The organism is Pseudomonas sp. NFIX28, assembly GCF_900107395.1.
Lineage (GTDB): Bacteria > Pseudomonadota > Gammaproteobacteria > Pseudomonadales > Pseudomonadaceae > Aquipseudomonas.
The window spans coordinates 50,632-106,110 of sequence record NZ_FNPW01000003.1 but is presented as its reverse complement, the minus strand read 5'-3'; the positions used below and the strand labels follow the sequence as shown (position 1 = coordinate 106,110).

Below are 55,479 nucleotides of genomic sequence, written 5' to 3'. Positions count from 1 at the left end.
GCAGCTGGCTGAAAGTGTCGCCCAGGCGCTCAAGAGCACGGGTTTGACCGTGGACGTGCTGCACGATGGAGTCGCTGCGGACCTGGCCCTGGGCAGTGAGGATTACGCCGTGGCGATCCTTGATGTGGGCCTGCCGCGCATGGATGGTTTCGAGGTGCTGGCGCGCCTGCGCGCACGCGGCAAGAACCTCCCGGTGCTGATGCTGACCGCGCGCAGCGATGTGAAGGACCGGGTCCATGGCCTCAACCTGGGCGCGGATGACTACCTGGCCAAACCCTTCGAGCTGACCGAGCTGGAAGCACGGGTCAAGGCCCTGCTGCGGCGCAGCGTGCTCGGCGGCGAACGGGTGCAGCGCTGCGGCGTGCTGGCCTACGACCTCGATACTCGGCGCTTTACCCTCGGCGAAGAGTTGCTGACCTTGACCTCCCGCGAGCAGGCCGTGCTCGAGGCGCTGATCGCCCGGCCGGGGCGGGTCATGAGCAAGGAACAACTGGCTTCCCAGGTTTTCGGCCTGGATGAAGAGGCCAGCCCGGACGCCATCGAAATCTATGTCCATCGCTTGCGCAAGAAACTCGACGGCCAGCCGGTGGCCATTGTCACCTTCCGCGGCCTGGGTTACCTGCTGGAAAGCCGTGATGCATAGGCCCAGCAGCCTGCGCTGGCGCCTGCTATGGAACCTGGCGCTGCTGCTGGTGGTGTTGATGCTGGCCAGCGGCCTGAGTGCCTACTGGAACGGCCGGGAGGCGGCGGACACGGCCTACGACCGTACCTTGCTGGCTTCGGCCCGGACCATCGCCGCCGGCCTGTCCCAGCGCGACGGCGGCCTGAGCGCGGATGTGCCTTATGTCGCCCTCGATACCTTTGCCTACGACAGCGCCGGGCGGATCTATTACCAGGTCAACGACATTCACCAGAAGCTGATTTCCGGTTACGAAAACCTTCCCGGCCCGCCGCCGGGCACGCCGCGCACCGACGATTACCCGGCCCTGGCGCGGTTTTACGATGCCACTTATCAAGGGCAGAACGTCCGGGTGGTGAGCCTGCTCAAGGCGGTCAGCGAGCCGAACATGAATGGCATGGCAGAAATTCGCGTGGCGGAGACCGACGAGGCGCGGGTCCGCATGGCCCGCAGCCTGATGGCCGACACCTTGCTGCGCCTGGGCATGCTGGCCATCGGTGCGTTGCTGCTGGTGTGGTTCGCGGTCAGCGCCGCGTTGCGCCCGCTGGAGCGTTTACGCAGCGCGGTGGAAGAACGTCAGTCCGACGACTTGCGGCCATTGCCACTGGTCGAAGTGCAGCGCGAATTGTGGCCGCTGGTGCGGGCGCTCAACCACTTCACCGAACGGCTGCGGGGGCAGTTCGAGCGCCAGGCACAGTTCATTGCCGACGCCGCCCATGAATTGCGGACTCCGCTGGCGGCGCTCAAGGCCCGCCTGGAGCTGGGGTTGCGGGCCTCGGAGCCCGAGACCTGGCGCTCGACCCTGGAAAGCGCCGCCCAGGGTACCGATCGCCTGACCCATCTGGCCAATCAGCTGCTGTCGTTGGCGCGCATCGAAAACGGCGCCCGGGCGATCGCCGAGGGTGGTGCGCAATTGCTCGATCTCAGCCAGCTGGCCCGCGAATTGGGCATGGCCATGGCGCCCCTGGCCCACGCCCGGGGCATCGCCCTGGCCCTGGAGGCCGATGAGCCGGTCTGGCTGCGCGGCGAGCCGACCCTGTTGAACGAGCTGCTGAGCAACCTGGTGGACAATGCCCTGGCCCATACCAAGCCAGGTGGAAATGTCATTTTGCGGGTCAGCGCACCGGCGGTGCTGGAAGTGGAGGATGACGGCCCGGGAATTCCCCTGGAAGACCGCGACCGGGTGTTCGAGCGTTTCTACCGGCGCAATCCCCATGTCGCCGGGTCCGGCCTGGGCTTGGCCATCGTCGGCGAGATCTGCCGTGCCCATCTGGCGCAGATCAGCCTGCACGACGGCGCCCAGGCCGGGCTGAAGGTTCGGGTGAGTTTTAACGCGGGCTAGGGCCTGGGCAAGAACCTTCAGTAGAACATTGATCGCGACTCGGCCAGGTCGCTGCACATCGCCTTGTTCTCGGGGTCGATGCCAAGCTTCTTGAAGGCCGGGACGCTAAGGGCATCGATCTTCGCCAGCGGATGGTCGCTGCCCTTGTGGCAATACAGGCTGGCGACTTGCACCAGATCGACATAATCCAGCTGCGTCGACTGGCGCTGGAAGTCCAGGTATTGCCCCGGCAACTTGGCCAACTGTTCCGGAAACTCCCAGACCTGCAGCAACTTGTCGCCCAGCAAGGGATGGATGTGCTCGATCACATGGTTGAGGCTGACCGGGTCGGACAGCAATTCATAGTGATCTTCCGCATAGGTCAGGATCGGCAGCACGCCGATCTGATGCACCAGCCCGCCCAATGCCGCCTGGTCCGGTTTCAGCTGGGTATGGCTGCGGCACAGGGCGTAGCTGACACCCGCCACTTCCAGGCTTTTGCGCCAGACGTCGCGCATCTTCTGCGCGACCACCTCCGAACGGGCATGGAAAATCTGCTCCATGACCAGGCCGATGGCCAGGTTGCTGCTGTAGTTGACGCCCAGCCGGGTAATCGCGGTGTGCAGGTCGGTGACTTCCTGGGTGGCGCGCAGCAGGGGGCTGTTGACCACTTTGATCAGGCGCGCCGACAGCGCCGTATCACGGCCAATCACTTTGCTCAGGGTGCTGACGCTGATTTCCGGATCTTCAGCGGCCCGGCGAATCTGCAGGGCCACTTCCGGTAACGTTGGCAGAACCAGGTCATCGTTATCGATGGCCTCAACCAAATCCTGTTGGACCTTTTCCGCCAGCTCACTCATTTCTGTTCTCTAGGGTATTGCAGGAAGTTGCTGCGATCAGCGCTGGATTTCTCGGTCGCGATCCAGCTGGTAAGGCAGCTCCAGCAGGTGCAGCCCGGGACCTTCGAGCGCGCCAAGGTGGAGATTGCCATCTTCTGCAGCTTCGGCTTGCAGTACGGCCAGGAGTTCAATGTTTTGTCCGGCGTGCGCGGCAATCACCACCTCGCCGATGGAACTGCCGTGGGTCGGAGAAAACAGCGGGGTGCCGGGCTGTGGCAAGGCTTCGGCGTTCAGGGCCAGGCGGTAGAGGCGACGCTTGAGTTTGCCCAGGTACTGCATGCGCGCGACGATTTCCTGGCCGGTGTAGCAGCCTTTCTTGAAGCTGACGCCGCCGATGGCCTGCAAATTGAGCATTTGCGGGATGAACAGCTCACGGGTGGCCGGCATGACCTGGCCGATGCCAGCACGGATCTGGCCCAGCAACCATTGATTCAGATCGCCCTCGGGCAGTTGCGCGGACAGTTTTTCGCGCAGGCTGGCAGCTTGATCCGCCTTGACCCAGAGCTCGGTCCGTCCCGCTGAAACGCGAATGGCGATCAGGCCATCGTGGCGAGCGACCGCGCCGTCTTCCTGTGCTGGCTCAAGGCCGAGGCCGGCCAGCACTGCATCGGCATCGCCCAAGCCGAAGCGCGCCCATAGCGCGCTTTCATCGCTGAGCTTGGCCTTGGAAAACACTGCGTATTTCTTCAGGTCCGCCAGTTGCGGTTCCAGCAACTCGGTAGCCATGGCCAGCAGGCAGCCATCGCCTTCGAGCACGATGCGAAAGCTCGATTGCATGCGGCCTTTCTGGGTGCAACGGGCGCCCAGGCTGGATTGGTTTTCGCTGAGATAGTTGAGATTGCAGGTCAGCTGGCCCTGAAGGAACTTGCTGGCATCAGGGCCGCGGACGGCGAGAACGCCTTCGTGGGACAGGGAGCAGAAAAAAGCGGAATCAGCCATGGGTCATCGCAGGGTAAAAAGTCTGGCGAACATCATAAGGTGACGCCCTTGAAATGGGTAGTTCACAAAGGATGGGTGGTGGCCGACCAAAGCCGACTGTTCCGATGTCCGTCGGGCTGTATACTTGCGCTCTATTTGAGGAGCGCTCCATGGTCGAAGATGTTGAACTGAACCGCCTCTACTGGCACAGCCGCCGCGGCATGCTGGAACTGGACGTGTTGCTGGTGCCATTCGTGAAAGAAGTCTATCCGCATCTGAACGATGTTGATCGTGCCTGCTACGTCAGGCTGCTCGAATGCGAAGATCAGGATATGTTCGGCTGGTTCATGGAACGCTCCGAGTCCGAAGACCCCGAACTGCAACGCATGGTCCGCATGATCCTGGATCGTGTTCAACCCAAGTAACACCTTCGAATGCCGCTGGCAGCCTTCCAGGCGATTGCTGGCGGCCTATCTCCTGGCCCAGCTGTTCGCGCTGGGCGCCTTGCTGGTGCTCGACATTCCGTTGTGGGCCTGTCTGCTCGGGGTTTTGTTGTGCGTGGGCCATGCGGTCTGGGCATTGCCGCGCCAGATCCTGCTGAATCATCCCTCGGCCTTTAGTGGCCTGCGTCGCGATGTCGATGGCTGGCAGCTGTGGTGTGCCGGGCACGGCTGGCGGCCGGTGCAACTGCGTCCTGACAGCCTGGCGCTGCCCATGCTGGTGGTGCTGCGTTTTCGCTTGCCGGGCGAGCGCTGGGTGAGGTCGGTCTGTGTGCCGCGGGATGCGCAGGCGGCCGATGTGCATCGGCGCCTGCGCGTGCGGCTCAAGTTCAGTCGCCGTAGGTGGGCGGCACCAGAATAGTGTCCAGCGCTTCGGGCAGCAGGTTCGGGTAGTCGAGGGTGTAATGCAGGCCCCGGCTTTCCTTGCGTGCCATGGCTGAGCGAATCATCAGTTCGGCGACCTGGGCCAGGTTGCGCAGTTCGATGAGGTCGCGGCTGACCTTGTAATTGCTGTAGAACTCGTCGATTTCGTCCAGCAGCAGGCGCACCCGATGCTGAGCCCGTTGCAGGCGCTTGTTGGTGCGCACGATGCCAACGTAGTCCCACATGAACCGCCGCAGTTCGTCCCAGTTGTGCGCAATGATCACGTCTTCGTCGGAGTCGGTGACCTGGCTGGCATCCCAGGCGGGCAGGGTGATCGGAATGGCGACCTGCGGCAGTTGCTCGAGAATGTCGGCCGCGGCGGAACGGGCATAGACGAAACATTCCAGCAAGGAATTGCTGGCCATGCGGTTGGCGCCGTGCAGGCCGGTGAAGCTGGTTTCGCCAATGGCATACAGGCCCGGGACGTCGGTGCGGCCTTGCTGGTCGACCATCACTCCGCCGCAGGTGTAGTGCGCGGCCGGTACCACCGGGATCGGCTGCTTGGTGATGTCGATGGAGAATTCCAGGCAGCGCTCGTAGACGGTCGGGAAATGACTCTTGATGAAGGCTTCCGGCTTGTGGCTGATGTCCAGGTATACGCAATCGATACCCAGGCGCTTCATTTCATGGTCGATGGCCCGGGCGACGATATCCCGCGGCGCCAGTTCGGCACGCGGGTCGAAACGTTGCATGAAGCGTTCACCGTTGGGCAGCTTCAGGTGCGCGCCCTCGCCGCGCAGGGCTTCGGTAATCAGGAAACTCTTGGCCTGCGGATGATAGAGGCAGGTCGGGTGGAACTGATTGAACTCCAGGTTGGCCACCCGGCAGCCCGAACGCCAGGCCATGGCGATGCCATCGCCACAGGCGCCATCCGGGTTGCTGGTATAGAGGTAGACCTTGGCGGCACCGCCGGAAGCGAGGATGACAAAACGTGCGCCGTAGGTATCGACTTGGCCGGTGGCACGATTGAGCACATAGGCGCCAAGGCAGCGATCCCCTGCCAGCCCCAGGCGTTTTTCGGTAATCAGATCGACGGCGACCCGCTGTTCCAGCAACTCGATATTCGGGCGCTGCCGGGCCTGGTTCAGCAAAGTCTTGAAGATGGCCGCGCCGGTGGCGTCGGCGGCATGGATGATACGGCGATGGCTGTGGCCGCCTTCGCGGGTCAGGTGGAATTCGAAACCACCGTCTTCGGTGTTCGATTGTTCGTCGCGGGTAAAGGGGACGCCTTGATCGATCAGCCATTGAATGGCCTCGCGGCTGTGCTCGACGGTAAACCGCACCGCGTCTTCATGGCATAGGCCGCCACCGGCGTTGAGGGTGTCATCGACGTGGGATTCGACGGTGTCGGTGTCGTCCAGCACCGCGGCGACGCCGCCCTGAGCCCAGTAGGTCGAGCCATTGGCAAGATCGCCTTTGCTCAATACGGCGATGCGCAGGTGACCGGGCAAGGTCAGCGCAAGGCTCAAACCGGCAGCGCCGCTGCCTATCACCAGAACATCGTGTTGAAACTGTTGGCTCATTGGAAGATTCCGCTCAAAAAGCGACCCGGGTCGGGGTTGGCGCAAGACGCCTGGATCGGCGAGTCAAAGCAGCCATGCAGCCCACTAGTATATAGAGGGGGGGATCGGCACAATAGCGGTGCCTTCGTGGCATTATGAAATTATGAATGCGGGAGAAGCGGTATCGCGAAGCGGTGGCGAGAGGCTCGATTTTTTTTGTCAAATCGAGGAGCTGGCAACTGTATCGAAGATGTAGCAACCTTTTTCTCTTCATGGTTACACAATGTTCGCTCTGCACGGCTATAAAGATTGGGAACTTTTAATACGGCCCCAAACTCAATAGAAGGTTGCCTGATAGAAGGGACAGCGTCGGTTTTTATGCAGGACTTGTGTTGTGGTCGTGCAACTCAATTCGACGACAGGATTATTCGCGCAGCCGGCCTTGCCCGCGCTGCGTTTTTCGTGCGTGCCAAATCAGAGCCCGCAGGAAACTTGCTTGGAGGGGGAGAACTTTTGCGAAAAGCCCGAGTCTATGTTTGCAAGCCTGATCGTTCAGTTATGCAAGCCTCCTCCGAGCTTATCGAGGAGTGTTCATGCTAACCCAGGAAGAGGATCAGCAGCTGGTCGAGCGCGTTCAGCGCGGCGACAAGCGAGCTTTCGATCTGCTAGTGCTGAAATACCAGCACAAAATTCTCGGGTTGATCGTGCGTTTTGTGCACGACACCCATGAAGCCCAGGATGTTGCACAAGAAGCCTTTATCAAGGCTTACCGTGCGCTTGGTAATTTCCGCGGTGACAGTGCGTTTTATACGTGGCTGTATCGTATCGCCATCAACACGGCGAAAAACTATCTGGTTTCACGCGGCCGCCGGCCGCCGGATAGCGATGTCAGTTCCGAGGATGCGGAGTTCTACGATGGCGATCATGGCCTCAAGGATCTCGAATCGCCGGAGCGCGCATTGCTGCGGGATGAGATCGAAGGCACCGTCCATCGAACCATTCAGCAACTGCCAGAAGATTTGCGTACGGCTTTAACTTTACGTGAATTCGATGGTCTGAGTTACGAGGACATTGCCAGTGTCATGCAATGTCCGGTGGGTACCGTGCGCTCCCGGATTTTCCGCGCTCGGGAGGCCATCGATAAAGCCCTGCAGCCGTTGTTGCAGGAAACCTGAGACAGCGGCGACAGCCAAGAGAGGAACCGCCATGAGTCGTGAAGCCCTGCAGGAATCGCTGTCCGCGGTGATGGATAACGAAGCGGACGAACTGGAATTACGTCGGGTATTGAATGCCGTCGACGAAGTGGAAACCCGTGAGACCTGGGCTCGTTACCAGATCGCCCGGGCAGCCATGCACAAGGAGTTGCTGCTTCCGCGTCTGGATATCGCCGCGGCCGTTTCTGCTGCGCTGGCTGACGAAGCCGTACCGGCCAAGGCCGCTCGTGGTCCATGGCGCAGCCTGGGTCGCCTGGCCGTTGCCGCATCGGTAACCGTTGCCGTATTGGCGGGTGTTCGCCTGTACAACCAGGACGAGATCGCCGGCGTCGAGCTGGCACAGCAATCCAATCAGGCAACCCTTGCTGCTCCTCAAGTAAAAGGTCCTGCGGTATTGGCCGGCTACAATGAGAGTTCCGAAGCCACTGGCCCTATGGCCAACGGTGTATTGCAAGGTCAGCCAGGCTGGCACGATCAGCGTCTGCCAGGCTACTTGCGTCAGCATGCTCAAGAAGCTGCACTGAAGGGCACTGAAAGCGCTCTGCCTTATGCTCGTGCGGCGAGCCTGGAAAACCGTTAAGGAGGATCATGCGCGCCATCCCTCTACTCTCGCTTCTGCTCAGTGGCTGGTTCATTGTTCCAGCCCACGCCGACGAAGCTCAGGATTGGTTGAAACGTCTTGGGCAAGCCGAGCAGCAGCAAAGCTTCCAGGGTACTTTCGTCTACGAGCGTAACGGTAGTTTTTCTACCCATAACATCTGGCATCGTGTCCAGGATGGTCAGGTCCGCGAGCGATTGATTCAGCTCGACGGTTCCGCTCAAGAGGTTGTGCGTGTTGATGGGCGTACCCAGTGTGTCAGCGGTACGCTGGTGGCTGGATTGGGGGATTCTCCCAACTCTTCGGCCCACTCACTTGATCCAGAAAAACTCAAGAATTGGTACGACCTTGCTGTCATCGGCAAGTCGCGTGTGGCTGGGCGCTCAGCGGTCATTGTTTCCCTGACCCCGCGGGACCAGCACCGTTATGGTTTTGAATTGCATCTGGACCGCGAGACGGGCCTGCCGCTGAAATCGTTGCTGTTGAACGATAAGGGGCAGTTGCTCGAACGCTTCCAGTTCACCCGCCTGGACACGGCGGATGTGCCAAAAGACAACGAGCTTCAGGCCAGTGCCGAATGCAAGGCTATCGCCGTGGACAGCGACAAGGCCGCTGCGGTGAAAGCTGCACAGACCTGGCATTCGGATTGGTTGCCGCCAGGCTTCGAGCTGACCAGCAGCAGTGTGCGCAAAGATCCCGACACCAAGATCATGGTCAACAGCCTGATGTATGGCGATGGCCTGGCCCGTTTTTCGGTGTTCCTTGAACCGCTCAATGGTGCGACGGTAACCGATACCCGTACTCAATTGGGCCCGACCGTGGCGGTTTCCCGTCGCCTGACCACGCCTAATGGCGAAATGATGGTTACGGTGGTGGGCGAGATACCTATCGGTACTGCCGAGCGGATTGCCTTGTCGATGCGTACCGACGCCGCTCCGGCCAAGGTGCAGTGAATGTCTCCCGGAGGTGTTCATCGAGCGTTAATGTTGGTTGTATAAGAAGTCTGCAATGCAGCTTTGCAATCGAGACATCTAAATATTCGGTGAACATTTTCATTTGCAAAACCTCCTGTTTTTTCTTATAGGTCAGAGCCACTAGGTTCTGGCCTTGTTTGTCGTTTCCGGGACAAAAGTACCGCGCGAATCGCCTGGTACGGCTTGTTCCCTTATCGCTTAACCACGCTCGTTGTAATGGGAGCCGTATGTCGATACCACGTTTGAAATCCTATCTTTCCATTTTCGCTACTGTGCTAGTGCTCGGTCAGGCCGTTGCCGCGCAGGCAGCGGACTTGCCTGACTTCACGCAGCTGGTCGAGCAGGCATCGCCTGCCGTGGTCAACATCAGTACTACGCAGAAACTCCCGGACCGCAAGGTTTCCGCCCAGATGCCGGACCTCGAAGGCCTGCCGCCGATGTTGCGCGAGTTTTTCGAGCGCGGCATGCCGCCGCCAAGCTCGCCGCGTGGCGATCGCCAGCGTGAGGCCCAATCCCTGGGCTCGGGCTTCATCATTTCGTCGGACGGTTACATCCTCACCAACAACCATGTGATTGCCGATGCGGATGAAATTCTTGTGCGTCTGGCCGACCGCAGCGAACTGAAGGCCAAGCTGATCGGCACCGATCCACGGTCCGACGTGGCGTTGCTGAAAATCGAAGGCAAGGACCTGCCGGTGCTTAAACTGGGCAAATCCCAGGACTTGAAAGCCGGTCAGTGGGTTGTGGCCATCGGTTCGCCGTTCGGTTTCGACCATACCGTGACCCAGGGCATCGTCAGTGCCGTCGGCCGCAGCCTGCCGAATGAAAACTACGTACCGTTCATCCAGACCGACGTGCCGATCAACCCGGGCAACTCCGGTGGTCCGCTGTTCAACCTGGCTGGTGAGGTCGTGGGTATCAACTCGCAGATTTACACCCGTTCCGGTGGTTTCATGGGCGTGTCCTTCGCTATCCCGATCGACGTTGCCATGGACGTTTCCAACCAGCTGAAAGCCGGTGGGAAAGTCAGCCGCGGCTGGCTGGGCGTGGTCATCCAGGAAGTGAACAAGGACCTGGCTGAATCGTTCGGCCTGGAAAAACCGGCCGGTGCACTGGTGGCACAAATCCAGGACGACGGCCCGGCGGCCAAGGGTGGCCTGCAGGTAGGCGATGTGATCCTGAGCATGAATGGCCAGCCGATCGTCATGTCGGCGGACCTGCCGCATCTGGTGGGTGCCCTCAAGGCGGGTGCAAAAGCCAATCTTGAAGTGATTCGTGACGGCAAGCGCAAGAACGTCGAATTGACCGTAGGTGCGATTCCGGATGAAGACAAAACCCTGGATGTCATTGGCAAGTCCGGCGCTGAGCGCAGCAGCAACCGTCTGGGTGTTGCGGTGGTCGAACTGACCGATGAGCAAAAGAAAGCCTACGACCTCAGGAGTGGCGTGGTGATCAAGGAAGTCCAGGACGGCCCAGCCGCCTTGATCGGCCTGCAGCCGGGCGACGTGATCACTCACCTGAACAATCAGGCGATCACTTCGACCAAGAACTTCACTGAAATCGCCCAGGCGCTGCCGAAGAACCGTTCGGTATCGATGCGGGTTCTGCGTCAGGGACGTGCCAGCTTCATTACCTTCAAACTGGCCGAGTAATCCGTGTAGCGGGTTGATTGCGCAATTAAAAAAAGCCCGCCTCGAAAGAGGCGGGCTTTTTTGTTGGCGCTGTTTGGGCTCAGCGCATCATGTCCTTGACCATCTGCTCCTGGTCCATGAGCTCACGCTGACGTGCATCGATCCGCGAAGACAAGGGGAAGTTGCTGCCGGCGCGACGTTTGGCGAAATCCAGTTGCTGGATCGCCTGGCGATAGTCGCCGACCAGGGCGAAATATTCGGCCCGTGCCTGATGCAAACCGATGATATTGCCAGACAGGCCGCGGGTTTCCGCCACCGAGTACCAGACGTCCGGGTCGTCGGAGCGGGTCTTGAGCAGGTTTTCCAGGGCCTTTTCGGCGTCCGCCGGGCGATTCTGCTTGAGCAGCAGGTCGACCCTGACCTGGTTCAATGGATAGTTGCCCGGATATTGCGCAAGCATTTTATCCACCCGGGCCTGGGCATCCGAAAAGCGGCTAGTGGCAGTATCCAGGTCGATCTGAGCCAGGTTGTAAGTGATGTCGTTGGGCTGCTTGGCCAGCAGCTGCTTCAGGTTTTCCCGGGCATCGTTGAATTGGCTGCCCTTGATCTGGGCGATGGCGAGGCCATAGCGGGCGATATCGTTTTTCGGGTTTTCGTCTAGCTGGGCGCGAAAGCGCTTGGCGCCGATGCCAGGAGACTCTTCGTAGATCAATTGCACCCGTGCGCGAATCAGTTGGTAACGCAGGCTGTCTTCCTTGCCGCCGGCCTTGGCCTGTTCGGCGCGGTTGCGGGTGTCGGCGATCCGCGATTCGGTGACCGGGTGAGTCAGCAGGAACTCCGGCGGCTTGGCGTCGAAACGGTACTGGCGCATCAGGCGCTCGAACATGGTCGGCATGGAGCGTGGGTCATAACCGGCCTTTTCCAGGTTGAGGATGCCGATGCGGTCGGCTTCCTGCTCGTTCTGCCGGGAGAAGCGCCGTTGTTCCTGGATGGCCGCGGCCTGGGTGCCGGCAATGGCGGCGATCCCGGCGTCGCCACCGCCCGCCGCGGCGATCACGATACCGGCCAGCAGGGCAGCCATCATTGGCACCTGCATGCGTTGCGAGGCTTCGACGCCGCGGGCGAAGTGGCGTTGCGACAAGTGGGCCAATTCGTGAGCCAGCACCGAGGCATATTCGCCTTCGGTCTGGGCATTGAGGAACAGGCCGCCGTTGACCCCGACAATTCCGCCTGGAGCGGCAAAGGCGTTGAGTTGCGGGCTGTTGATCAGAATGAATTCGAGACGCCGGTCGTTGACCTGGCTGGTCTCGACCAGTTTGTAGACGCTGGTCTCGACGTAATCCTTGAGCTGCGGGTCATTGAGCTGCGAAACCTGGCTGCGCAGCAACGCCAGCCAGGCGCGACCCAATTGGTGTTCCTGTTGGGGCGAGACAATGGCAGAACTGGCGTCACCGAGTGATGGCAGGTCGTCGGCGAAGCCTGGTGAGGCGAGCAGGCAAGCGAGCGTCAGCAGGGTAGGGCGCAAAAAAGTCATGCACAAAGCCTTAGTCGACAAAGAGTCTACTGTAGCCGGACACCGGGCCGTGGACCAGATATTCTAGGCACCTCGACGACCTGCCCGGAGTGACGCAATGACTGATGCTGTAGCCCACGACGCCGAGCTCGATGCCAGCGGGCTGAACTGCCCGCTGCCGCTGCTCAAGGCCAAGATGGAACTCAATCGCCTGGCCAGCGGCGCGGTGCTCAAGGTGATCGCCACCGATGCCGGTTCCCAGCGCGACTTTCGCACCTTTGCCCGTTTGGCCGGTCATACCCTGCTTCGCGAGGAAGACGAAGCGGGGGTTTATCGTTACTGGCTGAAAAAGGCCTGAGCAGTCCCGGAAATCACCGCGCTCTGTCTAAGGATCATTGATGTTCAAAGTGTTACGCGACTGGATTCAGCGCTACTTCTCTGACGAAGAGGCTGTGGTGCTGGCCGTTCTGTTATTCCTGGCCTTCACTGCCGTGCTGACCCTGGGGGGCATGCTCGCACCGGTGTTGGCGGGGATGGTGCTGGCCTACCTGATGCAGGGCCTGGTGCTCACGCTGGAGCGCTGGCGCTTGCCCGGCGGGGCCGCGGTGGGCCTGGTCTTTGCCTTGTTCATGGGGCTGCTGCTGGTATTCATTGTGGTCGTCGTGCCGCTGCTCTGGCACCAGCTGATCACCTTGTTCAACGAGTTGCCGGGCATGCTCGCCAAGTGGCAATCGCTGCTTTTGCTGTTGCCGGAGCGTTATCCGCACCTGGTGTCCGACGAGCAGGTATTGCAGGCGATCGAGGTGGCGCGTGGCGAAATCGGTAAATTCGGCCAATGGGCGCTGACTTTCTCGCTGTCCAGCCTGCCGCTGCTGGTCAACATCATGATCTACCTGGTGCTGGTGCCGATCCTGGTGTTTTTCTTCCTCAAGGACCGGGCGATGATCAGCCAGTGGGTGCGCGGCTATCTGCCGCGCGAGCGGGCCCTGATTACCCGGGTGGCCCAGGAAATGAACCGGCAGATCGCCAACTACATTCGTGGCAAGGTGATCGAGATCGTCATTTGCGGCGGGGTCACATACATCGCCTTCGTTGCCTTGGGGCTGAACTATGCGGCGCTGCTGGCGTTGCTGGTGGGGATTTCGGTGGTGGTGCCCTACGTCGGGGCGGTGGTGGTGACCGTGCCGGTAGCGCTGATTGCCTTGTTCCAGTGGGGCTGGAGCGACCAGTTCATTTATCTGATGGCGGTCTACGGGATCATTCAGACCCTGGACGGCAACGTACTGGTGCCGCTGCTGTTCTCCGAGGCGGTAAACCTGCATCCGGTGGCGATCATCTGTGCAGTACTGTTGTTTGGCGGGCTGTGGGGCTTCTGGGGGGTGTTTTTCGCGATTCCCCTGGCCACCTTGTTCAAGGCGGTACTGGATGCCTGGCCACGTAAAGAGCCGGTTGTGGCGCCACTGCTCTAAAGGTCACGCCGCTGCGGAAATGAAAAGGGGCGGCTGAATCAGCCGCCCCTTATCCATTCAGTTACAGGCTCAGGCCTTGTTCAGCGCCTGAGCGGCAGCCAGTACCGCATCCACGTGGCCTGGCACTTTTACGCCACGCCATTCCTGACGCAGCACACCATTCTTGTCGATCAGGAACGTGCTGCGGTCGACGCCCATGTATTCCTTGCCGTAGAGCTTCTTCAGCTTGATCACGTCGAACAGCTGGCAGACGGCTTCGTCCTTGTCGCTGATCAGCTCGAAGGGGAACTCCTGCTTGCACTTGAAGTTCTCGTGGGACTTCAGGCCATCGCGGGAAATGCCGAACACTTCGGTGTTGGCAGCCTTGAACGCCGCATATTGATCGCGAAAGCCCTGGCCTTCGGTGGTGCAGCCTGGCGTGCTGTCCTTCGGATAGAAGTAGATCACCACCTGCTTGCCTTTGAGCGCCGCAAGGCTGACGGTCTGGCCGCTGGTGGCGGGGGCTTCGAAGTGGGCAACGGGTTGGTCGATGGCAACGGCCATTAGGGCTTCCTTACATTGGGTTCTGTGGGCGCCATGGCTCGATCAATGCGTCGAGATTCATGGCGTCGGCGAAGTCCAGAAACTGATCGCGCAGCCAGCTGATCTGGGTGCCGGCCGGCAAGGTCACGGTGAAGGTGGCGTTGAGCATGCTGCCGCCGGTCTGTGGTGCCTGATAGGTATCGCAGGTCAGGTTCTCCAGCTCGACGTGGTGATCGATGAAGAACTGGCACAGTTCGTTGACGATGTCCGGACGATAGGCGGCGCTGACATAAGCCACATAAGGCAGGGCCTGTGGACGGTTTTCCAGGGCAGCGCTGCGTACCACGTTGACGGTGAAGGCGTATTTCTTCGCCAGCGACGGCAGGCCTGTCTCCAGGCGCGCCAGGGCATCCCAGCTGCCGGAAACCTCCAGGACCAGCGCACTGCACTCGCCATGGCGGGTCAGGCGAGAGGTCACCACGGCGCAGCGATTTTCATGGCTGGCGCGGCACAGGACGTTGGTCAGCTCCATGGGGTTGGCGCCGAGGGCACTGATGACAAGGAATTGTTCGCGAACTGTGGGGGTGGACATGCAGCATTCCTAAAGCGATGAGCGGTCGATACTTTTGCGGGCTCGAATACTGGGTAAGCGTCCAGATGCGGTTCCAGAAGCCCTGAATCGCCAGGTTGCGACGAGCTCCGGTAAGGCGAGAGCGAGGGGCGGCAACGCAGGATTGAGGCTTCGGATGCCGAAAAGGGAGGCTGGAACCCGACGTACAAGCTTATCAGTACCGATCAAAGCCTGAAGGGTAGCGAAATACATCGCTCAGGGGAATGCTCGCAGCGCGGTACTTCGCTTGTACAAGCATCTTGGCGCCAGTACCATTACCGCTCTCTTTTTCCGGCAGGAGCGGTTGCATGATTGCGGGCAGTATGGTGGCACTGGTCACACCCATGGATGCACAGGGTCGTCTCGACTGGGACAGCCTGAGCAAACTGGTGGACTTCCACCTGCAAGAGGGCACCAACGCCATTGTGGCGGTCGGCACTACAGGTGAGTCGGCGACCCTCGATGTGAACGAACACATCGAAGTGATTCGTCGCGTGGTCGCTCAGGTTGCAGGGCGCATCCCGGTGATCGCCGGTACCGGCGCGAACTCGACACGCGAAGCGATCGAGCTGACCACCAACGCCAAGATTGCCGGTGCCGACGCGTGCCTGCTGGTAACCCCTTATTACAACAAGCCGACGCAAGAAGGCCTGTATCAGCATTTCCGCGCTATTGCCGAAGCCGTCGACATCCCGCAGATCCTCTATAACGTGCCTGGCCGCACCGCTTGCGACATGCAGGCCGAGACTGTGATCCGCCTGTCGACCGTGCCGAACATCATCGGCATCAAGGAAGCCACTGGCGACCTGCAGCGCGCCAAGGACATCCTGGCCGGCGTCAGCAGCGATTTCCTGGTGTACTCCGGCGACGACGCAACCGCCGTCGAACTGATCCTGCTGGGTGGCAAGGGCAATATTTCGGTGACCGCCAACGTGGCGCCAAAAGCCATGAGCGAGATGTGCGCCGCCGCGATGCGTGGCGATGCCGCCACCGCTCGGGCGATCCACGAGAAGCTGATGCCGCTCAACAAGACTCTGTTTATCGAATCCAACCCTATTCCCGTGAAATGGGCCCTGTGCGAGATGGGCTTGATGGCAAACGGTATCCGTCTGCCGCTCACCTGGCTCAGTGCTGCCTGTCACGAACCGCTGCGGCAGGCCATGCGCCAGTCCGGCGTATTGGTTTAATTGAGGAAGTACTACGCATGAAGCGATTGGCCGGACTTTCCGCACTTGCCTTGATTATCTCCAGCACCAGTGGCTGCGGTTGGATTTGGGGGCCGGAAGGCTACTTCCGTGACCGCGGCAGCGATTACCTGCAAGCGCAACAGACCGCACCGATGCAACTGCCGTCGGATGTCAACACTTCCAAACGCCTTGATCCGCTGTTGCCGATCCCGCGCAACGTGGCCGACGACACCGTCAAGGGCGAATACGTCGTGCCGCGTCCGCAGCCGTTGGGCTCGGTGGCCGATGCCAGCGACTACACCCTGCAGAAGAGCGGTGATTCGCGTTGGGTCATGGCCCAGCACGCCCCTGCCGAAGTCTGGCCGGTGGCCATGCAGTTCTTCCAGGACAATGGTTTCCGTATTGACGAACAACGTCCGCAAACCGGTGAGTTCACCACCAGCTGGCAGCGTTCCGACGAGCTCTCCGCGTCCATGGCCAAGCGCCTGGGCAGCGTAGGTTCGGCCGATAACGAAACCCGCGTGCGGGTGCGTATCGAACCCGGCGTGCAGCGCAATACCAGTGAAGTCTACGTGGTCAGCGCCGAGCGTCCTGTCGGCAGCACTTCCAATGTCGATTTCACCAACCGCTCGGTCAACACCAGCCTGGATGCCGCGCTGGTCGACGAAATGCTTGCCAGCATGAGCCGCAGCGCCGAGAAGGGCGGTTCGGTTTCCCTGTTGGCTGCGCGTGATTTCGATACCCCTAGCCGTGTCAGCCTCACCGAAGACGGCAGCGGCAACGTGGTGCTCAACCTCGGCGAAGACCTCGATCGCGCCTGGTCGAGCGTCGGCCGCGCCCTGGAGCAGGGCGAATGGCGTGTTGAAGACATCAACCGCAGCCTGGGCCTGTACTACATCAACCTGGCGGAAAAGGCCGAGAAGAAAGACGACGAGCCGGGCTTCTTCGGCAAGTTGTTCGGCAGCGCACCGGCCAAGGAAGAAATCGAAGCCCGCGCCGAGCGTTATCAGGTTCGCCTGAGCAAGGTGGGCGACAACGTCCAGGTTACCGTCGAAAAAGACATCAATACCGTTGCCCCGCCTGAAGTGGCGCGCAAGGTCTTGGGCGTGATTCAGGACAACCTGGGCTGATCCGATGCGTTTCGCCGTTCTCGGCAGTGGAAGCCAAGGGAATGGCACGCTGATAGCCAGTGACGACACCTACGTCCTGGTGGATTGTGGTTTCTCCTTGCGCGAAACCGAGCGGCGCCTGCTGCGCCTGGGGGTCGACCCCGCGCAGCTGAGCGCGATTCTGGTAACCCACGAACATGCCGACCACGTGCATGGCGTGGGTTTGCTGTCTCGGCGCTACAATTTACCGGTCTACCTCAGTCGCGGCACATTGCGCGGGATGCGCAAACCGCTGGAAGCCGCAGGTTTTCTTGCCGGCGGCGAGACGCTTCAGGTCGGTGCCTTGAGCATCGACGTGACCTGCGTCGCCCACGATGCGTTGGAACCAGTGCAGTACGTATTCAGTGACGGCCAGCGGCGTTTCGGCCTGTTGACCGATCTGGGTTCCTACTGCGACAGGGTGATCGACCGCTATCGCGGGCTGGATGCCTTGATGATCGAGGCCAATCACTGCCGCGACATGCTGGCCCGAGGTTACTACCCGTATTTCCTCAAGCAGCGAGTCGGCGGGGAACTGGGACATTTGAACAACCATCAGGCCGCAAGCCTGGTGGCCGAGTTGGGCTGGCAGGACCTGCAGCATCTGGTCCTGGCCCATCTCAGCAGCAAGAACAACCTGCCGCAGCTGGCCCGGCAATGTTTTGTCGACACCCTTGGGTGCGACCCGGACTGGCTGCAACTGGCCGATCAAGATTCAGGGCTCGACTGGCGACACATCGCCTAGCCCACCTACTTAGCAAGCGGAGCCCATCATGGAAAAACGTGAAGAACTCTACCGTGGCAAGGCCAAATCGGTTTACAAGACCGACGACGCCGACCGCCTGGTCCTGCTGTTTCGCAACGACACCTCGGCGTTCGACGGCAAGCGTATCGAGCAGCTCGATCGCAAAGGCATGGTGAACAACAAGTTCAACGCCTTCATCATGCAGAAGCTCGAAGAGGCCGGCGTGCCGACTCAATTCGACAAGCTGCTGGGCGACAACGAGTGTCTGGTGAAGAAGCTGGACATGATCCCGGTCGAATGCGTCGTGCGTAACTACGCCGCCGGCAGCCTGGTCAAGCGCCTGGGTGTGGAAGAGGGCCTGAAGCTCAATCCATACACCTTCGAACTGTTCCTGAAGGACGACGCCAAGGGCGACCCGTTCATCAACGAATCCCACGTCGTAGCCTTTGGCTGGGGCACCGCCGAGCAACTGGCGCGCATGAAAGAACTGTCGCTCAAGGTCAACGAAGTCCTGAGCAAGCTGTTCGACGATGCCGGCCTGCTGCTGGTGGACTTCAAGCTCGAGTTCGGCGTATTCCACGGCCAGATCGTCCTGGGTGACGAGTTCAGCCCGGATGGCTGCCGCCTGTGGGACAAGGAAACCCGCAAGAAGATGGACAAGGACCGCTTCCGCCAGGGCCTCGGTGATGTGATCGAAGCTTACGAAGAAGTCGCCAATCGTCTGGGTGTACCGCTGTAATCGACGCAACCGACTGATAGCACGGAAAAAATTTGCCCGAGGGGCTTCGCTTCGGGCAAAGGTGCTGTTATGATGCGCGCCGTTGGAGAGATGCCAGAGTGGCCGAATGGGACGGATTCGAAATCCGTTGTACCTTCGCGGGTACCTAGGGTTCGAATCCCTATCTCTCCGCCATACAAATGAAAGCCCCGTAGCTGAAAAGCTACGGGGCTTTTTTGTTTGGGGGCAGATTGTGCCCTGGCCTTGGGCCTTGCTTCTAAGCAGGGCGGTGCTGGTGTCTTGGCACGTCGCTGTTTCGATGCGCGAGCAACGCCGTTCTTTTTCAGTCCTTTGAGAAGTGTCTGATATTCGCCCCCACAACTTTTGCCTAGCCTGACCGGTATTCAATGGATCGCGCCATATTCGGCAAGGTTGGGGGAAGGTATGGACAGGCAGGGTTTGCAGGCTGGCGCAACCTTGGAGGCGGTTGGCTTCAATGCCGACGCAAGTGCGGGTCACGCTGCCCAGGGCGATTTCGCAATCCCGTTGTTGCAAGTACTTGGCAGGCTCATGGACTTTGCCGACGGCAACAAGCAGGTCGCACGGCGGCTCATCGACGATGTGATGACTTACCAGATCAAAGACCTTGAACTGTTGCGGATGTATTGCGAGCAGCATGATCGACAGGCGATTGCCAAGTTATGCCACAAGGTGGCGGGGGCGGCTTGCGTGTTGAAGTACCAGTCATTGATCTCCAGTTGCCAGCAGTTGAGGGAAATCTGCATGGCTGGGCCCTGGCCACTGCTGCTGGAAAGAGCGCAGAGGGTCGAGCATGCCTTGCTCAGCCTCAAGGACATCTGTTTTGTAGCCATGCAGGACGACGGCTCCATCAATCTGGAACAACTGCCCCGCGGGTAGTAATGCGCAAGAGCGTAGCTCGATGCTCCGCAAACAATGAGCATCGATTCTGAAACAGACAGATGTCCCTGCACCGCCGGTTCGCAAGAGGCCTATAGGATTCCTTTCTGCCTGGCTATTTCAATCAGCGCCAGAAGGTTGGTGGTGTTGAACTTCTTCAAGAGCCTGACTTTGTAAGTACTGACCGTCTTGTGGCTGATAAGCAGAGTCGCCGCAATCTCCCTGTTGTTAAGGCCCTGTGCCAATAACCTCAATGTGGTGATTTCCCTATTGGTCAGCTGAGAGGCAACCACACTTTGCATCTGGTTGGTATGAATGCTTTCCTGCAACAACATCAGAGAACTCTCAGGGAAATAGGTATGCCCTGAGAGCAGTGCTTTTACCGCATCGCCCACTTCTTCCAATGCTTCATTCTTGCAAAGGAATCCTGCGGCGCCACCGTGCAGGCAACGTACGGCAAAGTTATTCGAGTCACTGGACGTCAATATCAGTGTTTTTACCTGGAGGTTGTTTGCCTTGAGGTGAGTGAGTACGGATAGCCCATCCAGTTGCGGTAAATCGAGATCAAGTATCACCAGGTCCGGCTTATGGATGCGAACAGCTTGAATAGCATCCACGCCATTGTCCGCCTCGGCGGAGATATGGTGCCCATTACGTTCCAGTATGACTTTCAGCGCAATCCTGACGAGGGGGTGGTCGTCGACTATTACTATGGATCCCATAGTGCTCTCTCTCTGTATAAGTTGTGTATGCAGGTTTTATATTTTTACTCTCTATATTCAATCTTGCTCATTGAGGTTAGGCCTTTTTGGGGCGCTTATTGCGCTGGCCGGCGGGGCAGACTCCTTTCATTTTTTATTGAGGGGTTAGTTGACCAGTTTCGAACTCCAGCGATACGAGTATTGGCCGAGTTCAGCCAAGTGCAACGTTTTTGAAGAAGTACACAGTCTTGTCTCATAAGTAAAGGCTAATTCAGTGAGTGGTTTATTAAGATTTTTCTGATGGGCGCTTCGGCCATCTCTCAATTCAAATTCAAAGGCTGATCGGTAAGCTATGACCTCCTTTCGGTACCCATCGTTGGGCGCCAAAGGAGCTTGGTATTGTTATCGACCAATTGACTTAAACTTTGAATGAACGGCGGGGGGGCTGCTGTGGCTGGCGTGATGGGCCATGGTTGAACCGGAAAGGCGGCGATCAAATAGATCGCACTTTTTCTGTCGATCAACGTGAACAAGGAAATCACATGAAACGTAAATCTTTAATATCCATGGCAACTTCAAGCTTGATGCTTGCCGCACTTGTTCCTTCGTTGTCCCATGCCACTGATGGTGTGGTTAACTTCTCTGGCAGCATCACTGACGTGACTTGCAATATTAACGGCAAGGCACCCGGTGAAAACAACATTACCAATGTGGAACTGGGGCGTATTTCTCCCACGATCTTCAAGGCCATTGGCGACGCTTCTCCGTTCAAGGGTTTCCAGTTGGAGCTGTCGGGCGCGCAATGTGCCGACGGGACCAAAGTCGTGGTCGATTTTGACCAGGTCGGGAACGTTGACGCGGCGACCGGCAACCTCAAGCTGATCGGCTCAGCGCCGGCAACCGGCGTGCAAATCCAGATCTACAACGACAATGTCGCGGCGGGCACGAAAGTACCGCTTGGCCAGCCGGAAGCCACGCCGCAGGTCGCCACGGTTGCCAGCAACACGGCAACTCTCAAGTTCAAGGCGAACTATGTAGCCACCGCGGCTAGCGTGGGGGCGGGTTCGGGTAACTCTTTCGTTCGGTACACCCTGTCGTATAAGTAAGGCCAGCGCCCGAGGAGTGACTCATGACGCCGAAAGCGCGTACTTCTTTTTCTTTCGTTCTCGGCGTCATGTTTTTGGGCGTATGTTCCGGCATCGTTCAGGCGTCGGTAGTCATCCAGGGGACTCGACTGGTTTATCCGTCGGATGCTCGGGAAGTTACAATAAAGATGGACAATAACGGTGCATCTGCTTCATTGGCGCAAAGCTGGATTGATGAAGGTGATCCAACTAAAGGCCCTGAACAGATAAAAGTTCCATTCCTGGTGTCGCCTGCGGTTATTCGCCTGGATCCCGACAGTTCTGCATCGCTGCGTATTTCTTACACCGGTGAGAAACTTGCGCAAGATCGAGAATCCATATTCTGGCTCAATGTGCTGGAAACTCCGCCGCGCAAGGAAGTCGATGAAAACGTTCTGCAGTTCACCTTCAGAACCCGAATCAAAGTGTTCTTTCGACCACGGAACTTGAAGTCCGATGTGGACTTGGTAGCGAACAAACTTGATTGGCAATTTAAAAAATCCGGTTATGCGGATGGCAAAGGGAAAGTCGAAAATCATCCTGGCATTAAAGTAACCAATCCGACGCCCTATTACGTTTCCTTCGGCAAGATCGAAGTTGATCTGGATGGCCGGCGGGTTGCTGTTAAAGATGAAATGCTTGCGCCTTTCAGTCAGGGATTCTTCCCCTTGCCTGAACAGACTATCCAGGTATATCGCAAAGCGTCTGTTCATTACGAAGTCATTAATGACTTTGGTGGTCGGCGCATGCTTGAAAAACCGCTGTCCATGTAACTTTCTTCATCTTGCAGTGTTTGTCATTTGTATGGCCCGACTGCATGCCGGTACCGAATATGTTGAACGTCCAGCGTAGTTCTCTGGTTGTTTTTGCTTGTGCGTTAGTTTCGTACGGTTTGAATTCAGGTCGTTTTTTTTATTGTCTTGTTTCTACGGCGGCTCTTTTTATGGCGACTGGAACATGGGGTCAAACTTCTGCTGCCGAGCCCGCAGGGCAGGGTGTGGTGTTCGATTCGCAGATGTTGTTTCAGACCGAAGGCGCGCCCATCGATACCCGTCGTTTCGAGCGCCAGGGTTTTCTGATTCCGGGTCATTACCGCATCGACCTGCTGGTCAGCGGCCAGTGGCGTGCCACGCAGAACATCGAGTTTCGCGATACGGGTGGGCCGCATGGGGGCCGGCCTTGTTATGAGCGTTCGCTGCTGGTCCGTGCCGGTATCGATCTGGAAAAAGCGGCGGCTGCGCAGCCAGGCTCCGAACCTATGCCCGAAGGCCTCTATTGCGCCGATCTGGCTCGCTACATTCCTGGCGTCACGACAAAAATCGACCTCAAGGCGCAGACGATCGATCTTTCGGTTCCGCAATATTTCCTGCAGAAGAACCTGTCGAAAACCTATGTCGATCCGGCGAACTGGGATCATGGCGTCTCCGCCGGGTTGCTCAACTACAACACCAACCTGTTCAGCGTGCAGAACAGCGGCCGCACCATGACCAACGGCTATGCCGGCCTGAACATGGGGCTCAACGTTGGCTCGGTGCGCTTGCGGCACAACGGCACCCTGACCTGGTCGCCGCAAGCGGGCGGCCAATATCAGCGCGGGCAGGTCTATGCGCAGACCGAACTGCCGGCCTGGCGTTCGCAACTGCTGATGGGCGAGAGCGTCACCGATGCCGACCTGTTCGACTCGGTATCGTTTCGCGGGGTACAGCTGAGCAGCGATGACCGGATGCTGCCTGACACCGAGCGTTTCTACGCGCCGGTGGTGCGCGGTAGCGCCAGTTCGAACGCCAAGGTGTCGGTTTATCAGCGCGGCTATCTGATTTCCGAAACCTCGGTTGCGCCGGGGCCGTTCGAGATCAGCGACCTGCAGGCCGCCAGTTTCGGCGGCGACCTGAGCGTCACCGTGACCGAGGCCAACGGAAAGAGCAGCAGCTTTACCGTGCCCTTTGCCACCACCGTCCAGTTGCTGCGCCCGGGCAACTCCCGCTACAGCTTCACCGCCGGCCAGATCATCGATCCCGGGCTCAGCGGCGATAACCAGTATGTGTTGCAGGGCACCGCCCAGCGCGGCCTGGGTAACGACATCACCGGTTACGTCGGCAGCTCTGTCACCGGCAGCTATATGTCGGCGCTGATGGGGAGCGCGATCAATACCGCCGTGGGTGGTTTTGCCGTCGACCTGACCCAGGCCCGAACCGATGTGCCCAACGGCGGCAGCCTGCAGGGCTCGAGCCTGCGCCTTTCCTACAGCAAGAACCTGCCCGATAGCGGCACCAACTTCTCGTTGCTGGCGTACCGCTATTCGACCAGCGGTTACCTGGGCTTGCATGACGCGGTGGCGTTGCAGGATTTCGTCGACAGCGGCGAACGGGTGGAGTCGTTCGCCCGGGTGCGCGACAGGCTGGACGTGAACATCAGCCAGCGGCTCAGCGCCACGGGCGGGCATCTCTATGCCACGGGGTCTTCGCTCAAGTACTGGAACCAGAAGAGCCAGGCATTGAACTTTGCCATGGGCTACAGCGACCAGTGGCGTGGCACCAGCTATTCCTTCGCGGTTCAGCGGATGCAGGGCAATGGCGATTCCCGGCGCGCGGCGGATAACAACAATACGGTCTTTAGCTTCACCCTCAGCATTCCGCTGGGCCGCGAGACGCGTGGCGCGACGGTGCTCAACAGCTATTTCAGCCATGATCGGCAAACGGGCAGCCACCTGACCAGCGGCGTCTCCGGCACCTTGGACGAAGCGGGCAAGGCGTCCTATTCCGTCGCCCTTTCCCACGATGAGCAACAGCGCGAAACCACTCGCAACGCCAGCCTCAATTATTTCCTGCCCGAGGTGTCCCTCAACTCCAGCTATTCCCAGGGCAGCGATTACCGCCAGGCGTCCATCGGCGCTTCCGGCGGCATGATCCTGCACCCCGGCGGCCTGACATTCGCCCAGACCCTGAGCGAGACCAGCGGCCTGGTCTACGCCCCTCATGCCCAGGGGGCCAGCGTCGGCTACAGCGGTGCACGGGTGAATGGCAGCGGCTATGCGGTGGTGCCCAGCCTGACGCCGTTCCAGCTCAACACCGTGGATATCGACCCGCAGGGCATGCCCGACGACGTCGAGCTGCAGGTCAGTTCGCGTAATACCGCACCGGTGGCGGGCGCCGTGGTGATGCTGTCTTACCCGACCCGCAAGGCGCGCTCATTGCTGATCAACAGCCTGCAACCCAATGGCGCGCTGCTGCCGTTTGCCGCCAGCGCGAGCGATGCCCAGAGCGGTGTGGAAATGGGCGCGGTCGGCCAGGGCAGCCGCCTGGTGCTGCGCAGCGAAAAGGACCACGGCACGATCCGTGTCGAATGGGGCGACGAGCCTGGCCAGCAATGCCTGATCGACTATCGCCTGCCCAAGCGCGACCCGGCTCGGGCCCAGGGCTATGAAGTGCTCGACCTGCCTTGCCGCTCGGTGCTTCCCGGCGCCGCCAGGGCGACGGGCCAGGCAGGGCGCAACTGATGCAGCGGATACGCGATTTGCGCGGCCTGTCGCTCCTGGCCCGGCGCCTGATATCGGCCCTGCTGCTGGCGTCGCTCTGTACCGGCGCGCAGGCGGCCCTGTCGATCACCGGCACGCGTTTTATCTACCCGGCCAATGCCCCGGGGGTGACGGTCAGGGTCGGCAACAGCGGCGAACAGCCCATCCTCCTGCAAGCCTGGCTGGACCGGGGCGACACCCATGCCGACCCGAGCCGGCTGGCGGTGCCTTTCGTGCTTTCGCCACCGCTTTCCCGGCTGGAACCCCATCAGCGCAGCGCCCTGATGGTGCGTTACACCGGCGAACTACTGCCCGGCGATCGCGAGTCGGTGTTCTGGATCAACTTCCTCGAAGTGCCACCGCTGACCAGCACCGACAGCAATGTGCTGCGCCTGGCCTATCGCATGCGCATGAAGTTGCTGTATCGCCCGGCGGGCCTTGCCGGCAAGGCTGACGAGGCGATCCGCCAGGTGACCTGGCGCCTCGACAAGGCCCCCGGCGCGGATGGCCAGGTGGCGCTGCAGGCCACCAGCCAGGCGCCTTATTACATATCCATCCCGCAGCTCGAGCTGGGCAGCGGGGCTCAATCAATCCGTTGGCAAGGAATCGTGCTCGAGCCTTTGGGCACGACGCGTATCGCCCTGCCCGCGGCAAAAGGGGCCGCCGCCCAGGCGACGGTCGTTCATTACCAGGTTGCGATAGACAGCGGGGAGACGCTGAGTGGAAGTGCGCGCTTACAAGACTAATTTGGCGACAGGCAGCGTCGGGACACGGGCGTCGCTAGGCGGCCAGGACCCGGCGCCTGACGGTGCGCAAGCGGTGGGCATCAGCCTGGGGCTGCCGGGTTGCTGCTTTGCCCTGGCGGCGCTGTTGCCGCTGGCAATGCCCGATGTCGCCCTGGCGTTGCAGGTGCCGAGCGCCGGCCAGGCGATGCGCGACATCGAGTCGGTCCAACCGGTTCAGCCGGCGCCGACGGAGCTCGAACTGAACCTGCCCAAGCCCGACGCACCGGTCGCGCCAGCGGCCCCGGACACCTCGGGGATTCGCGTGCAGGTCCAGGCGTTTGCCCTCGAGGGCAACCGGGTTTTCGCCACCGAGCGTTTGCAGCCGCTGCTGGCCGACCTGCAAGGCCAGGAGCTGGACCTGGCCGGTTTGCGCGCTGCCGCGCAGCGCATTACCGATTACTACCAGAAGCAGGGTTATGTCTTGGCCCGGGCTTTCCTGCCGCCCCAGGACATTGAAAACGGCTTGGTGCGGATCGCCGTAGTCGAGGGGCGCTACGGGCGCATCGAAGTGCAGAACCGCTCGCGTGCCCTGGACCAGGTGGTGCGGGCACCGCTGTCGGCGTTGAACAGCGGCGAGGCGGTATACGACGCCGACCTGGAGCGCAGCCTCTTGCTGTTGAGCGACCTGCCCGGGGTGCAGGCCCGAGGCACCTTGCGCCCTGGCCAGGAGTACGGGACCACCGACCTGGTGATCGACACCGCGCCCGGGCCGCTGCTGAACGGCACCCTGGAGGCGGACAACTTCGGTGGCTATTACACCGGCGAATACCGCCTGGGTGGCAGCCTCAACCTCAACAACCCGTTGCGCATTGGCGACCAGCTCAGCCTGCGGGCGATGCGCAGCGACGAGTCGCAGCGTTATTACCGGGCGGCCTACCAGGTGCCGGTCGGTCCCTGGTCGACCCGCATCGGCGGTGCGTATTCGCAAATGAGCTACCGCGTGGGCCGCGATTTCAAGGTGCTCGACTACCACGGCACCGCCAGCTTCCGCAGCCTCTTCGTTGCCCAGCCGCTGGTGCGCAGCCGGACCTTCGACCTCACCCTGCAACTGCAATACGAAGACAAGCGACTGCGCGACGACAAGGACCTGTTCCAGCTCAGCAGTCGCAAACAGATCGACCTGTGGACCCTGAGCCTCAGCGGCAATAGCCAGGATCGGTTGCTCGGCGCTGGCCAGAACTTCTTCGACCTGTCCTTGGGCAGCGGTCGGCTGCGCCTCGGCGACCGCGACGAAGCCTTCCAGGATGCGCGCACCGCGGGCACTTCGGGTGGCTTTGCGCGGCTCAATGTCAACGCTGCGCGCCTGCAGCGCCTGAGCGATCGCTTCCAGCTCTATACCCGGCTGAGCGGGCAATGGGCGAACAACAACCTCGATGCCTCGGAGCAATTCAGCCTGGGCGGTCCCTACGGCGTGCGCGCCTATCCGTTGGGCGCCGGCAGCGGCGACCAGGGCTGGCAGGCCAGCGCCGAGCTGCGCTACGCCCTGGCCCCGCGCTGGCAGCTCAGCGCCTTCGCCGACCACGGCATGGTCCAGGTCAACCGCCACCCCTGGACCACCGAAGACAACACCCGCCGCCTTTCGGCGACCGGTATCGGCGCCGCCTGGGGCGGGCCGGCCCAGCAACTCAACCTGACGCTCGCCTGGCCCTTGAACGACAACGGCAAGAACGAGAAGCCGGAGCGCCGCCCCCGGCTGTGGCTCAACGCGACGCAATATTTTTAGTGCCTGCTCGTAGCAGGAGTAGTGCCGCTCTGTAAATGGTTTGCAGAGCGTTTCAGTGAAGAGGGAGTTACCGTGAATAAAATGTATGCATTGGTCTGGAACCAGGCCCTGTCGTGCTGGAACGTGGCCCACGAAGGGGCGCGTCGGCGACGCAAGTCAGGTGCCCGCAAGGGCATGGTCGTGGCGGCTGTCAGCCTGTTGGGAATGGGCGCCATGTCGTCGGCATTCGCGCTGCCGACGGGGGGCAAGGTGGTGTCCGGCACCGGCGATATCCTGACCTTCAACAACGGCCAGGAAATGTCGATCAACCAGCACAGCAACAAACTGGTCACCAACTGGAACGACTTCAGCGTCGCTACCGGCCAGAAGGTCACCTTCAACCAGCCCGGCAAGGACTCGGTGGCGCTGAACCGGGTGGTCGGCACCAATGCCAGTAACATCCAGGGCCGGATCAATGCCAACGGCCAAGTGTTCCTGGTCAACCCCAACGGCGTAGTCTTCGGCCAGGGCGCACAGGTCAACGTGGGTGGCCTGGTGGCTTCGACCCGCAACATTACCGATGCCGACTTCAACGCCGGCAACTACAAGTTCTCGGGCAATTCGCCGGCCGAAATCATCAACAACGGCAGCATTACCGCCAACCAGGGCGGCAGCGTGGCGCTGCTGGGCACCAGCATTCGCAACGATGGGGTGATCCAGGCGCAAATGGGCCGGGTAGCGTTGGCCGCGGGCGACAAGTTCACCGTCAACTTCGACGGCAATAACTTGCTCAACCTGCAAGTCGACGGCGCGGCGGTGGACGCCATGGTGAAAAACGGCGGCCTGCTCAAGGCCGACGGCGGGCAGGTGCTGATGACCGCCAAGAGTGCCGGCGACATGTTGCAGACCGTGGTCAACAACCAGGGCACTATCGAGGCCAATACCCTGCGCGGCACCGCCGGCAAGATCACCCTCGACGGTGGCGACATGGGCAAGGTGCAGGTGGGCGGAGTGCTGACGGCCAGCGCTGTCGGCACCCTGGGCAACGGTGGCGTGATCGAGACCAAAGGCGCGAATACCGAAGTGCAACTGGCGACCCGGGTCGATACCCACGCCAGCAATGGCCAGACGGGTAACTGGAAAATCACTTCGAACGCGGTCAAGGTCAACCCGACCGCGGCCTCGGGCAGCGACACGGCCTACGCCGACACCCTGTCGAACAACCTGGCCAAGACCCATATCGAGTTGGCCAGCAGCGCCGGCGACGTAGTGGTGGGTGGGCCTGTCGCGTGGCAGAGCGGCAATCGCCTGAAGCTGTCTTCCAAGGGCGATATCGAGCTCAATGGCGGGCTGACTGCCACCGGGGCCAATGCCCGGGTCGAAATGAACGCCGACAAAGCGCTCCGCGTCAACGGCAACATGGCCCTCACCGGGGCCAACGCCAGCCTTGGGCTGAACCATGGCGACGGCTATGCCCTGGGGCAGAGCGCAACGGTCACCCTGTCCGGCGTGGGCGCGGCATTCGATTCGAACGGTGCGCAATATGGCGTCGTTCAAAACGCCACGCAATTGCAGGCAGTCAGCAATAACCTCAATGGCCTGTACGTCCTGGGGAGCAACATCAGAGGCACCGGCGCCTTCAAGTCCATTGGCGGCAATAGCGCGTTCTCCGGGGTCTTCGATGGCCTGGGTAACACCATCAGCAATATCACCGTGACCAATACCGGGCCTTCGGTCGGCCTGTTTGCTGCCAACACGGGCAGCATCAGCAACCTGAAACTGGCCTACATGACCGTGAATGGCACCACCTCCGGGGTCGGCTTCAGCTACATCGGCGGCTTGGTCGGGATGAACACTGGCACCCTGAACAACGTCAGCGGCACCGGCCTGCGTGTCAACGGCGTCGCGGCGAACACCAACGTCGTGGGCGGCCTGGTCGGGCTCAACGCCGGTGGCGCCATCGATCGCGCATCGCTGGGGCCTACCTCCTACATTGCGGGCAATGCCTTCACGTCATCGATCGGTGGCCTGGTCGGTGAAAACATTGCAGGTTTGAGCGGCATCGGTAGCATCACCAACAGCAAGACCCTGGCCAGTATCTCGGGCTACATGCAGCGCAATTCGGCAGGTGGCGTCGGCGGGCTGGTGGGGAGCAACAAAGGTGGCTACATCGCCGACTCCTCGAGTAGCGGCACCATCACCAGCACTTACGGCGGCCTGAATATCGGCGGCCTGATCGGCTACAACCAGAACGGTACCGTCGAGCGCGCGAGCTCCTCGTCTTCGGTACGCGGCAACGCCACCAGCAACATCGGCGGCCTGGTCGGGTTCAACACCAACAGCGCGATCACGCAATCCAGCTCCAGCAGCGTGGTAACCGGCTTCGGCAGTGCGTCGGCAGGGGGCCTGGTGGGCTACAACCAGAACAGCACCCTCAATGACGTCAAGGCTTCCGGTGCGGTCTCCGACAACAGCGGCGCCAATGTGGGCGGCCTGGTCGGCCGCAGCTACTACAGCCAGATCGACACCGCCGAAGCACTGGGCAATGTCACCGCGGGCGCCAACAGCAACACCGGCGGCCTGGTGGGCAACAACTATGGCGGTGCCATCGGTCACGTCGTCGCCCGCGGCAGGGTCATCGCCGGTACCAACAGCCATGTCGGCGGATTGATCGGCAGCAACGACGCCGACCTGAGTTCGGTCGAAGCCAGTGGCGAAGTCAGGGCCGGGGGCAACAGCTTCGTCGGCGGCCTGGTGGGCAGCAACGGTCGCACCCTGGGCGCCAACATCGAGACCGCTACCGCCAAGGGGCCGGTCTTTGGTGATCTGCGCAGCAGTGTCGGTGGGCTGGTGGGGCAAAACCACGGTCAGATCCTCAACTCCCTGGCCCTGGGCGCGGTGAGCGGCGGTTATTACACGAAGCTCGGCGGCCTGATTGGGCTGAACAAGGGCAGCGTTCGTCAATCGGCAGCCCTCGGCAAGATGAATTACAACCCTCGTTTCGGCCAGACCTACGGTGGGCTGGTGGGCGTCAACTACGGCGAGATGAGATTCAACTCGGTATTGGGTGAAGCCGCCCAGGTGCCTCTCGCCGGCCTCAACTACGGAGTCATTCAATAACCCTGAGCGATGCCCGCTGATACTCAGGTATCAGCGGTTCCCGATGCGCCGTGCCCTGGCATGGCGCATCGGCCATTCCAGGATTCATCCCAGCTTTCCAGGACGACCCGCGACGCGGGGCGTCCATGCACAACCGAGCCCGGGCCAATGGCCGGGTTCAAGCACACGGAGAACGCTCCCATGAGCCACCTATTGGCATTCAGGCCTGCCCGGCGCAGGTGTCGGCTGGCCCCGCTCCAGGCATTGGCATGTTTGCTCGCGGGGTTGAGCGGCGCGATGGCGCAGGCCGCCACGGTGGACAGCCAGGCGATCGATTGCACGTTCAGCAATGGCAACGGCCGGCCCTGGGTGGAAGTGACCCCGTTGACCAGCAACACGCCGGTAGGCTCCGTGCTGTGGCAACGACCGGTGGCCTTGATGACCAACTACAAATTTGGCGGTTCTGTGGGCAACAAGACCCACGAGCTGGTGTCCGCCGGGTACTGGAGCGCGGGTACGCCGCTGCCCGACGCCATCGCCCCCACCAACATCAGCGGCATCGGTTTCAAGATTGCGGTGAGCTCCTCCGACGGTGTCCTCCGGGACATTACCCAGACTCCCAGGCCCGTCGCGCTGGAAAAGGAGCTGGTTCGCTATGACCCGGGTGCCGGACAGAACCAGCGCTCGGTGATGGTGACCAACTACCTGCAGTCGCTGATCCTGACGGTTCCTCCCAGCCAGTTGCCCAGCGGCGAGCTGGTGATCAACCGGATCGACGGCAGCGCGGGGCTGAAGCTGTATGCGGTCGACCTGCTCAAGGGCGTCGCCAGCCTGGGGGCAGAGGTGACCATCCCGACCGACAACATGCCCATCGGCATCTGCCGCAAGCCTTACTCGTTGATGGGCCCGGCGATCATCGACATGGGCGGCGGAGGCGGGGTCACCGTTCCCAACACCTGTGTGGTGGAGTCGTACAAGACCATCCCGGTGAAGCTCGGGCGTTTCTCCCTGACCAATTTTCCCAAGGTGGGCTCCACCTCGTCGTCGGTGCCGTTCCGTATCCAGCTGAGCCAGTGCGCGTTGAATGCCAAGCCGCAGATCACCTTCACCGACAAGGTGCCCGGCCACACCGACCCGTCGGTGCTCAACCTGACGGTTTCGCCGAGCAGCGCCAAGGGCTTCGGCATCATCATGCTCAACGAGCTGAACGGACAGCGAATCAGGTACGACGGCACCCCCTACGACATGCAACGCGCAGGCGACAGCGCGAGCATTGCCCTGCGGGCCGGTTACATCCGCACCGGCAGCGATGCCGAGGTCAAGGTCGGCGATGCCGACGGCGCGGCGGAGTTCACCTTTACCTTCCCCTGAACGCGAGACGCTGCGCGCACCTGCGATGGACGCCATTGCGGAGCCTTTCTACACTGGGCTCCGACCTGGGGATGGAGAACTCGCGGATGAATCGCAACGAATTGCGCAAGGCCGATATCAACCTGATGGTGGTGTTCGAAACCCTGATGCTCGAGCGCAATGTCACCCGCGCGGCGGAGAAACTGTTTCTCGGCCAGCCGACCATCAGTTCGGCGCTCAATCGCTTGCGAGCGATCTTCAACGATCCGCTGTTCATTCGCGTGGGGCACCGGATGGAGCCGACCGCCCGCGCCGAGGAGTTGATCCAGCACCTGTCGCCGGCGCTGGACGCCTTGTCCTCGGCCCTGAGCCTGACCCACGATTTCGACCCCGCCAGCAGCACCATGACTTTTCGCATCGGCCTGTCCGACGACGTCGAGTTCGGCCTGTTGCCGCCGCTGCTGCGGGCCTTGCGCCAGGAGGCGCCGCAGGTGGTGTTCGTGGTGCAGCATGTCGATTACTGGCGGGTGCCGGACCTGCTGGCCGCGGGCGACATCACCGTGGGCATCAGCCAGACCCGCGGGCTGCCGGCCAATGCCAAGCGCAAGCTGCTGCGGCATATCCGGCCCAGCGTATTGCGCGCCGATGCCAGTGACACGCCGCTGACTCTCGACGAATACTGTTCCCGCCCCCATGTGCTGGTGTCGCCCACGGCCAATGTCCGTGGTTTTGCCGACGACTGGTTAGCGGAGATCGGCCGCCAGCGCCATGTGGTGTTGTCGGTGCCGCAGTACAGCGCGCTGCCGGCATTGCTCGCAGGGACCGACATGATCGCCAGCCTGTCGGACTACGCAGCGGCGGCCATGGCCGCCTCGGGGCAACTGTTCCAGGAACCGTTCCCGTTCAAGACCCCGAACCTGGACCTGTCCATGGTCTGGCTCAGCCATGTCGACAACGACCCGGCCGAGCGCTGGTTGCGTTCGCGGCTGGAGGCGTTCATGAGCGACCGCGACCTGGCCGGGCTGGAACCGCTCAAGGCGCAGTGAGCTTTTTGTCCCTTCGTGGCGGGCCCCGGCGGTTGCGAGGCGTGTAGTATGGAGCGCCTTTTTTCTTCGCCTCAGGGAGCTCCGCCATGCCTCATCTCCATATGGAATACACCGCCAACCTGCCGCAACTGGACGCCGACAAGGCCTTGCTGCGGTTCAACCATGCGCTGGTGGCGTCCGGGCAGTTCGCTGAATACGACATCAAGAGCCGCGCGCGGCAGGTCGAGACGTTTCGCGTCGGCACCGGCCTCGGCGAGCGGGCGTTCGTGCACGTGAAACTGTCATTGCTCAGCGGGCGTTCGCCGGAAATCAAGAAGCAGCTTTCGCAAAGCCTGCTGGCGGTGCTGCAGGAGCTCTGCGAATGGCCGGCCGGAGTCGAGTTGCAACTGGCGGTGGAGATCCTGGATATCGACCGCGATTCCTACGCCAAGCTCAGCATCGGGCACTGAGCCGGAATGCGCCAGGGCCTGGACCTACAATAGGCCCTGCTGCGCGCAGACCTTGACCACCTGCTCGCGAAACCAGGTATTGGCGCTGTCGTGGTCGGTGTGCGCGCTCCATTGCATGTCCAGGGTAAAGCCCGGCAGGCCGTTGGGCGCTTCGCAATGGCTGAACACCGCTTCGTTGGCCAGCAGCGCCTGGATGCGCCGCGGCAGGGTCAGGATGAAGTCGGTGCCGGTGATCATTTTCAGCGCCGCGCTGTAGCTGTTGGCACGCGCGACGATCTGCCGCCGGTGCGCCTGGCGGGCCAGCCAGCCGTCGACCATGTTGGTGGTCGACGTCCAGGGCGTGGGGTAGACATGCCGGCGCTCGACGAACGACTGCAGGCTGAAGCGCGGCTCCAGCGGCGGCGTCGCGCGTTTGTCGAAGACGCACACCAGGTCGTCCTCGAGCAGCATCTGCGACTTGAGGTCGGGGTGCTTGTGGTGAAAGTTCGGCCCGAAGCAGATCACCAGGTCCAGGCTGCCGTCGCGCAGCTCCTCGGCGGGAATATCGGTTTCCAGCTTGTGCACATTGACCGACACCGGCAGGTCGGCGAAGTCGAAACCCTTGAGCAGCCGCGGCAGGATCAGCAGTTCGAAATATTCCGGCGCGCAGACATTGAAGGTGACGGCCTGGCGGGTCGGGTCGAAGGCCGGGGCCCCGGAATGGCACAGGTTGATGCTTTCGAGAATCTTCAGCACGTGGCTGTACATGGTGGTGGCTTTGTAGGTCGGACGCATGCCGGTGCGGGTGTTGATGAACAGCTCGTCCTCGAAGCCGGTGCGCAGTTTCTTCAGGCAGTAACTGACGGTGGACTGACTGACGCACAGGGTTTCGGAAACCCCGGTCACGCTGCTTTGCTCGTACACGGCGACGAACACCATCAGGTCCTGCATGTCGAGTTTTCTAAGCAAATTGCTGTTCAGCATCAGTTCCGTCTCGTTAAGCACCTCGCGCCGGTCGCGCGCAAACTCGCCTGATGCTAACGGAACGATCGTCCTAATTGAATCCTTGCCGCGGGGTTTCACGGATAGCGAGGGGACAATTAATTCCGATAACACGACCTGCATAGTGTGGCGCAGCGCGTAGCGGCTTGTCCCTTCGGGTTGGTACGTTCAGCCGAGCGCGGCGGCCGGCCGGCGGCTGCCACGGATCAGCGTGAACATGCCCAGGCCCACCAGCAGCGCGCCGAGCAACTCGACCGGCAAGGGTTGCCGGCCCAGCCCGAACCAGTGGAAGAGGGTGATGAACAGGGTGCTCAGGTAGATGTAGGAAATGACCGTGGCTGGCGCGATCGTCCCGATGGCCCGGTGCAGCAGCCAGAAGGTCGCCAGGGTGGCGAACAAGGCCAGGTACAGCAGCCACAGGCCGTCGTTGAGCGTGAGCAGCACGGCGCTGCGCCAGCCACCGCCCGGCAGGCAGAAGGCGAACAGGAACAGCGCGCCGAACAGCATGTTCCAGAAGGTCATGGCGGCCGGGCTACGATTTTTCAGGCGGCTGGCTTGCAGCCGTTGGCTCAGCGGCGAATAACCGGCCATGGCCAGGCAGCCGGCCCCATACACGCCGACGGCGTAGAGCGATGGCATGCCATCGGCGCCCGAGCCCCTGAAGGTCAGCAGCATGGCCCCGGCAGCCGCCAGCAGCATTGGCAACAGGCGGTTTTTCCCAGGGGCGCCGCTCAGCAGGAGGCCCTCGAACAGCAAGGTCAGCAGCGGCACCAGGGCGAACAGCAGGCCGGTGTTGACCGCCGAGGTATGCCGCAGCGCCTCGAACAGCGAAGCGAAATAGACCGCCAGCAACAACCCGAGCACGGCATGCGCCTGCAACCCGGCGCGGTCGATGCGGAACGCGCCGTTGAGCCACAGCGCCGGCACGAACATCAGGGCCGACAACAGCAGGCGCAAGCCGGTCAGCAAAAGCGGGTCGACGGCCTGGCTGACCTGGGCCGCGGCGAAGAACGAGGCGGCGATCAGCACGGCCCACAGCAGCATGCCGAAGTGGGCGTTGAGGAAGCTGACGGGTTTCATCGGAGCGTTCCCGGAGTCACTGGAAGTGACGGTGGTAATGTCGCGGATCGAAGCGCAGGACCATCAGGATCATCAGCGCCATGACCACGGCGAGCGACCACCAGGCCCATTCGAAACTGCCCAGGCGGTCGCGGATCACCCCGGCGAGCAGCGGCGACAGGCCGGCGATCAGGTAGCCGATGCCTTGCACGAAGGCCGTCAGGCCGCCGGCACGGCGCGGATTGTCCAGGTGGTCCAGGGACACGATGAGGCTCATGGGAAACAACCCGCCGATGCCCAGGCCAAGCAGGCATGGCCAGAGCAGGCTCAGCTGGCCCGGGCTGAGGATCAGCCCGCAGAAGCCGGCGATGATCAGCACCAGCAGTGCCACCAGCACCCGGCGGCGGTCCTGGCTGCGGTTGGCGATGGCCGGCGTCACCAGGCCCGAGACCACTTCCATGGCGGTGAGAAACCCCAGCAGCAGGCCGGCGTTCTGTTCGCTCCAGCCTTGTTCCACGTAATAGGGCGCCAGCCACGCCAGGACGCAGGTGTAGGACGCCGTGCCCAGGCCGAAGAAGATTGCCAGCAGCCAGGCGCGGCGGTTGCCGGCAAAGGATTCGTGGTGGCTCGCGGTGCCCGGCAACTGCGGCATGGCCGCTCGTTGCGCGTACCAGAACAGCAGCGCCAGTACCGCCAGCGCCGCCCAGATCGCCAGGCCCAGCCGCCAGCTGCCGGTGCGGGTCATCACCAGCGGGGCGAAGGAGGCCGCGACCGCCGCGCCGCCCATGATCGAAGTGACGTACAGGCCCATGAACAGCGAGACGTTGTCGGCAAAGCGCGACTTGATCAGCGCCGGCATCAGCGACTGGATCAGGGCGATGCCCAGGCCGGCGAGCACGGCGCTGAGGATCAGTTCGGCGGCCGAATCGAGGAACAGCCGCGACAGGGTGGCCAGGCCAATGACCAGCAGCGAAATCACCACGCTGCGGTGCTCGCCCAGGCGCTGGCCGATGCGCACGCCGAAGAACATCGCCAGGCCCATGGTCATGACCGGCAGCATGGTCAGCAGCGCGGCGCCGCTGAAACTCAGGGCGATATCGCCACGAATGCCCGACAGCAAGGGGCCGACGGCAGCCATCGACGGCCGCAGGTTCAGGGCCACCAGAATCACGCTGATCATCAGCCAGAAGGCGGGGCGGGTTGTCGCACGAACGTTTTCCATAACCAGACCTTGAACAATTCAGGCGCTGATTAGGCGATGGCCGGCGCAAGGCCGGCAAATCAGAAAGTGGTCGGCAGTATTTAAAAATTAAATAACACCCGTAGCCGCTGCCGCAGGCTGCGCTGGGCTGCGAAGCAGCCCCCAAACCTGCACACGCGGTCTGCCGGAAGCACCACGTTGCCCGGGCCAGTCCTGCGGCCTGGATCGCAGCCTGCGGCAGCGGCTACAGAAGCCCGCGACGGTGCGCGGGCATCGGCGGGTCAGAACGGTTTGGTCGGCAGGTATTTGCCGTCCAGGGTGATGACCGCGCGGGAACCGCCCTCCGGGTCTTCGACTTTCTTAATGTCGAGCTTGAAGTTGATGGCGCTGATGATGCCGTCGCCAAACTGCTCGTGGACCAGCGCCTTGAGGGTCGAACCGTAGACCTGGAGCATTTCGTAGAAGCGGTACACGGTCGGGTCGGTGGGGATGCCGCCGGCGATGCTGCCGCGCAACGGGATGCTTTGCAGCAGGCGGCTGGCGTCCTGGTCGAGGTCGAGTTTGCTGCAGACCAGGTCGGCGGCGGCGGCCGGCAAGGCGTGCTGGCCGAGCAGGGCGGCGGTGACGAACGCCAGGCTCAGGCCGGTGCCGTCGGTAAGCTGTTGCCACGACAGGTTCTTGCGCGCCTTGGCATCGATGATGGTGTCGGCCAGGGCCAGGCGTGGGGCTTGGGCGAATTGAGATTGCAGCATGTCGAGTTCCTCTTGGGTGATGTTGAAACGGCTGTTGAATGAAGGCGGGTGAAAAGGCAGTGCTCAAGCCGTGCGGCGCGGTTTGCCGACCAAGGCACAGGCTTGGGGGTGATCGGCCAGGGAAACGAAGCCCTGGCTGGGGCCGTCCAGCGCGGCAATCGCGCCGCTGGCGATGTCATACACCCAGCCGTGCAGGTTCAGCCGGCCCTGTTCCAGGGCCAGGGCGACCGCGGGATGGGTCTTCAGGTTAGCCAGCTGGGCGATCACGTTTTCCCGCACCAGGGCATCCAGGCGGTCGGCGTCCGAGGCATGGCTGCGGGCGGCATTGACCACCTTGGCCGACTCGGCATGGCGCAGCCAGTTGGCCACGGCCGGCAGGTGGTCCAGGCATTTGCAGGTGGAAATGGCGGTCATGGCGCCGCAGTCCGAATGCCCGCAGATCACGATATCGCTGACCCCGAGCACCGCCACCGCATATTCCACGGTGGCCGACACGCCGCCCGGCTCCGGCCCGTAGGAGGGCACGATATTGCCGGCGTTGCGGATCACGAACAGGTCGCCCGGTTCCTGCTGGGTCAGCAGTTCCGGCACCACCCGGCTGTCGGAGCAGGTGACGAACAGGGCGCTGGGGTTCTGGGTGGTGGCCAGTTGCTGGAACAACTCGCTGCGTTTCGGGAAGGCTTCGCGCTGGAACTTGAGAAAGCCGTCGATGATGTGCTGCATGGTGGTTCTCCTTGCATCGCTGATGGCGCAAGGATGGGAAATTTCAGCTATAGCGTCCAAGACTGGCTTGTTATGCTTTCCATAAGTACAGCCTATAGTTGGCGACCCTAGCCTGGAGCAATCATGCTGCTACGCCATATCCGTTACCTCTTGGCCGTCGCCGAGCACGGCAACTTCACCCGCGCCGCCGAAGCCTTGCACGTGTCCCAGCCGACGCTGTCGCAACAAATCAAGCAACTGGACGACAGCCTGGGCGCGCCGCTGTTCGACCGCTCGGGGCGCACGGTGCGCCTGACCGACGCCGGCGAGGCCTATGTGCGGTATGCGCGGCTGGCCCTGCAAGACCTGGAGGCCGCCAGGCGCGCCATGCATGACGTGCAGGATTTGCGGCGCGGCTCGTTGCGCCTGGCCATGACCCCGACCTTCAGCACCTACCTGGCGGGGCCGCTGCTGACCTCGTTCAACCAGCGCTATCCGGGGATCGGCCTGAGCCTTGAAGAGATGAGCCAGGACCAGCTGGAAGCCGCCCTGGCCGAAGACCGCCTGGACCTGGGCATCGCCTTTGCCGGCCAGCACCTGCCGGACATCGAGAGCCAGTGGCTGTTCGAGGAAAACCTGGGCCTGATGGTCAGCCGCGAGCAGCAGCCCGCGTTGGCGCACAACGTGACGGCGGCTGGGCTGGAGCTACAGCCGCTGGTGCTGCTCAGCGGCGATTTCGCCACCCGCCAGCATATCGACCGTTATTGCCGCGAGCAGGGCATAACGCCGCGCATCGCCATCGAAGCCAACTCCATCGGCGCGATTGTCGAAATCGTCCGTCGCGGGCAGTTGGCGACCATCCTGCCGCTGGCCATCACCCAGGAGCAGCCGGGCCTGCGGTCGGTGAACCTGCAGCCGCCCCTGGCGCCACGCAGCGTGGTGCTGCTGGGGCGCAAGGGCGCCTATCGCAGCGCCGCGTGCCAGGCTTTTCGCGAGTTGCTGACGGCTGCTTTCGCAAGCGGCTGACGGCTGCTTTTCGCGAGCAGCTGACGGCTCAGGGCGAGGGCGCCGCCAGCCACTGATCGACCACGCCGTTGTAGAAACCGGTGGCCTTGCTCAGGTGCAGCCACTGGTCGACGTAGCTTTTCCAGGCGACATCGTCGCGGGGCAGCAGGAAGGCTTTCTCGCTGTATTGCAGGTACTGCTCGGGGTTCACCGCGCACAGCCCCGGCTTGAGTTTTTGCTGGTAGCGCGCTTCGGATGCGTCGGTGATCATCACGTCGGCCTTGTTCGCCAGCAGTTGCTCGAAGATGGTCACGTTGTCGGCAAACAACGTCAGGTTGGCCTTGGGTAAATGCGCCCGGGCGAAGACTTCGTTGGTGCCTCCCGGCGGTTCGATCAGGCGCACCGAAGGCTGGTTGATCTGCTCCACGGTCTGGTAGCGCTGCTTGTCGGCGCAACGCACCAGCGGGATCTTCCCGTCGACGCCCAGGGTGTTGCTGAAGAAGGCTTTCTTCTGCCGCTCCAGGGACACGGAAATACCGCCCACGGCGATGTCGCACTGGTTCGCCAGGAAGTCCGGCATCAGGGTTTTCCAGGTGGTTTTCACCCACTTCACCTCCACCCCCAGGCTTTGCGCCAAAGACTGCGCCATCGAGATGTCGATGCCTTCGTAGGCACCGTCCGGGCGCAGGTAGGTGTAGGGCTTGTAGTCGCCGGTGGTGCAGACGTTCAGGTGTCCGCGTTCGATGACCTGGTCCAGGTGCGAGGCGCTTGCTGCGGCAAATGCCGGGGCGCTGAGGGTCAGCAGCGAACAGAGCAGAAGGCGTGCTTTCATGCGGTCGATCCTTGATGACAAAAGGGAAGAGGCCGAGGGCGGCTCATTATTTGCGCCTGCCCGCAACGGGGCAAGGCACATCGTTTAGCGCGCGTTGCGCGAGGCTTGTGCGGGAAAGTTTTGGCAAAAGGCCATGCCAACTATTTGTTGGCTTCTTTTTCACGAAACCTTGATGGTCGGCTACCTAGAGTTTGTGCTGTCGTGGGCAGTCATTAATAAACGGCCTGACGACGCACTTCTCTCAAGGAACACGCCAACCGCCATGCTGAATATCAGACCCCTGCGTCCCGAGTGGGTGACGCTGATTGCCTGCGCCTTTTTATTGCTTGGCTGCAACTTCGTGCTCTGGCAGCACCTGTTTGGCATTACCGCTTCGGACAGCCGCGGCATCGCCTTGCGCGTGGCCTTTGGGGTGATGATCTTCTGTGCCTTCAACCTCATCCTGACCTGGCTGGCGTTTCGCCGGGTGCTGAAGCCGGCGCTGGTCCTGTTGTTTATGGTCAGTGCCGGCGTGGCTTATTTCATGAACCAGTACGGCGTGCTGATCGATGCCGGAATGTTTCGCAACTTTGCCGAAACCAATGTGACGGAAGTGCGTGGCTTACTCTCGCCGAAGTTGCTGGTTTATATCTTGTTGCTGGGCGTGTTGCCTTCCTGGTTGTTATGGAAGACCCCGATCAATTATCGGCGCTGGCACCGTGAGTTATTAAGCAAGTTGCTGGTTTCCGGCATGTGCGCGGCGGCCATTGGCGGGGTCGCGCTGGCCAACTATCAAGGCCTGGCCTCGCTGTTTCGCAATCACCATGAGTTGCGCCTGATGCTGGTGCCGAGCAACTACGTGGGCGCCTCCATCGGTTACTTGCGTGAGCAAGTGGTTTCGGCGCGCCAGCCCTTCGTCAGGATCGGCGAGGACGCCCGGCGCAATGCGACCTGGCAGGGGCATGCGCGTAAATCGCTGACGGTGCTGGTGGTCGGCGAAAGTGCCCGGGCCGAGAACTTTGGCGTGCTGGGCTACGAGCGCGACACCACACCGAAGCTCAGCCAGGAAAGCGGCCTGATCGCCTTCACCGACGTGTCGTCCTGCGGCACCGAGACGGCGGTCTCGGTGCCCTGCATGTTCTCCAACATGGGGCGCAAGAACTACGACGCCAGCAAGGCGAAGAACGAGGAAGGGCTGCTGGACGTGCTCAAGCGCGCCGGGCTCGAGGTGATCTGGCGGGACAACCAGTCCGGCTGCAAGGGCACCTGCGACCGGGTGACCCTCGACGACGTCAGCAATCTCAAGGACCCGGCGCTGTGCGCCAACAGCGAATGCCGCGACGAGATCCTGCTCCAGGGCCTGCAGCACTTCATCGACACCCTGGACAAGGACACCGTGCTGGTCCTGCACCAGATGGGCAGCCACGGGCCGGAATACTTCAAGCGCTACCCCAGGGAATACGAGCGCTTCACCCCGGTGTGCCGCAGCAACGCCCTGGACAATTGCAGCCGCCAGAGCATCGTCAACGGCTACGACAACACGCTGCTCTACACCGACCACGTGCTGGCGACCCTGATCGACTTGCTGCGCGACAATCAGGACAAGGTCGATACCGCCATGCTCTACCTGTCGGACCACGGCGAGTCGCTGGGCGAATACAACCTGTTCCTGCATGGCACGCCCTACATGCTCGCGCCGCCGCAGCAAAAGCAGGTGGCGATGCTGGCCTGGTTCTCGGACAGCTACCAGAAGGCCTTCTCGGTGGACACCCATTGCCTGCAACTGAGCCGGGAAAAACCGCTGAGCCAGGACAACCTGTTCCACTCGATGCTGGGTTTGCTGGAGGTCGACAGCCAGGTCTATCAGCGCGACCTGGATCTGTTCGCCGGTTGCCGGGGCAGCGTGGTCGACGCGGTGCTGGCGCGGCAATGACGCCTGGAACCGCGTTCGACCTTTTTTTCACGATCGGGCCTGTAACCTGTTTTTCATCCAGGACTTACCAGAGCCAGCAGATCCATGCCCGTGCACCCGTCATCTCCCATCGAGCTTGAGTTCGCCAGGCGCTACGACCAGGCGCACGCGCGCGTCTGCGGCGACGAGCGTCCGCCGGGGCTGGGGCGGCGCCTGGCGTTATGGCGTGACGAGCGCCTGGTGCGCCGTGCGCTGAAAGTGGCGGGCGAGCCGGGCCTGATTCTCGACCTGGCCTGTGGCGCGGGGCGCTTCTGGCCGGTGCTGGGCGAGCACGGCAACCGGGTGATCCTGGCGGCGGACTCGTCCCAGGACATGCTCAACCACGCCCAGACCCACCATCCGGCGAGCCTGCTCAGGCGGGTCAAGACCTTCCACAGTTCGTCGTTCAGCATCGGCTTGTCGGCCAATGCGGTGGACTGCATCGCCTGCCTGCAACTGTTCCCCCATGTCGCCAGCAGCGAGGCGCGCCGGGCCTTGCTGGGCGAATTTCACCGGGTCAGCCGCGACTCGGTAATCCTCGCGGTACGCATCGCCAGTCGCTTCAAGGCGCTGCAGCAACGACTGCGGGGGCGCCGCACGTGCGCGGCGTGGGCGCAGGCCAGCAGGGCGCGGGTCGAGGCCGAGTTCAAGGGCGCGGGTTTCGACGTGCTCAGCCACCAGGACTTCATTCCCGGTTGTGCCGCCTGGCGGGTCTATGTACTGCGCAAACGCAGCTAGCCGACGGGGTTCGCACCATTCTTGCGGCCCCGGTAGCGATTTCGCGCAGGCACTTGTCGAGTGAATGCTCAGAAATCTCCGAGGGCGATATATACTGCGCGCCATTCTTCAAGGGAGAGCCGTGTGGGCATCGATATTCACTGGATTCGCGACAACGATAGCCTCGGTCAATTCTGCACCGAGTGGCAGAAGCTGCCATTCGTCGCCCTCGATACCGAATTCATGCGGGTCGACACCTTCTATCCAATCGCAGGCCTGTTGCAGGTCGGCGATGGCCAGCGCGCTTACCTCATCGACCCCTTGACCATCGACAACTGGCAGCCGCTGGCGGCCTTGCTGGAGAACAGCGCGGTGGTCAAGGTGGTGCATGCCTGCAGCGAGGACCTTGAGGTCCTGCTACGCCTGACCGGCAGCCTGCCGGCGCCGCTGTTCGACACGCAACTGGCCGCCGCCTACCTGAACCTGGGTTTCTCCATGGGCTATTCGCGGTTGGTCCAGGAAGTGCTGGGCATCGAATTGCCCAAGGGCGAAACCCGCTCCGACTGGCTGCAGCGGCCGTTGTCGGAAACCCAGATCAGCTACGCCGCCGAAGACGCCGTGCACCTGGCCGAGGTCTACACCCAGCTGCGGCCGAAGCTGTCCGATGACAAATACAACTGGGTGCTGGAAGACGGCGCCGAGCTGGTGGCCAACCTGCGCCGCGAAGTCGACCCCTACGAGGTCTACCGCGACGCCAAACTGGCCTGGAAGCTGTCCCGCGCGCAGCTGGCGGTACTGCGCGAACTCTGCGCCTGGCGCGAGCGCGAGGCGCGGGCGCGGGATCTGCCGCGCAACCGGATCGTGCGCGAGCATTCGCTGTGGCCATTGGCCAAGAGCCAGCCGGACAGCCTCGGCGCCCTGGCGAAAATCGAAGACATGCACCCGCGCACCGTGCGCCAGGACGGCGAGTTCCTGCTGGACCTGATCAAGCGTGCCGCCAGCGTCAGCCCCGACCAGTGGCCGCCGGCAGTCCCCGAGCCGCTGCCGATGGAAGCCTCGACCCTGCTCAAGCGCCTGCGCGCCGTGGGCCAGGCCGAAGCCGAGCGCCTGGGCATCGCCCCGGAACTGATGCTGCGCAAGAAAACCCTGGAAAGCCTGCTCAAGAGCGGCTTCCCCAACGGACCCTACCAATTGCCCGATTCGCTGCGTGGCTGGCGCCGCGAATTGATGGGCCAGGCGCTGCTCGACAGCCTGGCCACCGCCGGAGAACAGCCATGAAACGTATCTGCTCGATCTACAAAAGCCCGCGCAAGAACGAGATGTACCTCTACGTGCTCAAGAGCGATGCCCTGGAGCGCGTGCCGGAAAACCTGCTGCTGGCGTTCGGCAAGCCGCAGCACGCCTTCGACCTGGTGCTGAGCCCGGAGCGCAAGCTGTCGCGCGAGGACATCCACCAGGTGCTGGAGAACCTCGACAAGCAGGGTTACCACCTGCAGATGCCGCCGGCCGAGGACGAGTACATTGAGCACTTGCCCGAAGAACTGCTGCGCCGTAATGATCCGGTCTGACGGACACCTGTAGATGCCCTGTCCGGGGCATCGTTGAAAATGGAACTGAGTCTATTGGCGGCGGCCGCGATCGATGGAGCGATACTCCATCGGCGGTCGCCTGCACCGCTTTGTAAGGTTTGAACCATGCGCGTTCTGATTGCCGAACACGATCACGCTATTTATGCCCGTTTGTTGCGTCAGCTGGCACCTGACCTGGAAGTGCTCACCAGTGGCGATTCCGCCGAGCTGTCCAAGCTGGCCGCGGACTGCCCGGTCTGGCTCGGCCAGCCGGACCTGCTGGCCACCCTGTTGCGCCAGGGCCACCAGCCGCAGTGGCTGCAATCGACCTGGGCCGGTATCACGCCGTTGCTCGCCGACGGCCTGCCACGGCATTACCGGCTGACCCGCGCCGTGGGGATCTTCGGCCAGGTCATGGCCGAATACGTGCTCACCTACATGCTCGGCCACGAGCGCGAAGTGCTGGCGCGCCTGGTCAGCCAGGTCGAGCGCAAGTGGGATAACCGCACCGGCCAGAGCCTGGCCGGGCGCAAGGTGCTGATCGTCGGCGCCGGCGATATCGGCCAGAGCGTGGCGCAGTTCCTGCTGCCATTCGGCGTCGAGCTGTACGGCATCGCCAGCGAAGCCCGGGAGCAGGCGCCGTTTATCGAAGTGGCGGGCTTGTCGGAGCTGGGGCGCCTGGTGGGCGAGGTCGATTATGTGGTCAACCTGCTGCCCAACACGCCGCACACCCATGACCTGTATGACGCGGCGCTGTTCAAGCGCTTCAAGCCGACCGGCCTGTTCATCAACACCGGCCGCGGTGTCGCGGTGGTCGATGCGGACCTGGTGGAAGCATTGAAGGAAGGCCATCTGGCGGGCGCGGTGATCGACGTCTGCCGCCAGGAGCCGCTGCCGCAGCGCCATCCATTCTGGACCGCCTGGGGCCTGCTGCTGACTGGCCACAGCTCGGCGCCGACCTCGCCGACGCTGATGGCGCAGCTGTTCATCGACAACTTGCGGGCCTATCAAGCCAATGAGGCGTTGCGTGGCGAAGTGGATTTCGCGCGGGGTTATTGAGGGGAAACACAGACTCTGTAGCCGCTGCCGCAGGCTGCGATAAGTCCGAAGGACTTCAGCGATCTCAAGATCCTGCGCCCACGTTGTGGGCGATCGCAGCCTGCGGCAGCGGCTACAGGGATTGCAGCAGGCTTACAGGCTGAAATCGCCTTCGGCCACGGTCTCGCTCAATGGCCGACGCGGGCTTGGTTCTTCGCGGGCCTGTAGGTATTCGGCTAGGACTTCAGCTGTTCATCGACAACTTGCGGGCCTATCAAGCTAATGAGGCGTTGCGTGGCGAAGTGGATTTCTCTCGGGGTTACTGAGGGAAACACAGACTCTGTAGCCGCTGCCGCAGGCTGCGATAAGTCCGAAGGACTTCAGCGATCTCAAGATACTGCGCCCACGTTGTGGGCGATCGCAGCCTGCGGCAGCGGCTACAGGGATTGCAGCGGGCTTACAGGCTGAAGTCGCCTTCGGCCACGGTCTCGCTCAATGGCCGACGCGGGCTCGGCTCTTCGCGGGCTTGCAGGTATTCGGCCAGGCTCGCCTTGTCGCCCAGTTTGCCGACGGCCACGGCGGCATGCAGGGCATAACCCTGCGGAATCTTCAGCTCCTTGCGCGTCAGCTCCTGGTCGAACCCGGCCATGCCGTGGGTGTGCCAGCCGCTGATGCTGGCCTGCAACGCCAGGTGGCCCCAGGCCGAACCGGTGTCGAAGGTGTGCCACAGGGCCGGGGTTTCTTCGCTGGCGCCAGGCGCGGTGAAGGTGGTTTTCGAGATCACGATCACCAGCGCCGAGGCGTGCTGCGCCCAGCCACGGTTGAATTCGTTGAGCAGGCCGAGGAAACGTTCCCAGTTCGGCGTGTCGCGGCGCGCATACAGGAAGCGCCACGGCTGCGAGTTATAGGCCGACGGCGCCCAGCGGGCGGCTTCGAAGAAGCTCAGCAGGGTTTCCTCGGGGATGGCTTCGCCGGTGAAGGCGCGTGGCGACCAGCGCTCGATGAATTGCGGGTGGATGGCGTACTCGGCAACGCGGGGGTTGGCGCTCATGAAAGAGACTCCTGGCTACGTTTGAGAAAAAATGGGGTAAACCGGCGAGCGCAGTTGGACTGGGCGGTGGGGTTTTCCTGATCCTTGGCGAATCACCGGGTGCGACGCGGTCGAGCGTTAATGGCATGCGGACGGGGGGCTGTCCGAGTGGCAAAGCTACTGCGCGGGCATGCGGCCTGACAAGTAGTGCGTTACCGACAGTCGCCAGCGCTTGGCCCGCGGGACCTTGGGCACTAGACTGGCGGCCTTTTCCCTGTCCGATACCGATTACCTGAGCCATGGCCGCCAAAGTTGAACCCTTCTGGATCCGCAAAACCCTCGAACAACTCGATCAGGAGGAATGGGAGTCGTTGTGCGACGGTTGTGGCCTGTGCTGCCTGCAGAAGCTCGAGGATGAAGAAGACAACAGCGTCTATTACACCCGCATCGCCTGCAAACTGCTGGACCTGAAGACCTGCCAGTGCAGCGACTACGCCAACCGTCGCGCCTCGGTGCCGGACTGTATCCAGCTCACCCCGGGCAAGGCCGACGAGTTCAAGTGGCTGCCGCCGACCTGCGGCTATCGCCTGGTCAGCGAGGGCAAGGACCTGCCGCTCTGGCACCATCTGGTGTGCGGTGACCGCGACGCGGTGCACCACGAGCGTATTTCCCAGTCCGGGCGCATGCTCGCCGAAGGCAGCGTGGCCGAGGAAGACTGGGAAGATCATCTGATTTTCCGCGCCGGCTGAGGTTACGCCGCGCGCGCGTTCAAGGTTTGTTCACGAAGGAGTGTGTATGGCTGTGGGGGCAAGGCTGGCGCTGGCCGGCTGGTTGCTGGTGCTCAGTGCGCCGGGGTGGGCGGCAAGAAAAGTCGATCTGGATTACCACGTGCGCCTGTTGCCGCAGAGCGATCAAGCGCAAGTGCGCCTGACCCTGGCCGACGGCGCGGCGGTGCGCAGCCTGGATTTCGACCTGGGCCAGCCAGGCGATTACAGCGACTTCAAGGCCGATGGCCAATGGCAGCCCGCGGCACAGCGCGGCGTATGGCGCCCGGCCAGCGGCAAGGCCAGCCTGAGCTATCGGGTGCGGATCAGCCACAGCCTGAGAAAAGACAGTTTCGACAGCCGCATGACACCCAACTGGGCCTTGTTGCGCGGCGATGCGCTGGTGCCGCCGGCGAAGCTCGACCAGCAGGACGGCGTCGAACTGGTGGCACGCCTGGAATTCGAGTTGCCCGCCGGCTGGAAAAGCGTGGAAACCGCCTGGCCGCGAATCGGCAAGAACCGTTTTCGTATCGATAACCCCGCCCGTCTGTTCGACCGGCCTACCGGCTGGATGCTGGCCGGTGCCCTGGGCAGCCGCCGCACCCGGCTGGGGGAAACCGAAGTCACGGTGGCCTCGCCGCAAGGGCAGGGCATGCGGCGCATGGATGTGCTGACGCTGCTGACCTTTGTCTGGCCGCAGATCCAGGCGACCTTTCCCCGCCATCCAGACAAATTGCTGATTGTCGGCGCGGCCGACCCGATGTGGCGCGGCAGCCTGGCCGGGCACGATTCGCTGTACCTGCACAGCCGCCTGCCGCTGGTCAGCGAGAGCGGCACCAGCCCGCTGCTGCGCGAGGCGATCCAGGTCTTTGCGCGGATCAACGACAGCGAGCGCAGCGACTGGATCGGCGAGGGGCTGGCGGAGTATTACGCCATTGAATTGATGCGTCGCGCCGGCGGCATGAGCGATGAGCGTTATCAAACCCTGGAGGCCCGCCTGGCCAAGAGCGGCCAGGGCGTCGACAGCCTGCGCGGCGAGCAGGTGGACGCGCCGGTGGTGGCCAGGGCCGTGCTGCTATTGCAGGAACTGGACCGGGAAATCCGCCTCAAGACCCGCAACAAGCGTTCGCTGGATGACGTGACCCGGTCGGTGATGCGCCTGGAAAGCGTCAGCACCGACGAGTTCGTGAAGCTCAGCGAGAGCGTGCTGGGCGGGGCGTCGAAGGTGCTCGATAGCGATTTGTTGCGCTGAGCGCTATGCGCTCAATCGCCAGCAAGGCTGTTGCGGCAGCAATGGCGTTCGTTCTTCGACGCGGCTTTCGCGGCCGCCGGTCAAACCCCGGCCTTGGGCGATTGCACTGAATCGTTGCCGGTCACGGTCGCGGTACGGGTCGCCGCCTCGGCATTGGCCTTGAGCGTCTTGAGCTCCGCGCCGGCACGCTCGATCTTCGCCCGTACGTTCTGCATATCCTGGCGGCTCTTCTCCAGCAGGCTTTTCGCCGAACTGTGGCCGGTGATGCCCCGGGCCAGGGCGACTCCGCCGATGGCGACCTGAATCAGGCCGAACACACCGCCACGGCGCAGGCCCTTGCCGACCATGACCACGCCGCCGGCCAGCGAGCCGATGCGCTCCCAGCCTTGCACGTTCTGGTCTGGCTGGCTCTGTAGGGGAGTGGTTTCGATGGGGTCCAGTTGTTTGCTGTCGCTCATGATCTGTCTCCTGGGGTGATGGATATAAAGCTGACTGCGCGGGTGCGTCGCTTGTTCCATCGAATCGTCGACGAGCCAGGAAAAGCGCTCGGCGCAGTGCTCAAAACTTGGGGCCGGAGCGGGTGTTGTTGCCCTTGGCCAGGCGGTCGTAGAGCACCACGTTGACGGTGGCGGCGAGGTTCATGCAACCGGTGGTCGGGATGTAGACCACGTCTTCGCACCAGTCGCGGATGTCCTTGTCCAGGGAGCCGTCTTCCGGGCCGAAGATGTACAGCGCGCGGTCCGGGTGGGTGTATTCCGGCAGCGAACGGGCGCCTTCCACCAGTTCCACCGCCACCGGCACGCAGCCCAGGGGCAGGATTTTCTTCAGGTCGTCGATGCCGATCAGCGGGATGTCCTGGTGGACCTTCTTGGTGTCGGTGACGAAGTCGCGGGCCCGTTCATAGCGCTTGCCGGTGTAGAACACCGACGCGACGCCATAGCAGCCGGCGGCGCGCATCACCGAACCGACGTTCTCCGGCGACTTGGGGTTATACAAACCAATGCAGCTGTACCTTTTGTTTGCCACGAGCGGGGTGCCTTCGAGAAAAACCGCGATTATACGGGGATTGTCGGCCGGCGGTTGGATCCGGCAAATGCATCGCGGGCAAGCGGCACATCTGCAGGATCAGTGTCTGCCGGTGCGCCGCTTGCCCGCGAGAGGCCGGTCCAGTTGGACCGGGGAGGGCGAAGGTTACTCTTCGTCTTTCTTCATCAACCCCGCCAGCGCGGCGAAGGGGTTGTGGGTGGCCTTGGCGACTTTCGGCGTGCTCAGGGAACCCTCGCCGAAATACTGCTGGTCGGTGTAGCGCGAGTGTTCGTTGTCGTGGCAGTACAGGCACAGCAGTTCCCAGTTGGAACCGTCCTGCGGGTTGTTGTCGTGATTGTGGTCGCGGTGGTGCACGGTCAGCTCGCTCAAGCGCTTGCCGGAGAACTCGCGGGCGCAGCGCCCGCAAACGTGCGGATACATCTTCAGGGCCTTGTCGCGGTAGCCCATCTCGCGGTCGCGCTGGGCGTCGGCGAGGATGCGGTCGAGCTTGGAAGTGTTGGTCGAACTCATGGGTTCACCTTTATGCAAAGACTAATGACGGTAATGAGCCTGAGTTTAGCTCAGGCCTTGAGCTTCTCGGCAATCCAGATGGTGTGGCGGGTGCCCTTGTTGCCATGGGCGAAGACCTGCACTTCCTCGGCCTTGAAGCCGGCCTTGCGCAGCTTGTCGGAATACTGCCTGTCGGCGCTCGCCGACCACACCGCCAGCACGCCCTTGGGCCGCAGGGCCCTGGCACAGGCCGCCAGCCCGGCGGAGGAATAGAGCCAGCTGTTGGCCTTTTGGGTCAGGCCTTCGGGGCCGTTGTCGACGTCGAGCATGATCGCGTCGAACCCCTGGGGTTCGGCCTGCAGGACCTTGGCCACGTCTTCCATGCGGATCGTCGTGCGCGGGTCGAGCAACGGCCGGCCGGACTTCTCTCCCAGCGGTCCGCGGTTCCATTCGACCACCCCCGGCACCAGCTCGGCGACCACCACTTCGGCGCTCTTGCCCAGGTGCTTGAGGGCCGAGGCGAGGGTGAAGCCCATGCCCAGGCCGCCGATCAGTACCCGCGAGTGGGGGCGTCCGGCGACCTTGCGGCAGGGGATTTCCGCCAGGGCGTCTTCGGAGCCGTGCATGCGGGTGTTCATCAGTTGCCCGCCGTCGCCGCCCTGGATCTTGATGACAAAATCCTCGCCGTATTCGAACAGGCACAAGGCACCGCCATTTTCGGGAATCGGGGTGGTGTCCAGCAGAACGAAACGTTTCATGAAGGTCTCAATGAGAAAGGCAAACCGCCCCGGTTGGGAGTAGCCTGAGGGCTGACAATAGCGAGGGAGCCATTGATGAAGCGCACTATTCTAACGGTCATTGCCCGCACAGCGCTCTTGCTAAGTGCGGCGCTGGCGATGACCGCCGTGCACGCCCAGGAGCTGCAGGCCGTGCCCGTGACACCGATGCCTGCCGCCGGCTCGCCCGGCACCGCGACCCCAACCCCGTATCCGCAGATCACGCCGCCCAGCACACCCAAGGCCGCGGCCCATGGCGGCGCGCCATTGCTGCCGCCGATCGACCGGCCCAAGCCGCCGAAAGACCAGCCTTTGCCAGGGCTGGAGCACAACGAGACGAAAACCAGGGCCCCGGGTGGCTAGACCTGTTGCGAAAGCAACTGCCCGTCGGCCATGCGCAGGCGCTTGGACAGTGAGATGGCGAGGGCGCGGATAATCTTGGCGGCGATCTTCGGCGCCTCGTTGAGCATTTTCTCCAGCGAGTCCTTGCCCAGGTTGAGCAGCCGGCAATCGCTGGCGGCCACGCAACTGGCCGAGCGCCGCTCGCCGTCGAGCACCGCCATCTCGCCGAAGGCCCGGCCGCTGCGCAGGGTGGCGATGGTCACGCGCACCCCTTCGCTGTTGGTCTTCTGCACCGCCACCTGGCCGGAATGGATGATGCACATGAAGCTGCCGGCATCGCCCTCGCGGAAGATTTCCTGGCCCTGGGCGATGCTGCTGATGCTGAAGTAGCCGGCGGCGGCATTGAAGTCGGCCGGCAAGAGCTGATCGAACAATCCGCAGTCCATCAGCCAGTCGCGAATTTCATTGTTCAACAAGGTAGGTTCTGGCATGTCGTCACGGTCTTTTTCTTGTGTCTGTGGCAGTCCCGGGCAGGTGCGGTATGGCCTGGGACCGGCGGCGCTGTCCTTAAGACAGGAGCGCCGGCCGGAGTTCCTCAGGCAATGCCCAGAATCTTGAAAACAAATGCATATTCGAGCGCTACGTCACGCAATCCCTGGTAACGCCCGCTCATGCCGCCATGGCCGGCGCCCAGCTCGGTCTTGAGCAGCAGCAAGTTGTCGTCGGTCTTGGTGGCGCGCAGGCGGGCCACCCACTTGGCCGCTTCCCAGTACTGCACGCGGCTGTCGTTATAGCCGGCGATCACCAGGGTCGCCGGATAGGCCTTGGCCTCGACATTCTCGTAGGGCGCATAGGCCTTGATCCGTGCATACACCTCCGGCTCCTGTGGGTTGCCCCATTCGTCGTATTCGGTGACGGTCAGCGGCAGGTCGGGGTCGAGCATGGTGTTGAGCACATCGACGAACGGCACCTCGGCGATCGCCGCCTTGAACAGCTCTGGACGCTGGTTGAGCACCGCGCCGATCAGCAGGCCGCCGGCGCTGCCGCCGCTGATGGCCAGTTGCTCGGAAGTGGTCAGGCCCTCGGCGATCAGGTGTTCGGCGCAGGCGATAAAGTCGCTGAAGGTGTTCTGCTTGTGTTCCTGCTTGCCGGCGCGGTACCAGGCTTCGCCCAGCTCGCCGCCACCGCGAACGTGGGCGATGGCGAAGGCCACGCCGCGCTCCAGCAGGCTCAGGCGCGCATGGGAAAACCACGGGTCGAGGCTTTCGCCGTAGGCGCCGTAGCCATACAGGTACAGCGGCGCCGGCCGGCCCAGGGCTGCACGCTTGATCACCAGGCTGATCGGCACCTGGGTGCCGTCGGCCGCGGTCGCCCACAGGCGCTGGCTGACATAGGCATCCGGGTCGAATACGCCGAGCACCGGGGTTTCCTTGAGCACTTTCTGTTCGCCGCCGGCCAGATCCAGCTGGCGGATCTGCGCCGGGCGGTTCAGCGCTTCGTAGCGCAGGCGGATGCGCTGGCTGACGAACTCCAGGCTGTTCTGCACATGCAGGCTGTAGGCCGCATCCGGCAGTTGCACGCGGTAAGCCGGCAGGCCCTCGGGGTGCACCTCGATGATCGGCAGGCCGCCTTCGCGCAGGCTCAGGGTCATGGCCGAGGCGTTCAGGCTCAGGCCTTCGAGCATCACGCTGGCGCTGTGCGGGATCAGGTTCTGCCAGTCGGCTGCGCTTGGCGGCGTGCCCAGGTCCGGCGCCTGGTAGAGGGCGAAGTTGATGCCGTCGCGGTTGCTGCGGATAAACCAGGTCCACTGGCCATCGAGCAGGCCGTGGTCGACGTCGTATTCATGGTGCTCGACCCGTGGCGCCAGGCAGGTGAAGGCTTGCTGCGGCTGCGCCGCGTCGAGTACCCAGACCTCGCTGGTGGTCTTGCTGCCCAGCGACAGCAGCAGCTGTTTCTCGGAGCTCGAGCGGTAGCAATGGAGGAAAAAGCGCCCGTCCGGCTCATGGAACACTTCTTCGGCGGCGGTGCCGTCCAGGCGATAGCGCAGTAGCTTGTGCGGGCGGTGGGTGTCGTCCAGCTCGGCGAAGAACAGGGTCAGGCTGTCGTTGGCCCAGGTCATGCTGCCGTCGCAATCGACGAACTCCAGTTCGCTGATCTTGCCGCTGGACAGCTCCTTGACGAACAGCGTGTAGACCTCTTCGCCGCTGGTATCGAGGCTGTAGGCCAGGCGCTGGTGGTCGGGGCTGATGCTGAAGGCGCCGAGGGAAAAGAAACCGCCCTTGGCCAGCTCGTTGGGGTCCAGCAGCAGCTGTTCCTGGCTTTCGTCGACGCTCAGGCTGTCGTCGGCCGGGCGCGGGCAGCGGTAGTGCCGGGCATATTCGTCGCCGGCGGTGGTGCGCGTGTAATACAGGTACGGGCCCCAGGGCGAGGGCAGGGACAGGTCGGTCTCGAGGATCCGGCCCTTGATTTCCTGGAACAGGGTTTCACGCAGCGCCGCCTGGTCGGCGAGGGCGGCCTCTTGATAACTGTTCTCGGCCTTCAGGTAATCGAGCACGGCATCGGTGTCGCGCTCCTGGAGCCAGGCGTACGGGTCCGGGCCTTCGGCCTTGCGGGCGATCGGGGCGCTGGTGACGGGGGCGGATACGGGCATGAAGGGCTCTCGGGGCGGTGACAATTAAGGGCGCGGCAGACAGCGGTGCAGCCGGGCATGCGAAAAGCCGTTATCATAAGCGCCTCTTTGCCTGCCTTGCCATGGACACCATGACCGAGAACGACTATCTGATCGCTTGGGGGCTCTACGCCTTCGCCGCCCTGGGCTGCCTGCTGGTGTGGATGCGCCTGACCCGCTGGATGTGGCGCTGGCTGCGCGAGCCGCTGCGGATTCTGGTGGCGGTGCTGCTGTTCAGCCCGACCGTCGTCGACCCGGCCAAGGAAATGTTCGCCCCGGCCGTGGCCATCACCGCCCTGGACATGCTGTTCAAGGTCGGCAACAACGCCTGGCGCGCGGTCTCCGACCTGTTCATGTATGGCGTGATCGCCTTCGGCATCTACCTGGTGTTCGTCCTGATCCGCTGGCCGATCGAGCGTGCCGCCCAGGCCCGCAAGGAGCAGGCCGAAGCCGCCAGGGCCGCGGCCCGCGCCGAAGAGCCGGACGACCAGCCCTTCGGCGGTGCCGGCGACGATCGTTATGGCCGCCCACCCGTGCCCAGCAACCCCCAGCGTTCGCGGATCGAACCGCGCCTGTAACACGCATTGAAGCGAGAGTCCGAGCATGTGTGAGTTATTGGGCATGAGCGCCAATGTACCGACCGATATCGTGTTCAGCTTTACCGGGCTGATGCAGCGCGGCGGGCGCACCGGTCCGCATCGCGACGGCTGGGGCATCGCTTTCTACGAGGGCCGTGGCCTGCGCCTGTTCCAGGACCCGGCGGCGAGCAGCGAGTCGGAAGTGGCCAACCTGGTGCAGCGGTACCCGATCAAGAGCGAAGTGGTGATCGGCCACATTCGCCAGGCCAACGTCGGCAAGGTCTGCCTGTCCAATACCCATCCGTTCGTGCGTGAGCTATGGGGGCGCAACTGGTGTTTCGCCCACAACGGCCAGCTGGCGGACCTGCAAGCCGTCGCCAGCTTCTACCGGCCGGTGGGCGATACCGACAGCGAGGCGGCTTTCTGCGACCTGCTCAACCGGGTGCGCGAAGCCTTTCCCGAACCCGTGGACGTCGAGCAATTGTTGCCGTCGTTGGTGGCCGCCTGCGCCGAATACCGCAGCAAGGGCGTGTTCAACTGCCTGCTCAGCGACGGCGACTGGCTGTTCTGCTATTGCTCGACCAAACTGGCGCAGATCACCCGTCGCGCGCCCTTTGGCCCGGCCCGCCTGAAGGACGTCGATGTGATCGTCGACTTCCAGGCCGAAACCACGCCCAACGACGTGGTGACGGTGATCGCCACCGAACCCTTGACCGAAAACGAAACCTGGACCCGCTACGAGCCGGGCCAATGGAGCCTGTGGCGGCGCGGTGAATGCGTCATGCACGGCCAGACCGAATAAGGACATCCCCTATGTTGCTCAGTTATCTGCGGCTGGTGTTGTTTGCGGCCGGCCTGTTGGTCGGCGTGCAAGTGCCGGGTTTCATCAGCGATTACGCCAAGCGGGTCGAGGCTCACCTGATCGAGGCCCAGGCCGGCCTGCAAGGCTTCCAGGGCACCGCCAACCAGTTCTTCAAGGGCGATTTGCAGGCGCTGGTCGCCCACTACCGGGCCAGCGACGACCCGGTGTTCCGCAGCGACGCCGATAGCCTGGGCAACCTGCTCGATCGCCAGCGCGCGCTGGACAAGCAGTTCCAGGCCATGCAGGGCCCGTGGTACATCCGCCTGCTGCAAGTGGTGCTGGCCGCCGACCCGGATATCCGCAAGGAAACCTGGAACGGCTACAGCTACCAGATCCTGCTGACCCCGCAAGCGATGATCTGGGCGATGAGCGGCGCCTTGCTGCTGTCGTTCGGGCTGGAATGCCTGTATCGCCTGATCGACTGGGTGGTGCTCGGCGGCAAGCGCCTGCGCCAGAGCCGGCCCATTGAAGAGCGCGACCTGAAGGGCTTGTGACCGTAGCCGCAGCCGCAGGCTGCGATCGACGGCGTAGCCGTCGTACACCAGCCGACGCGTTTTTCCAGTCAGATTGCGGATGCAGGTTGTGCGGCAACTGCGTTGCCGTTCGCAGCCTCGCAGGCTCGGCAGC

56 protein-coding genes, 1 tRNA gene and 1 pseudogene (1 of these 58 only partly in view) are annotated in these 55,479 nt (G+C 62.4%); 37 read left to right on the top strand and 21 right to left on the bottom strand.

Annotation, left to right across the window (positions count from 1 at the left end; all coding sequences use genetic code 11):
• Both BLV20_RS06805 and BLV20_RS06800 read left to right on the top strand, forming a co-directional pair.
• Positions 1-643 carry the 3' portion of a response regulator gene (locus BLV20_RS06805; RefSeq protein WP_092298806.1) on the top strand. 29 nt of this gene lie to the left of the window's left edge, so the window shows 643 of its 672 coding nt (coding positions 30-672); its start codon lies beyond the left edge, outside the window; it ends in the stop codon at positions 641-643.
• Positions 636-2,021, top strand: a complete 1,386-nt coding sequence (locus BLV20_RS06800; protein WP_092298803.1) for a sensor histidine kinase — start codon at positions 636-638, stop codon at positions 2,019-2,021. The genes BLV20_RS06805 and BLV20_RS06800 overlap by 8 nt, the downstream gene beginning before the upstream one ends.
• Positions 2,022-2,038: 17 nt before the next feature.
• Here BLV20_RS06800 and BLV20_RS06795 read toward each other — a convergent pair whose 3' ends face one another.
• Positions 2,039-2,860 carry an HDOD domain-containing protein gene (locus BLV20_RS06795; protein WP_092298800.1) on the bottom strand — a complete coding sequence of 274 codons (822 nt, stop codon included), beginning with the start codon at positions 2,858-2,860 and terminating at the stop codon, positions 2,039-2,041.
• A 36-nt stretch (positions 2,861-2,896) separates the two neighbouring features.
• Complete coding sequence (locus BLV20_RS06790; protein ID WP_092298797.1) at positions 2,897-3,838, bottom strand: CAF17-like 4Fe-4S cluster assembly/insertion protein YgfZ; 942 nt, start codon at positions 3,836-3,838, stop codon at positions 2,897-2,899.
• A 149-nt stretch (positions 3,839-3,987) separates the two neighbouring features.
• Here BLV20_RS06790 and BLV20_RS06785 point away from each other — a divergent pair, with 149 nt between their 5' ends.
• Both BLV20_RS06785 and BLV20_RS06780 read left to right on the top strand, forming a co-directional pair.
• Positions 3,988-4,242, top strand: coding sequence for an FAD assembly factor SdhE (locus BLV20_RS06785; protein WP_007930227.1), 255 nt, complete (start codon positions 3,988-3,990; stop codon positions 4,240-4,242).
• Positions 4,226-4,678, top strand: a complete 453-nt coding sequence (locus tag BLV20_RS06780) for a protein YgfX (protein ID WP_092298794.1) — start codon at positions 4,226-4,228, stop codon at positions 4,676-4,678. Before BLV20_RS06785 ends, BLV20_RS06780 begins: the two co-directional genes overlap by 17 nt.
• On the opposite strand, the gene nadB is transcribed toward BLV20_RS06780, so the two are convergent.
• Positions 4,647-6,263: an L-aspartate oxidase gene (gene nadB, locus BLV20_RS06775; protein ID WP_092298791.1), complete on the bottom strand. Its 1,617-nt coding sequence runs from the start codon at positions 6,261-6,263 to the stop codon at positions 4,647-4,649. The genes BLV20_RS06780 and nadB overlap by 32 nt on opposite strands.
• A gap of 572 nt (positions 6,264-6,835) precedes the next feature.
• Here nadB and rpoE point away from each other — a divergent pair.
• The 4 genes from rpoE (at position 6,836) to BLV20_RS06755 (ending at position 10,680) form a co-directional block, all read left to right on the top strand.
• Complete coding sequence (gene rpoE / locus BLV20_RS06770) at positions 6,836-7,417, top strand: RNA polymerase sigma factor RpoE/AlgU (RefSeq protein WP_007930230.1); 582 nt, start codon at positions 6,836-6,838, stop codon at positions 7,415-7,417.
• 31 nt (positions 7,418-7,448) lie between these two features.
• Entirely contained in the window at positions 7,449-8,036 is a 588-nt protein-coding gene (locus BLV20_RS06765) for an RseA family anti-sigma factor (RefSeq protein WP_092298788.1), read from the top strand.
• Positions 8,037-8,044: 8 nt separating this feature from the next.
• Positions 8,045-9,007, top strand: coding sequence for a MucB/RseB C-terminal domain-containing protein (locus BLV20_RS06760; protein WP_092298785.1), 963 nt, complete (start codon positions 8,045-8,047; stop codon positions 9,005-9,007).
• Between the two features lie 248 nt (positions 9,008-9,255).
• Positions 9,256-10,680 carry a DegQ family serine endoprotease gene (locus BLV20_RS06755; protein WP_092298782.1) on the top strand — a complete coding sequence of 475 codons (1,425 nt, stop codon included), beginning with the start codon at positions 9,256-9,258 and terminating at the stop codon, positions 10,678-10,680.
• A gap of 79 nt (positions 10,681-10,759) precedes the next feature.
• Here the strand turns inward: BLV20_RS06755 and BLV20_RS06750 are convergent, their stop codons facing one another.
• On the bottom strand, positions 10,760-12,193 hold the full coding sequence (locus tag BLV20_RS06750) for a M48 family metalloprotease (protein ID WP_092298779.1): 1,434 nt from the start codon (positions 12,191-12,193) through the stop codon (positions 10,760-10,762).
• A gap of 97 nt (positions 12,194-12,290) precedes the next feature.
• Here BLV20_RS06750 and BLV20_RS06745 point away from each other — a divergent pair, with 97 nt between their 5' ends.
• Together BLV20_RS06745 and BLV20_RS06740 are read left to right on the top strand one after the other, a co-directional pair.
• A complete protein-coding gene (locus BLV20_RS06745; RefSeq protein WP_007930235.1) occupies positions 12,291-12,530 on the top strand; it encodes a sulfurtransferase TusA family protein in 240 nt (79 codons plus the stop codon).
• Between the two features lie 40 nt (positions 12,531-12,570).
• The gene (locus BLV20_RS06740; RefSeq protein ID WP_007930236.1) at positions 12,571-13,641 is read left to right on the top strand and encodes an AI-2E family transporter; all 1,071 of its coding nucleotides are present in this window, start codon (positions 12,571-12,573) and stop codon (positions 13,639-13,641) included.
• 69 nt (positions 13,642-13,710) lie between these two features.
• Here the strand turns inward: BLV20_RS06740 and BLV20_RS06735 are convergent, their stop codons facing one another.
• Complete coding sequence (locus BLV20_RS06735; protein WP_092298776.1) at positions 13,711-14,184, bottom strand: peroxiredoxin; 474 nt, start codon at positions 14,182-14,184, stop codon at positions 13,711-13,713.
• Between the two features lie 10 nt (positions 14,185-14,194).
• Complete coding sequence (locus BLV20_RS06730) at positions 14,195-14,755, bottom strand: glycine cleavage system transcriptional repressor (RefSeq protein ID WP_092298773.1); 561 nt, start codon at positions 14,753-14,755, stop codon at positions 14,195-14,197.
• 326 nt (positions 14,756-15,081) lie between these two features.
• Here BLV20_RS06730 and dapA point away from each other — a divergent pair, with 326 nt between their 5' ends.
• From dapA to BLV20_RS06695, 6 genes are all read left to right on the top strand, one after another.
• On the top strand, positions 15,082-15,960 hold the full coding sequence (dapA, locus tag BLV20_RS06720) for a 4-hydroxy-tetrahydrodipicolinate synthase (RefSeq protein ID WP_009042590.1): 879 nt from the start codon (positions 15,082-15,084) through the stop codon (positions 15,958-15,960).
• A gap of 17 nt (positions 15,961-15,977) precedes the next feature.
• Positions 15,978-17,090: an outer membrane protein assembly factor BamC gene (gene bamC, locus BLV20_RS06715; RefSeq protein WP_092298770.1), complete on the top strand. Its 1,113-nt coding sequence runs from the start codon at positions 15,978-15,980 to the stop codon at positions 17,088-17,090.
• A 4-nt stretch (positions 17,091-17,094) separates the two neighbouring features.
• Positions 17,095-17,853, top strand: a complete 759-nt coding sequence (locus BLV20_RS06710; protein ID WP_092298767.1) for an MBL fold metallo-hydrolase — start codon at positions 17,095-17,097, stop codon at positions 17,851-17,853.
• A 28-nt stretch (positions 17,854-17,881) separates the two neighbouring features.
• Positions 17,882-18,592 (top strand): phosphoribosylaminoimidazolesuccinocarboxamide synthase, encoded by a 711-nt coding sequence (gene purC / locus BLV20_RS06705; RefSeq protein ID WP_007930242.1) that lies wholly within the window; start codon positions 17,882-17,884, stop codon positions 18,590-18,592.
• Positions 18,593-18,676: 84 nt separating this feature from the next.
• Positions 18,677-18,766 (top strand) — tRNA-Ser (locus BLV20_RS06700).
• A 249-nt stretch (positions 18,767-19,015) separates the two neighbouring features.
• Complete coding sequence (locus tag BLV20_RS06695) at positions 19,016-19,489, top strand: Hpt domain-containing protein (RefSeq protein WP_092298764.1); 474 nt, start codon at positions 19,016-19,018, stop codon at positions 19,487-19,489.
• 92 nt (positions 19,490-19,581) lie between these two features.
• On the opposite strand, the gene BLV20_RS06690 is transcribed toward BLV20_RS06695, so the two are convergent.
• A complete protein-coding gene (locus BLV20_RS06690; RefSeq protein WP_092298760.1) occupies positions 19,582-20,211 on the bottom strand; it encodes a response regulator transcription factor in 630 nt (209 codons plus the stop codon).
• A gap of 521 nt (positions 20,212-20,732) precedes the next feature.
• Between BLV20_RS06690 and BLV20_RS06685 the strand changes: the two genes are divergently transcribed.
• From BLV20_RS06685 to BLV20_RS06645, 9 genes are all read left to right on the top strand, one after another.
• A complete protein-coding gene (locus tag BLV20_RS06685) occupies positions 20,733-21,296 on the top strand; it encodes a fimbrial protein (protein WP_092298757.1) in 564 nt (187 codons plus the stop codon).
• Between the two features lie 23 nt (positions 21,297-21,319).
• On the top strand, positions 21,320-22,087 hold the full coding sequence (locus BLV20_RS06680) for a fimbrial biogenesis chaperone (protein WP_092298754.1): 768 nt from the start codon (positions 21,320-21,322) through the stop codon (positions 22,085-22,087).
• A gap of 170 nt (positions 22,088-22,257) precedes the next feature.
• Complete coding sequence (locus tag BLV20_RS06675) at positions 22,258-24,810, top strand: fimbria/pilus outer membrane usher protein (protein WP_092298751.1); 2,553 nt, start codon at positions 22,258-22,260, stop codon at positions 24,808-24,810.
• Complete coding sequence (locus BLV20_RS06670; protein WP_092298748.1) at positions 24,810-25,574, top strand: fimbrial biogenesis chaperone; 765 nt, start codon at positions 24,810-24,812, stop codon at positions 25,572-25,574. The genes BLV20_RS06675 and BLV20_RS06670 overlap by 1 nt, the downstream gene beginning before the upstream one ends.
• A 136-nt stretch (positions 25,575-25,710) precedes the next feature.
• Positions 25,711-27,336, top strand: coding sequence for a ShlB/FhaC/HecB family hemolysin secretion/activation protein (locus BLV20_RS06665; protein WP_175540155.1), 1,626 nt, complete (start codon positions 25,711-25,713; stop codon positions 27,334-27,336).
• A gap of 72 nt (positions 27,337-27,408) precedes the next feature.
• The gene (locus BLV20_RS06660) at positions 27,409-30,435 is read left to right on the top strand and encodes a two-partner secretion domain-containing protein (protein ID WP_092298745.1); all 3,027 of its coding nucleotides are present in this window, start codon (positions 27,409-27,411) and stop codon (positions 30,433-30,435) included.
• Between the two features lie 276 nt (positions 30,436-30,711).
• Entirely contained in the window at positions 30,712-31,785 is a 1,074-nt protein-coding gene (locus BLV20_RS06655; RefSeq protein WP_256577678.1) for a fimbrial protein, read from the top strand.
• Positions 31,786-31,871: 86 nt separating this feature from the next.
• On the top strand, positions 31,872-32,810 hold the full coding sequence (locus tag BLV20_RS06650) for a LysR substrate-binding domain-containing protein (RefSeq protein ID WP_092298739.1): 939 nt from the start codon (positions 31,872-31,874) through the stop codon (positions 32,808-32,810).
• An 86-nt stretch (positions 32,811-32,896) separates the two neighbouring features.
• Positions 32,897-33,259 (top strand): 5-carboxymethyl-2-hydroxymuconate Delta-isomerase, encoded by a 363-nt coding sequence (locus tag BLV20_RS06645; protein ID WP_092298736.1) that lies wholly within the window; start codon positions 32,897-32,899, stop codon positions 33,257-33,259.
• 24 nt (positions 33,260-33,283) lie between these two features.
• Here the strand turns inward: BLV20_RS06645 and BLV20_RS06640 are convergent, their stop codons facing one another.
• The 5 genes from BLV20_RS06640 to BLV20_RS06620 all read right to left on the bottom strand — a co-directional run bounded on the left by BLV20_RS06640 (position 33,284) and on the right by BLV20_RS06620 (position 37,975).
• Positions 33,284-34,222 (bottom strand): LysR family transcriptional regulator, encoded by a 939-nt coding sequence (locus BLV20_RS06640; protein WP_092298733.1) that lies wholly within the window; start codon positions 34,220-34,222, stop codon positions 33,284-33,286.
• A 186-nt stretch (positions 34,223-34,408) separates the two neighbouring features.
• On the bottom strand, positions 34,409-35,320 hold the full coding sequence (locus tag BLV20_RS06635; RefSeq protein WP_092298730.1) for a DMT family transporter: 912 nt from the start codon (positions 35,318-35,320) through the stop codon (positions 34,409-34,411).
• A gap of 16 nt (positions 35,321-35,336) precedes the next feature.
• Complete coding sequence (locus tag BLV20_RS06630; RefSeq protein WP_092298727.1) at positions 35,337-36,521, bottom strand: cyanate transporter; 1,185 nt, start codon at positions 36,519-36,521, stop codon at positions 35,337-35,339.
• A gap of 260 nt (positions 36,522-36,781) precedes the next feature.
• Complete coding sequence (cynS, locus tag BLV20_RS06625) at positions 36,782-37,252, bottom strand: cyanase (protein ID WP_092298724.1); 471 nt, start codon at positions 37,250-37,252, stop codon at positions 36,782-36,784.
• A 63-nt stretch (positions 37,253-37,315) separates the two neighbouring features.
• Positions 37,316-37,975, bottom strand: coding sequence for a carbonic anhydrase (locus BLV20_RS06620; protein ID WP_092298722.1), 660 nt, complete (start codon positions 37,973-37,975; stop codon positions 37,316-37,318).
• A 123-nt stretch (positions 37,976-38,098) separates the two neighbouring features.
• Here BLV20_RS06620 and cynR point away from each other — a divergent pair, with 123 nt between their 5' ends.
• Entirely contained in the window at positions 38,099-38,980 is an 882-nt protein-coding gene (gene cynR, locus BLV20_RS06615; protein ID WP_092298719.1) for a transcriptional regulator CynR, read from the top strand.
• Between the two features lie 28 nt (positions 38,981-39,008).
• Here the strand turns inward: cynR and BLV20_RS06610 are convergent, their stop codons facing one another.
• Complete coding sequence (locus BLV20_RS06610; protein WP_092298716.1) at positions 39,009-39,791, bottom strand: transporter substrate-binding domain-containing protein; 783 nt, start codon at positions 39,789-39,791, stop codon at positions 39,009-39,011.
• 262 nt (positions 39,792-40,053) lie between these two features.
• Here BLV20_RS06610 and BLV20_RS06605 point away from each other — a divergent pair, with 262 nt between their 5' ends.
• The 5 genes from BLV20_RS06605 to BLV20_RS06585 all read left to right on the top strand — a co-directional run bounded on the left by BLV20_RS06605 (position 40,054) and on the right by BLV20_RS06585 (position 45,065).
• Positions 40,054-41,703 (top strand): phosphoethanolamine transferase, encoded by a 1,650-nt coding sequence (locus BLV20_RS06605; RefSeq protein ID WP_092298713.1) that lies wholly within the window; start codon positions 40,054-40,056, stop codon positions 41,701-41,703.
• An 84-nt stretch (positions 41,704-41,787) separates the two neighbouring features.
• Positions 41,788-42,459 carry a class I SAM-dependent methyltransferase gene (locus BLV20_RS06600; RefSeq protein ID WP_092298710.1) on the top strand — a complete coding sequence of 224 codons (672 nt, stop codon included), beginning with the start codon at positions 41,788-41,790 and terminating at the stop codon, positions 42,457-42,459.
• A gap of 123 nt (positions 42,460-42,582) precedes the next feature.
• Complete coding sequence (rnd, locus tag BLV20_RS06595; protein WP_092298707.1) at positions 42,583-43,716, top strand: ribonuclease D; 1,134 nt, start codon at positions 42,583-42,585, stop codon at positions 43,714-43,716.
• On the top strand, positions 43,713-44,006 hold the full coding sequence (locus BLV20_RS06590) for a YcgL domain-containing protein (protein ID WP_023968183.1): 294 nt from the start codon (positions 43,713-43,715) through the stop codon (positions 44,004-44,006). Before rnd ends, BLV20_RS06590 begins: the two co-directional genes overlap by 4 nt.
• A 126-nt stretch (positions 44,007-44,132) precedes the next feature.
• On the top strand, positions 44,133-45,065 hold the full coding sequence (locus BLV20_RS06585; protein WP_092298704.1) for a D-2-hydroxyacid dehydrogenase: 933 nt from the start codon (positions 44,133-44,135) through the stop codon (positions 45,063-45,065).
• A gap of 132 nt (positions 45,066-45,197) precedes the next feature.
• On the opposite strand, the pseudogene BLV20_RS30885 reads toward BLV20_RS06585, so the two are convergent.
• Positions 45,198-45,284: pseudogene (locus BLV20_RS30885) on the bottom strand (nitroreductase family protein); the annotation flags it as partial.
• Positions 45,285-45,501: 217 nt separating this feature from the next.
• Entirely contained in the window at positions 45,502-46,095 is a 594-nt protein-coding gene (locus tag BLV20_RS06580; RefSeq protein WP_092298700.1) for a nitroreductase family protein, read from the bottom strand.
• Positions 46,096-46,373: 278 nt separating this feature from the next.
• On the opposite strand from BLV20_RS06580, the gene BLV20_RS06575 reads away from it, so the two are divergent.
• Positions 46,374-46,823, top strand: coding sequence for a YcgN family cysteine cluster protein (locus BLV20_RS06575; RefSeq protein WP_007926912.1), 450 nt, complete (start codon positions 46,374-46,376; stop codon positions 46,821-46,823).
• Positions 46,824-46,869: 46 nt separating this feature from the next.
• On the top strand, positions 46,870-48,090 hold the full coding sequence (locus BLV20_RS06570; protein ID WP_092298697.1) for a hypothetical protein: 1,221 nt from the start codon (positions 46,870-46,872) through the stop codon (positions 48,088-48,090).
• A gap of 80 nt (positions 48,091-48,170) precedes the next feature.
• On the opposite strand, the gene BLV20_RS06565 is transcribed toward BLV20_RS06570, so the two are convergent.
• From BLV20_RS06565 to BLV20_RS06550, 4 genes are all read right to left on the bottom strand, one after another.
• Positions 48,171-48,548, bottom strand: a complete 378-nt coding sequence (locus BLV20_RS06565) for a YgaP family membrane protein (RefSeq protein ID WP_092298694.1) — start codon at positions 48,546-48,548, stop codon at positions 48,171-48,173.
• Positions 48,549-48,648: 100 nt separating this feature from the next.
• Positions 48,649-49,116, bottom strand: a complete 468-nt coding sequence (locus BLV20_RS06560; protein WP_007926908.1) for an RNA methyltransferase — start codon at positions 49,114-49,116, stop codon at positions 48,649-48,651.
• Positions 49,117-49,281: 165 nt separating this feature from the next.
• Positions 49,282-49,647, bottom strand: coding sequence for a YajD family HNH nuclease (locus BLV20_RS06555; protein WP_009042617.1), 366 nt, complete (start codon positions 49,645-49,647; stop codon positions 49,282-49,284).
• A gap of 50 nt (positions 49,648-49,697) precedes the next feature.
• Positions 49,698-50,384: a spermidine synthase gene (locus tag BLV20_RS06550; RefSeq protein WP_092298691.1), complete on the bottom strand. Its 687-nt coding sequence runs from the start codon at positions 50,382-50,384 to the stop codon at positions 49,698-49,700.
• 75 nt (positions 50,385-50,459) lie between these two features.
• On the opposite strand from BLV20_RS06550, the gene BLV20_RS06545 reads away from it, so the two are divergent.
• Positions 50,460-50,765 (top strand): hypothetical protein, encoded by a 306-nt coding sequence (locus BLV20_RS06545; protein ID WP_092298688.1) that lies wholly within the window; start codon positions 50,460-50,462, stop codon positions 50,763-50,765.
• Here BLV20_RS06545 and BLV20_RS06540 read toward each other — a convergent pair.
• Both BLV20_RS06540 and BLV20_RS06535 read right to left on the bottom strand, forming a co-directional pair.
• Positions 50,762-51,235, bottom strand: coding sequence for a cyclic nucleotide-binding domain-containing protein (locus BLV20_RS06540; protein WP_092298685.1), 474 nt, complete (start codon positions 51,233-51,235; stop codon positions 50,762-50,764). The two genes, BLV20_RS06545 and BLV20_RS06540, sit on opposite strands and share 4 nt — an antisense overlap.
• A 104-nt stretch (positions 51,236-51,339) precedes the next feature.
• Positions 51,340-53,394 (bottom strand): S9 family peptidase, encoded by a 2,055-nt coding sequence (locus tag BLV20_RS06535; protein WP_092298682.1) that lies wholly within the window; start codon positions 53,392-53,394, stop codon positions 51,340-51,342.
• Between the two features lie 101 nt (positions 53,395-53,495).
• Here BLV20_RS06535 and BLV20_RS06530 point away from each other — a divergent pair, with 101 nt between their 5' ends.
• From BLV20_RS06530 to BLV20_RS06520, 3 genes are read left to right on the top strand one after another with little or no spacing between them, the layout of a single operon-like run.
• Positions 53,496-53,990, top strand: coding sequence for an MFS transporter (locus tag BLV20_RS06530; RefSeq protein WP_092298679.1), 495 nt, complete (start codon positions 53,496-53,498; stop codon positions 53,988-53,990).
• A 25-nt stretch (positions 53,991-54,015) separates the two neighbouring features.
• A complete protein-coding gene (locus BLV20_RS06525; RefSeq protein WP_092298676.1) occupies positions 54,016-54,792 on the top strand; it encodes a class II glutamine amidotransferase in 777 nt (258 codons plus the stop codon).
• An 11-nt stretch (positions 54,793-54,803) separates the two neighbouring features.
• Positions 54,804-55,346, top strand: coding sequence for a DUF2937 family protein (locus BLV20_RS06520; protein ID WP_092298642.1), 543 nt, complete (start codon positions 54,804-54,806; stop codon positions 55,344-55,346).
• Positions 55,347-55,479: the final 133 nt, after the last annotated feature.

Coding starts and splice junctions, on each gene's coding strand:
- BLV20_RS06740 (WP_007930236.1), top strand. CDS start 12,571: ATGTTCAAAGTGTTACGCGACTGGATTCAGCGCTACTTCTCTGACGAA.
- BLV20_RS06675 (WP_092298751.1), top strand. CDS start 22,258: ATGGCGACTGGAACATGGGGTCAAACTTCTGCTGCCGAGCCCGCAGGG.
- BLV20_RS06585 (WP_092298704.1), top strand. CDS start 44,133: ATGCGCGTTCTGATTGCCGAACACGATCACGCTATTTATGCCCGTTTG.
- purC (WP_007930242.1), top strand. CDS start 17,882: ATGGAAAAACGTGAAGAACTCTACCGTGGCAAGGCCAAATCGGTTTAC.
- BLV20_RS06570 (WP_092298697.1), top strand. CDS start 46,870: ATGGCTGTGGGGGCAAGGCTGGCGCTGGCCGGCTGGTTGCTGGTGCTC.
- BLV20_RS06590 (WP_023968183.1), top strand. CDS start 43,713: ATGAAACGTATCTGCTCGATCTACAAAAGCCCGCGCAAGAACGAGATG.
- BLV20_RS06645 (WP_092298736.1), top strand. CDS start 32,897: ATGCCTCATCTCCATATGGAATACACCGCCAACCTGCCGCAACTGGAC.
- BLV20_RS06530 (WP_092298679.1), top strand. CDS start 53,496: ATGGACACCATGACCGAGAACGACTATCTGATCGCTTGGGGGCTCTAC.
- BLV20_RS06750 (WP_092298779.1), bottom strand. CDS start 12,193: ATGACTTTTTTGCGCCCTACCCTGCTGACGCTCGCTTGCCTGCTCGCC.
- BLV20_RS06580 (WP_092298700.1), bottom strand. CDS start 46,095: ATGAGCGCCAACCCCCGCGTTGCCGAGTACGCCATCCACCCGCAATTC.
- BLV20_RS06640 (WP_092298733.1), bottom strand. CDS start 34,222: ATGCTGAACAGCAATTTGCTTAGAAAACTCGACATGCAGGACCTGATG.
- BLV20_RS06745 (WP_007930235.1), top strand. CDS start 12,291: ATGACTGATGCTGTAGCCCACGACGCCGAGCTCGATGCCAGCGGGCTG.
- BLV20_RS06710 (WP_092298767.1), top strand. CDS start 17,095: ATGCGTTTCGCCGTTCTCGGCAGTGGAAGCCAAGGGAATGGCACGCTG.
- BLV20_RS06670 (WP_092298748.1), top strand. CDS start 24,810: ATGCAGCGGATACGCGATTTGCGCGGCCTGTCGCTCCTGGCCCGGCGC.
- BLV20_RS06600 (WP_092298710.1), top strand. CDS start 41,788: ATGCCCGTGCACCCGTCATCTCCCATCGAGCTTGAGTTCGCCAGGCGC.
- BLV20_RS06650 (WP_092298739.1), top strand. CDS start 31,872: ATGAATCGCAACGAATTGCGCAAGGCCGATATCAACCTGATGGTGGTG.
- BLV20_RS06525 (WP_092298676.1), top strand. CDS start 54,016: ATGTGTGAGTTATTGGGCATGAGCGCCAATGTACCGACCGATATCGTG.
- dapA (WP_009042590.1), top strand. CDS start 15,082: ATGATTGCGGGCAGTATGGTGGCACTGGTCACACCCATGGATGCACAG.
- BLV20_RS06575 (WP_007926912.1), top strand. CDS start 46,374: ATGGCCGCCAAAGTTGAACCCTTCTGGATCCGCAAAACCCTCGAACAA.
- BLV20_RS06520 (WP_092298642.1), top strand. CDS start 54,804: ATGTTGCTCAGTTATCTGCGGCTGGTGTTGTTTGCGGCCGGCCTGTTG.
- BLV20_RS06795 (WP_092298800.1), bottom strand. CDS start 2,860: ATGAGTGAGCTGGCGGAAAAGGTCCAACAGGATTTGGTTGAGGCCATC.
- BLV20_RS06535 (WP_092298682.1), bottom strand. CDS start 53,394: ATGCCCGTATCCGCCCCCGTCACCAGCGCCCCGATCGCCCGCAAGGCC.
- bamC (WP_092298770.1), top strand. CDS start 15,978: ATGAAGCGATTGGCCGGACTTTCCGCACTTGCCTTGATTATCTCCAGC.
- BLV20_RS06785 (WP_007930227.1), top strand. CDS start 3,988: ATGGTCGAAGATGTTGAACTGAACCGCCTCTACTGGCACAGCCGCCGC.
- BLV20_RS06755 (WP_092298782.1), top strand. CDS start 9,256: ATGTCGATACCACGTTTGAAATCCTATCTTTCCATTTTCGCTACTGTG.
- BLV20_RS06685 (WP_092298757.1), top strand. CDS start 20,733: ATGAAACGTAAATCTTTAATATCCATGGCAACTTCAAGCTTGATGCTT.
- rpoE (WP_007930230.1), top strand. CDS start 6,836: ATGCTAACCCAGGAAGAGGATCAGCAGCTGGTCGAGCGCGTTCAGCGC.
- BLV20_RS06690 (WP_092298760.1), bottom strand. CDS start 20,211: ATGGGATCCATAGTAATAGTCGACGACCACCCCCTCGTCAGGATTGCG.
- BLV20_RS06605 (WP_092298713.1), top strand. CDS start 40,054: ATGCTGAATATCAGACCCCTGCGTCCCGAGTGGGTGACGCTGATTGCC.
- BLV20_RS06765 (WP_092298788.1), top strand. CDS start 7,449: ATGAGTCGTGAAGCCCTGCAGGAATCGCTGTCCGCGGTGATGGATAAC.
- BLV20_RS06665 (WP_175540155.1), top strand. CDS start 25,711: ATGCCCGATGTCGCCCTGGCGTTGCAGGTGCCGAGCGCCGGCCAGGCG.
- BLV20_RS06565 (WP_092298694.1), bottom strand. CDS start 48,548: ATGAGCGACAGCAAACAACTGGACCCCATCGAAACCACTCCCCTACAG.
- BLV20_RS06540 (WP_092298685.1), bottom strand. CDS start 51,235: ATGCCAGAACCTACCTTGTTGAACAATGAAATTCGCGACTGGCTGATG.
- cynR (WP_092298719.1), top strand. CDS start 38,099: ATGCTGCTACGCCATATCCGTTACCTCTTGGCCGTCGCCGAGCACGGC.
- BLV20_RS06635 (WP_092298730.1), bottom strand. CDS start 35,320: ATGAAACCCGTCAGCTTCCTCAACGCCCACTTCGGCATGCTGCTGTGG.
- BLV20_RS06610 (WP_092298716.1), bottom strand. CDS start 39,791: ATGAAAGCACGCCTTCTGCTCTGTTCGCTGCTGACCCTCAGCGCCCCG.
- BLV20_RS06800 (WP_092298803.1), top strand. CDS start 636: ATGCATAGGCCCAGCAGCCTGCGCTGGCGCCTGCTATGGAACCTGGCG.
- BLV20_RS06630 (WP_092298727.1), bottom strand. CDS start 36,521: ATGGAAAACGTTCGTGCGACAACCCGCCCCGCCTTCTGGCTGATGATC.
- BLV20_RS06620 (WP_092298722.1), bottom strand. CDS start 37,975: ATGCAGCACATCATCGACGGCTTTCTCAAGTTCCAGCGCGAAGCCTTC.
- BLV20_RS06730 (WP_092298773.1), bottom strand. CDS start 14,755: ATGTCCACCCCCACAGTTCGCGAACAATTCCTTGTCATCAGTGCCCTC.
- BLV20_RS06655 (WP_256577678.1), top strand. CDS start 30,712: ATGGCGCAGGCCGCCACGGTGGACAGCCAGGCGATCGATTGCACGTTC.
- BLV20_RS06545 (WP_092298688.1), top strand. CDS start 50,460: ATGAAGCGCACTATTCTAACGGTCATTGCCCGCACAGCGCTCTTGCTA.
- BLV20_RS06680 (WP_092298754.1), top strand. CDS start 21,320: ATGACGCCGAAAGCGCGTACTTCTTTTTCTTTCGTTCTCGGCGTCATG.
- cynS (WP_092298724.1), bottom strand. CDS start 37,252: ATGCTGCAATCTCAATTCGCCCAAGCCCCACGCCTGGCCCTGGCCGAC.
- BLV20_RS06695 (WP_092298764.1), top strand. CDS start 19,016: ATGGACAGGCAGGGTTTGCAGGCTGGCGCAACCTTGGAGGCGGTTGGC.
- nadB (WP_092298791.1), bottom strand. CDS start 6,263: ATGAGCCAACAGTTTCAACACGATGTTCTGGTGATAGGCAGCGGCGCT.
- BLV20_RS06760 (WP_092298785.1), top strand. CDS start 8,045: ATGCGCGCCATCCCTCTACTCTCGCTTCTGCTCAGTGGCTGGTTCATT.
- BLV20_RS06555 (WP_009042617.1), bottom strand. CDS start 49,647: ATGAGTTCGACCAACACTTCCAAGCTCGACCGCATCCTCGCCGACGCC.
- BLV20_RS06735 (WP_092298776.1), bottom strand. CDS start 14,184: ATGGCCGTTGCCATCGACCAACCCGTTGCCCACTTCGAAGCCCCCGCC.
- BLV20_RS06550 (WP_092298691.1), bottom strand. CDS start 50,384: ATGAAACGTTTCGTTCTGCTGGACACCACCCCGATTCCCGAAAATGGC.
- BLV20_RS06790 (WP_092298797.1), bottom strand. CDS start 3,838: ATGGCTGATTCCGCTTTTTTCTGCTCCCTGTCCCACGAAGGCGTTCTC.